We start from the raw sequence: 55655 nt of genomic DNA, 5'->3' as shown, positions 1-55655 counted from the left end.
CGGATCCAGGGGCCCAGACGTGGGTGGTCAACCAGCCACTGATAAAAGCGCGGCGAACTGCGCGCAAAACACGCGGCGGCCAGTAACAGAAAGGGGGTGGTGGGTAAAACAGGAAGGAAGATGCCAATCACCCCCAGCGTTACGCTCAGCCAGCCGATGGCAAACAGAACGTAACGCAGCAACCGTGGACGGTTACTCAGAGAGGGCGGTGCCACAGAATCAGTGGTGACGTGGCTTGAGGATCGCCGGCTTTTCGTCAGGGGCCTGGCACAGCAGGAACAGGGCGGTCAGCGCTTCAGGGATTTGCACGATCATGTCGTCCATCAGGTTGGCGTCCTGAGCGATGTCGGCGAACTCGGGTTGATCGTCGAACAAGCCCGAACCGACCATGATCGGCAGCAGCATTTCGCTGACTTCTTCTTCTGCGGTTTCAAACCAGGCGGCTTCGCGCATGAACACGCCTTCCATGAAACCGATGCACCAGCCGCGCAGGTCAGAGTCATCCGGCTCGTCGCCCAGGTCGAGGTCACACGGCAGCTCGAACTCTTCGTCGGCGGCCAATTGACGGGCAATGTGCGCCTTGAGTTGGATCAGGGTCGCTTCGATCTCTTCGCGCTGGGCGTCGTCTTTGTAGTTTGGAGTTTCGGAGAAGATGGCATCAATCCACTCGCGCTCCGGCACTTCTTCGGAACAGATGGACAAGGCAGTCAGGAAGCCGTGAGTGGCCACGTAGTCCAGCGCCTCGTCATGCAGCTCGTCGGCGTCGAGGAAGGCTTGCAGGCGGGTTAGTTGCTCAGCGAAGGACATTAAAGGACTACCTAGTAAATAAACAATGCCGAATTCTAGGCTTTCTTGAGCGTTCAAGCCAGTCGCAGCGCACATTTGCTGTGACTTCCCGGCGATCGGCAGGGCAATTACAGCGCCCTGCACGCAGGAGCGCTCGGGTATACTGCCGCGTTTTGTGATGCCCTGCGATCAATCCGGCATATTCCGCGTCTCGTGCCCGAGCTTTTAACAGAGCTTGCGGCCGGCCGGGTCGCCTGTTTGCAGGGGTGTTTCGACGATTTCTGGAGTTTTTATGCTCGAACAGGCTCAACGCGTACTCAAAGACATCTTCGGCTACGACAGTTTCCGTGGCCGTCAGGGTGACATCATTGAGCGCGTGGCCAACGGTGGCGACGCCTTGGTGTTAATGCCTACCGGCGGCGGTAAGTCCTTGTGCTTCCAGGTGCCCGCGCTGTTGCGCGATGGCCTGGCCGTCGTCGTTTCGCCGCTGATTGCCTTGATGGACGATCAAGTGGCCACGCTGGAAGAGTTGGGGGTGGCGGCGGCCGCTTTGAATTCCACGCTGAGCGCCGAGCAGCAGCGTGATCTGGCCAACCGCATCAAGCGCGGTGAAGTCAAAATGCTCTACCTGGCACCAGAGCGTCTGGTGCAGCCGCGCATGATGGCGTTTTTGCAGAGCCTGGACATTGCCTTGTTCGCCATCGACGAAGCTCACTGCGTGTCTCAGTGGGGGCATGACTTCCGTCCTGAGTATTTACAACTGGGTCAGTTGGCCGAGGTGTTCCCCACGGTTCCGCGCATCGCTCTGACCGCTACCGCCGACAAGCGCACCCGCGAAGAAATCGTCACCCGGCTGCACTTGCAAAACGCCGAGCGCTTTTTGTCGAGCTTCGACCGCCCCAATATTTTTTACCGCATCGTGCCTAAAGAGCAGCCGCGCAAGCAATTGCTGGCGTTTCTGTCGGAACGGCGCAGCGATGCGGGCATTGTGTACTGCCTGTCGCGTAAAAAAGTTGATGAAGTGGCGCAGTTCCTCTGCGCTCAGGGCTTCCCGGCATTGCCGTACCACGCAGGCCTGCCCAGCGAAACCCGTGCGGCCAACCAGAAGCGCTTCCTCAATGAGGAGGGCCTGATCATGGTCGCCACCATTGCGTTCGGTATGGGCATCGACAAGTCCAACGTACGCTTTGTGGCGCACCTGGATTTGCCAAAATCCCTTGAAGCTTATTACCAGGAAACCGGCCGGGCAGGGCGTGATGGCTTGCCCGCCGATGCGTGGATGGCCTACGGCCTGCAAGACGTGGTGATGCTCAAGCAAATGCTGCAAAACTCCGAAGGCGACGAGCGACACAAGTGGCTGGAGCACCACAAGCTCGACGCCATGCTGGCGTTGTGCGAAGAGACCCGCTGCCGTCGTCAGACCTTGCTCGCCTATTTCGACGAAGAGATGCCGCAACCTTGCGGCCATTGCGACAACTGTGTTGACGGCGTGCAAACCTGGGACGCCACCGAACCAGCGCGTCAGGCCTTGTCTGCGGTCTACCGCACGGGCCAGCGTTATGGCACTGGCCACCTGATCGACGTGTTGTTGGGCCGCGAAAACGAAAAAATCCGCAGCATGGGTCATGAGCGCCTTGCCGTTTTCGGTGTAGGTAAAGCTCGTGCGGAAGGCGAGTGGCGCACCTTATTCCGGCAATTGGTCGCTCGCGGTCTGGCGGACATTGATATAGAAGGCTATGGCGGTTTGCGCCTGAGCGACAGCTGTCGGCCGTTGCTGCGCGGCGAAGTCAGCCTGGAGCTGCGCCGCGAGCTTAAGCCGCAAACATCGGTCAAAAGCACTTCCGCCAGTCCAGCCAGCCAGCTGGTGCGGGGTGAAGAGCGCGAACAATGGGAAGCGCTGCGCGCCTTGCGCCGCAAGCTGGCCGAAGAACACGGCGTGCCGCCTTACGTCATCTTCCCCGACTCGACCTTGCTCGAAATGCTGCGCAGTCAACCTGGCACTCTTTCCGAAATGGCCACCGTCAGCGGCGTGGGCGCACGCAAACTGGAACGTTACGGCGAGGCCTTCCTCGAAGTGCTGGCCGGTCAGGCTGAAACGCCGAAAGTTGTGGCCGATATCCGTCACGAATTGATCAGCCTGGCCCGCGCCGGTATGACCCCTCTACAAATTTCCGGGCAGTTGCAGTGTTCTGAAAAGAACGTTTACACGATGTTGGCTGAAGCCATTGGGCGTCAGGAACTGTCGTTGGAGCAGGCGCTGGATTTGCCGGAAGAGTTGATGGCTGAAGTGCAAGATGCCTTCCTGGACGGTGAAGGCGAATTGCCAAGCGTTGCCAGCATTGCCGAGCAATTCAAGGGACGCGTACCGGAGGGTGTGCTGTATTGCGTGCGTGCGGCACTGCAAGCAGAGTTCGAGATGTAATGTTTTAGTGGTTAGTAACGAATCATTGACTTGAGGGTCTTGCCTATGAACCAACTCCATGCTTAGCTGGCTAATAATTATTTCAATCAATTTTTAGTCTAACCATTGAGTTTTTTATGCCTTTAACCGATCAACACCGCTTTGGCATGCAATTGGCCCAAATGTCCCGCGGCTGGCGTGCCGAACTCGATCGACGTCTAGCCGGTCTGGGTTTATCGCAGGCTCGCTGGTTAGTGCTGTTACACCTTGCGCGATTTGAAGAAGCCCCGACTCAGCGCGAGCTGGCACAAAGTGTCGGGGTGGAAGGTCCGACACTGGCCCGTCTGCTCGACAGCCTTGAGGCTCAAGGTTTGGTTCAGCGGCATGCCGTGGCTGAAGATCGCCGTGCCAAAAAGATTGTTCTCGGTGATTCTGCTCGGCCATTGATCGCGCAGATCGAAGCCATTGCTTCAGCGTTGCGTGAAGAACTGTTTGTGGGCGTTGATGAAGAAGAGCAGCGCATCTGCCAGCGTGTTCACAAACGCATTCTGGAAAACCTCGAGAAGCAGTGATCAGTTGCTGCACCCCAGCGCCGTTCTGTTCAGAGCGGCGCGCATCAGGCCGCTTTAAAACGTCTGGCCCAAATTCAGATACAGCGCTTTTTGATCATCATCGTTAAACCCGTAGCTGAAATTGAGCGGGCCCAGCGGTGTGTCGAAACCGATAAAAATGCTCGCCGCATTGATATAGCCGCTGTCAAAGTCATTGTCGTTGTTCCATGCCCGCCCGCGTTCCAGTGAGGCACCGGCATACAACGGGAAATCAAAGGGCAGGTATGAGCGCGGTGTCAGGCGACGGTAGTACACGGCCCTCATCAGGCTGATGTTTTGCCCGGAGATAGCGTCCTGTCTAAACCCTGACAGCTGCCGTGCGCCACCCAGCAGGAAGCTTGAGGTCACGACCTCGGCCTTGTCCAGCGTGCGGCCGTAGCGTCCGCCCAGAATCCAGGTGTCAGGGCCGTAACTCAAGGCCTTGTCCAGATGAAATTCCCATTGTCGATAACGATCGTCAGAACCCAGCGCCGGATCGAATTGGCGCACACTCAGGCCGATGTCATAGCCCGAGTGCGGGAAATAGACGTTATCCAGCGAATCGAATGAGTATTTGATGTCATAAAACCCCTCATTGAAGCTGGTGCTCGGCAAATCATGATCGCCAATGCGTACGTCAGCTTTGCCCCAGGCCTCGCCAATGCCCAGTCGGATCTCACCGCTGTTGCCGATCTGGCGTCCCAGATTCAACCCGAACCCGTAACGCTCCAGCCGGTATTCAGCGATGGGGTCGTTGTCGAGGATGGATTCCACGTTCTGTGATTGTGCATTGATGTACGGCGCCACAAAGTAGCGCGAGCCAACATCAAGAGGTTGATAGAACTCGCTGTAGAGTTCTTGCTTGTCGCCGATCTGCACCCGCGTCAGCCATTCTGCGCCCAGTCGGTTGATCCCGTTGACCCGGTAACTGGCGCCCAGATTAAACGCACTGTCGCCGCGCATGTCGTCCGACAGGTTGAGCCCCAGGCGCAGGAAGTCGGTGCCGCTGCGTTTGGCCCGGGCGCTGATCACCAGCGTGCGCTCCTTCCCCTTGTGGACGACGCGGTACTGCACCTGATCAAAGTAGTCGAGCCCGTACAGGGTGCCCATATCCCGTTGCAAGCGGGCAAGATCCAGCGGTTCGCCCACGGGTTGGCGAATGTAATAGCGGATCACCGCGTCGTCTATTTTCGAGTCATTCTCAATCTTGACCGCGGTAATCACCGGGGTGCGTTCTTCCGCTGTGCGGGCAATGTCGAGTTGCACGTCAGCCGGGTGGCGCAAATCGGCCAGACGCGGTGCCAGCGCCTGTGTTGCGCGATAGCCGGCGCTGATGATGTCTTGCGAACGGCCAAAATCAGTGGCGCCAATAGCGCTCAGCGCAGGCTGGATCAAAATGTCGTCCGGAGTCAGCGAGGCCAGTTGCACCTCGGAGTTGCTGCGGGTCATCAGCGTGGTGGACTGGTTGAGGATGTCGAATACCGTGGTGAGTTGCTTGCGCGGGCGCAGCGGGGTGCCGATATCGACCACGATCACTCTGTCCACGCCCATTTCGCGGGCCACGTCCACCGGGATGTTGTCGACCATGCCGCCGTCAACCAACAACTGGCCGTTGATTTCCACCGGCGCAAACACGGCCGGAATCGACATGCTGGCCCGTATGACTTGCGGCAAGTGACCTTTGCGAAACACAACTTTGTCGCCGTTGACGATGTCGGTCGCTACGGCGCGAAAAGGGATGGGCAGTTTGTCGAAGTCGCGAATGTCACTGCTGTGGGCCAACAAGCTTTCGAGCAACAGCGACAGGTTTTGCCCTTGAATGACCCCTAGTGGCAAACCGAGGCTGCCATCGTCGCGGAAACTCAGTTTTTGCCTGACCAGAAAGTCGCGGTCATCCTGTTTACGTCGGAAGGGGATGTCTTCGCGGGGCGGATCGTCTGACAGGGCTTCTTGCCAGTCGATATCCAGTGCGAGCTTTTCCAGTTCGTCGATCTTGTAGCCCGAGGCATACAGACCGCCGATCACCGCGCCCATGCTGGTACCTGCGATAGCGTCGACACGGATGCCTTGCTCTTCAAGGGCCTTGAGCACACCTACGTGGGCGAGGCCACGGGCTGCGCCTCCGGAGAGCACCAGGCCGATTTTTGGCTGTGGTTTTTCGACGGCAAACAGTGCCATAGGGCATAAACACAGAAGCAGGCAAATCAGCAGGCGGCGCATCATGAATCTCTGGGCAAGCGACAAAGGCGGCTATTATAGCGGCGCCTTTCTTTCAGGAGCCTGTGAAATGATGCCCGTCAGCAAACCCGAAATCGTGATTACCTACTGCACCCAATGCCAATGGCTGCTGCGTGCAGCCTGGCTGGCGCAGGAACTGCTGAGCACCTTTGCCGAAGACCTGGGCCGGGTCGCGCTGGAACCCGCGACGGGCGGGGCTTTTCGCATTACCTGTGACGGCGTGCAAATCTGGGAGCGCAAGACCGATGGCGGCTTCCCGGAAGCCAAGGTGCTCAAGCAGCGGGTGCGCGACCAGATTGATCCGCAGCGTGATCTTGGGCACAACGACCGGGTTCAGTGAGCGCCAGCGTCCAGTACCGGTTTTGCAGGTACGCCGCTGCCCATGCGGCTCGACACCACAATGGCCGCAATGATCAGCGCGCCGCCCAGTAGCATGCGTGCGGTCGGGGTTTCGTGGAACAACAACCAGGCCAAGGTGATGCCGTACACCGGCTCCATGGCAAACACCACCGCGGCGGTGCGGGCCTTGATCACCGCCAGGCTGGCGACAAACAGGCTATGGGCCACCCCCGTGCAAAAGATGCCGAGCAAGGCGATCCAGACCCAGTCCAGCGGACGCACCTCAGGCAGGCCCGGTGCCGCGAAGGGCAGTAGGCAGAGCGCGACAACGGCGTTTTGCCACAGTGCTGCCTGCACGGCAGGCAAGCGCCCCGAGTGGGCGCGATTGTTCAGCGACAGCAGCGAAAACAATAAGCCTGAAGCCACGGCCCACAACAGACCTTCAGTGGCCTGACTGGCGAGGTCAAAGGTCGGGGTGACGAGAATCAGCCCGGCGCTGACCGCCAGCACCAGCAGAATTTCGTTGGCGCGGATGCGTTCGCGAAAAATCAGCCCTTCGAGGATCACGGTAAACGCTGGAAAGCTGGCAAACCCCAAAGTGGCAATGGCCACCCCGGCCACTTTGACCGATACAAAAAAACTCACCCAGTGCCCGGCCAGCAGCAGTCCGCTGATCAGCAAGCCACGTGCATCGCGCAGTGTGGGCATTTGCCAGCGTGTCTGTTTGGTCAGTGCGCCAAAGCACGCCAGCGCCAGTACCGCGAACCCGGCACGGCCAAACACAATAATCGAGGCTGAGGCGCCAGCCAGTTTGCCGAATACGCCGGTAAGGCCAAACATCAACGCGCCAATATGCAGGGCGCCCAGTGCGGTACGCGGAGTCATTGCAATCCTTAAGTCGACACAGGCAAGGCAGGCAGTCTAAAGCGCGGGGAGGGCGGCTGTCTGTCGCGAGACTGGCGTCAGTTGTCGCCACACTCGCGGCGCAGCGCGGAAGGTGAGGCGCCGAACTCACGCAGCATGGCTGCAGCAAAGGCGCTTTGCGACGCGTATCCGACCCGACTGGCGACTTCACCAATGGGCAGCGTGCTCTGGCGCAGTAGCGTCAAAGCGCTGCGCAGGCGACGCTGACGGAGGTAGTCCATGGGTGTTTGAGCGCATTCACTGATAAAGCGACTGTGTAAGCGGGCGCAGGACAAACCGGCAATTCGGGCCAGATCAGCGACCTGCAAGGGGTAGGCGGCATTTTGTTCGATGTAGGCATCCAGCGCGGCATAGGGCAGGCGTTTCGGTTGGGCCTGCTCGGTGGCAAGGTTGTTGAGGCTGGCCAGCAATAGAATCGCGCCTTGGTGGGCAATCAGCGGATCACTCACCGGGCTGTTGGCGAGCCAGTTGACCAGCGTGTGTTGCCCATGATCGAGGGGCAAGTGGCTGGGGGTATCGAGCAGGCGGCGACTGGCCTGAGCGTGAGCACCCAGTGATTGACCGAGCCAGTTCTCGCCTGGCACATCGAGCACCAGGCAACGGCTGCCTTGCGGGCTGCCGCAGGTATGGTGAGCACCAGCGGGGATGACCATCAGGTGTTGCTGTTGCAACACGCTGGCGCGACCCTCAACCTCGAAATCCAGCTTGCCGGACAGACTGATCACCACCTGCGCATGCTCATGGCTGTGGGTTAAAACGTCATGACGGTAAGTGCGCAGTGACAGGATTGAGCCCATGATGATCTCGCCGCTATTAATTTAGTGCCGCCAAAAAGCCGGGATACACAACACGAATACGGTAATGATCTCCAGACGTCCGAGCAGCATGCCCAGTGACAGAATCCATTTGGCCGCATCGGGCAGGGTGGCGAAGTTGCCGGACGGCCCGATGGTTTCGCCCAGTCCCGGCCCCACACCCGATACGGTACTGGCCGCGCCGGTCAAGGCGGTCATCCAGTCCAGTCCGAGCAAGGACAGCGCCAGGGCAATCACGCAGATGGTGATGGCGAAGAAGAACGAGAACGTCAGAATCGAGCGCACGATTTCTTCATCGAGACGGTGTCCGTTGTACTTCTGTTTGATCACCGCACGGGGGTGGATCAGTTGGTTAAGGTTAGCCTTGAGCAGGATGTAAGCGACTTGAAAGCGGAAAATCTTGATCCCGCCTGCCGTGGAACCCGAACACCCGCCGATAAACCCCAGATAGAAGAACAGCATTAGCGAGAAATTGCCCCACAGGCTGTAGTCGCCCAGCGCAAAGCCGGTGGTGGTCACAACCGAGGTGACGTTCAGCGCCACATGCCGAAAGGCATCCCAGTAAGGCATGTTGGTGGTCCACCACAGCCAAGTGCCGAGCACAAACCAGGTCACCACCAGTAGGCCAAGCAGCCCTTGTACCTGTTGGTCCTTGATCAATGCCCGGCGATGGCCGCGCAGGGTGGCGACATAGAGGGTGAAGGGCAGGCTGCCCGATATCATCACCACGATGGCGACCCAGTGCACGGCAGGTTGCGACCATTTTGCCAGCGACAGGTCCGAGGTTGAAAAGCCCCCGGTGGAAATGGCGGACATGGCGTGGTTGATCGCGTCGAACACGCTCATGCCGGCCCACCAGAATGCCAGACTGCCCAGAATGGTGATGCCGACATACGTGGCCACAATCAGGCGAGCCACCATGTGCGAGCGGGGCATGACTTTTTCGGAGCGGTCAGACGATTCGGTCTGGAACAGGCGCATGCCGCCGATTCGCAGCAGCGGCAAAATGGCTACTGCCATGCCGATAAAGCCGATGCCGCCCAGCCAGTGCAGCATTGAGCGCCACATCAAAATGCCGGGGGACATGGTGTCCAGCCCGCTGAGCACGGTGGAACCGGTGGCGGTAATGCCGGACATGCTTTCGAAGAATGAGTCGGTATAGCTGATGTGCTGAGTCAGCAAAAACGGCAGCGCGGCAAAGATGCCCACCACCACCCAGCTGGTCACCGTCAACAGGTACATGTCCCGAGGACGCAGGTGGACCTGCTCGGGGCGACCGGGCAGTACCAGCGCCAAACCGGCGAGAAAAGTAATCAGGCTGGCCCACAAAAAGGAAGGCAGATCGCCCATGCGGTCGAAAATGACCAGCGTGAGCATGGGTACTGACATGCTGACGGCGAGCGTAATCAGGAAGATGCCGATGATAAAACCGATGATGCGTAAGGTCGGCAACGCCATGAATTCAGCTCGGGATTGAAGTGGGGCGCCATTCTACCTGTGGGGAGGGCTATGTAAACCGCCTGCCTGCCAGGAGTTACCGTTAGAATAGCTGCACATTTTATTCAGGAGGTAGCCCATGCAGGCTCTCGACGCTTTGCTCAACCGTGTTTCTGTCCCGCGCCTGCTTGACCCAGCGCCCACCGCTGAGCAACGTGAAGTGCTGTTTGCGGCTGCCTTGCGTGCTCCGGACCATGGTCAGTTGCGGCCTTACCGGTTTTTGACGATAGAAGGTGATGCGCGCAATCAGTTGGGTGAAATCCTTGCGCAAGCGGTACAGGCGCAACCGGGAGAGGTGACTCAAGCCGCGCTGGACAAGGCCCGCGCCATGCCATTGCGTGCGCCGTTGGTGGTGGTCGTAATCGCACGCTTGCAGGACCACTTCAAGGTGCCAAAGTCGGAGCAATTGATTACGGCGGGCTGTGCCGCCCATGCCATTGAATTGGCTGCTTATGCGCAGGGCATTGGTGCGGTATGGCGTACGGGCGAGTTGTCGTATGCGCCGCGGGTGGCTGAAGGGCTGGGCTTGGTCGAAGGTGAGGAAGTGGTCGCGTTCTTGTACCTGGGCACGCCGCAGAATGAACTGCGCACGGCGCCGAAAGTTGATAGTGCTGAGTTTGTGCAGGTGTGGTCGGTGTAAGAGGCGTTACCCTCTCCCAGAGGGAGAAGGGGACTGATCGCGCGGGGCTTCAAGAACGCCATGAGCAGGCGCCACCCTCACCCTAACCCTCTCCCAGAGGGAGAGGGGACTGACCGCGCGGGGCTTCAAGAACACCATGAGCAGGCGCCACCCTCACCCTAGCCCTCTCCCAGAGGGAGAGGAGACTGACCGCACGCGGCTTCAAGAACACCTCAAATCAGCTCCCTCTCCCTCTGGGAGAGGGTTGGGGTGAGGGTTTTGACCTCAAACGCTCCCGTTAGGCTCCAACGGCAGTTCAAGCGTTGCCACAAATCCGCCCTGCGGATGATTGCCCAGCACCAGTCGCCCGCCATGACGTTCTGCAGCACGCCGCGCAATCGCCAGCCCCAGGCCATGCCCCGCAGCCGTCTGGCCGGGTGCACGGAAGAACGGTTCACCCAGTTGCGTCAGGTGCTCTTGCGCCACCCCCGGCCCGTGATCACGCACATTGATCACGATGTGGTCGCCTTCACGCAACGCAGTCAGCTCAATCGGCTCTCCCGCCGGGTTGAAGCGTTGTGCGTTGCGCAGCAGGTTATCGACAGCGCGTTCAATCATCGTCGGCCACCCTGTGAGATGTAATCCGGCTTCGGCGTTGAGTTCAACGACTTGCCCAGGCGCAGCCAGCGAGGCGTCTTTTTGCACCGTATGGAGCAGCCCATTGAGGTCAACAGGTTCAGCGCTCGCTTGATCCGCATCGACCCGCGCCAGCGTCAAAATTTCACTGATCAATGACTCCAGTCGGTCGCACTCGCGGGTCAATCGCGGCCACAGTTTTTCACGCTCCTCAGGGCTGGCGCGCTCGGCCAGTGCCAACGCAATGCGTAAACGGGCCAAAGGCGAGCGCAATTCATGAGACACGTCACGCAATAGCTGCCGCTGGCTGCCTATCAGGCTTTGCAGGCGTGCACCCATGCGGTTGAAGTCGGTGGCCAGTACCCCGAACTCGTCACGGCGCGATGCCAATTGCGCCAGGCTGTTTTGTTGGTAGGTGGTTTGCCCCAGATCATGCACGGCGACACGCAGACGGCTCAGCGGACGGGTGATCGACAGCGTGACGAGCAAACTGAACAGCGTCAGCACCACCAGCGCAATGCCCAGCGCACTCAATGGCCAGATCAGGCTTTGCCGGTGCCAGGCTTCCAGCTCGGGATTGGGGATACGGTAAATCAGCAAGTAGGTTTCTGACGTTTTCGGGCTGGTGTATTCAACGGTCAGGCGGCGCCAGGGCAATTGCTGCTCGCCCGGTTGCTGGCGGGCTTCCCACACGGCGGCCCGGCGCGGAAAGGTGCCACGCACCAGCGGATCGCCACTTTCGTTCAGTACTTGTACGTCAATGTGGTAACGACGCTTGCGCCGTTCAAGAAATTCTTGCGCCGCATCGGCGCCTTGGGTTTCGTAGCGCTCAGTCCATTGTTGCGCCAGATTGGCGATGCCGGGGTGGCGGCTGAGAATCCAGGTGTCCTGATTCAACATGTGCCCCAACAGGATCGAAAGCCCTGCGACCAAGGCTATTGCCAGCCAAAAGCTGGCCAGAATGCGCCAGAACAGTGATCGCACGGTAATTCCTCTCAGGTCATGGACGTAAACGAGTAAAGCCCAACGACCGGAGGCCGTTGGGCTTTGTCAGCGCAGCGATTATTGCGCTTTTGGTGCTTTTGATGCTTTCCAGTCTTTGAACTCTTTCCACTCGGCTTGACGCTCAGCGCGTTGCTTTTGCATCTCGTCGAAGCGTTTTTGCTGTTCAGGTTTCAGCAATGCACGGATCTCGCTTTGAGTCTTGTCGTGCTTGGCTTTCATTTCGTCTTTCAGCGCTTTCTGGTCTGCCGCTGGCAGTTTTTCCAGGTACTTCTCGACCAGTTGTTTACGGTCGTGCATTTGCTCGCCCATCAGCTTGCGAATTTCCTGACGCTGTTCGCGGGTCAGGTCAAGCTGGCTATAAGGCGCGTCGCCGCGACCGTGGTGGTCACCGCCGTGACGTGGACCCATTGGGCCATCGCCACCTGGCGCGGCCATTGCGACGGTTGGCAGTGCTGCAGCAAACATCAGAGCAATTAGAGTCTTACGCATGGTGTGTCTCCTTTCGTACGGTTCCGGTGAATCCGGATGTGCTCAGTGTAGAGCGCGCAAGGTCAACCGCTGTCAGTCATGCGTAAAGGTTATGTAAAGAGGTTTTTTTCTGTATTTACAATGCGTTGCGCAATGACTGCTTCAGACTGTTCAAGCGCTGTAGAAATAGCCGCGACCACGCAACGCAACAATGCGCGGGCTACCGTCCGGATGAGGACCTATCTTTTTGCGCAGGTTGCTGACATGCATGTCCAGACTGCGGTCATACAGGGTCAGTTTGCGGCCCAGGGCTATTTGCGCCAGTTCCTGTTTGTCCAGCGGTTCGCCGGGCTGGCGCAGCAACGCTTCAAGCAAGCGGCTTTCAGACACTGTGAGGGTAATATCGCGACCGTCTATCGTAGCCACGCCACGCATCGGGCTGAAACACAGGTCGCCCAGCTCCAGCTGGCTGGAGACGGCAGTCGGGTGGCTGCGGCGCAGTACGGCGCGCAGGCGGGCGGTCAACTCGCGGGGATCACAGGGCTTGGCCAGATAATCATCGGCGCCCAGTTCCAGCCCCAGAATGCGGTCCAGCGGTTCGCCACGGGCTGACAACATCAGCACGGGTAAGTCAGGGTGATCGCTGCGCAGTTGTTTGAGCAGCTCAAGACCGCTGCCATCGGGCAGCATCACATCCAGTACCACGGCGTCAGGGCTGGTTTCGGCTAATGCCTTGCGTGCGCTCAGACCATCGTGACAAGCACGGACCTGAAAGCCTTCCTGGCTCAACCAGCTGCTCAGAAGCTCACACAGCTCCTGGTCATCATCTATCAGTAACAGGTCGCTCATGGCGTACTCAGTTCAGCCGGCGCCGCGTTGCTCACGCGGACGCCGTCAGGGAGGCCGCGAACTACGGCAGGACTTGCTTGAAAGGCTTGACGCTGACAGAGGCGTAAACGCCAGCGGCGACGTAAGGGTCAGCCTCTGCCCACGCGTTGGCGGCGCTCAGGGACTCGAATTCGGCCACAATCAGGCTGCCGCTGAAACCGGCTGCACCGGGATCATTGCTGTCGATGGCCGGATTGGGGCCCGCCAGCACGATGCGGCCTTCTGCTTTAAGCTGTTGCAAACGCTCAAGGTGAGCAGGGCGTGCAGCCATGCGGGCTTCGAGCGAATTGGCGACGTCAGTGGCAACGATTGCGTAGAGCATGTCAGTCCTCGGATTTTGTGTTGGTCGGTGCTGAATCGGCGTCATGCAGATGGCGCGACAGGTAGATACCCTGAGCGACCAGGAACAGCAGGGTCATGCCCAGGCTGCCGAATACCTTGAAGTCGACCCAGATGCTCTGGTAAGTGAAGGCCACAAACAAGTTGGCCGCGCCACAAAACAGGAAAAACCCGATCCAGGCGAGGTTCAAGCGAGTCCAGATGGCATCGGGCAGGGTCAATGCGTGACCCATGATGCGTTTGATCAGCAGTTTGTCGCCGATAAAATGGCTACCGGCAAACGCCAGTGCAAACAGCCAGTTCACCACCGGGGCTTTCCATTTAAGGAAAGTTTCGCTGTGAAAGGCCAGCGTCAGGCTGCCGAACACAAGGCAGGCGATCAGCGTCAGCCATTGGCTCTTTTCCAGCTTGCGCTGTTTGAAAAACAAAAAGCCGTAGACCACCACAGAGCTGATGATCAGCATGGCCGTGGCGCTGTAAATGCCGCCGATTGACAGGTCGTGACCTGCAATATCGACGATGCGTGGTTCGATTTTGTAAACGATGAAAAACAGTAGCAGCGGGATGAAGTCGATGAATTGTTTCACAGTGGCAGCCAGAAGCAGGATGTGGCGGCATAATAACAAACATCAATGACAGCGAAAGTGTCAGCTAGAGGTTATTAAATTCCCGTGGAAATTGACTTGCATTGCCATAGCACGGCGTCTGATGGCGCGTTGGCGCCTGCGGTACTGGTTGCGCGTGCGTTCGAGAAAGGTGTGCGAGTGCTGGCCCTGACCGACCACGACACCCTTGAAGGTCTGGACGAGGCCCGTGAAGCCGCGATGGCGTTGAACATGACGTTGGTCAATGGCGTTGAATTGTCCTGTACCTGGGGCGGTGCGACGATTCATGTGCTCGGTTATGGCTTTGACGTGAATGCGCCGGCGCTGGTCGAGGCGATTGCCAAGCTTCATGACGGCCGTTGGCTGCGGGCTGAAGAAATCAGCCGCAAGCTGGCGCTCAAAGGCATGCCCGGCGCACTTGAAGGCGCGCGGGCCATCCAGCAAACCTTGGGCGACAGCGGCAATGCGCCGGCCCGCCCGCACTTTGCCGACTTTCTGGTCGAGGCCGGGTACGTCAAGGACCGCGCCGAAGCGTTTCGCAAGTGGCTGGGCGCGGGCAAGTTGGGCGACGTCAAGTTGCACTGGCCGACCCTTGAAGACACCGTCGCCACCCTGCGTGCAGCGGGCGCCTGGATCAGCCTGGCGCACCCGTCGCACTACGATTTCACCCGCAGCAAGCGTCGTCGGCTGATTGGCGACTATATTCAAGCTGGGGGTCACGCGATAGAAGTGGTCAACGGGCATCAGCCGGCTGAACAAGTCGGTGGTCTGGCGATTCTGGCGCGTGAGTTCGGTCTGCTGGTCAGTGCCGGCAGTGACTTTCATGGCCCGGGAGGATGGTCCGAGATCGGCGAGTACCGCCCCATTCCGGACGATTTGCCGCCGTTGTGGCGTCGATTCAAATTAGAACCGCCCGTGGCCAACGTCTGAACAGGGAAACACTGTGAGCCAATTTTTCCAGATTCATCCGGAAAATCCGCAACCGCGGTTGATCAAACAAGCCGTAGAAATTATCAAAAAGGGTGGGGTGGTGGTGTATCCCACCGATTCGTCCTATGCCGTGGGCTGTCAGATTGGTGACAAACACGCCATCGACCGCATCAAACGCCTGCGTAATCTGGACGACAAACACAACTTCACCCTGATGTGCTGCGACCTGTCGCAACTGGGGTTGTTCGCCAAGGTCGAAACCGGCGTGTTCCGCTTGCTCAAAGCCCATACGCCAGGGCCTTACACCTTCATTCTCAATGCGACCCGCGAAGTGCCACGCTTGCTGCTACATCCCAAGCGCCGCACCATCGGTATGCGCGTGCCGCATCACCCGATTGCCTTGGCGTTGCTGGAGGAACTGGGTGAGCCGCTGATGAGCGTCACCTTGATCCTGCCGGGCGAAACAGAGCCACTGGAAGACCCGGATCTGATCCGTGAAAAGCTGGATAAGCATGTCGACCTGATCATTGATGGCGGCTTTGGGGGGCATAAAGCCTCCACGGTCATCAATCTGGTCGATGCGGATGACCCCTATGTGGTGCGGGTCGGATGCGGTGATCCAACGCCGTTTATGGTTGAGGCCTGATGTCTGACGTAGAAACCGTTGAGCAAGATCAAGCGGGCGCCCAGCAAGAACTGCCGTTTGCGATGGTGTATGGCCAGGCCGTTATCGAAATGCCGCTGGACCTGTACATCCCGCCGGATGCGCTGGAAGTGTTTCTCGATGCGTTCGAAGGCCCGCTTGACCTGCTGCTGTACCTGATTCGCAAGCAGAACATCAACATCCTCGATATTCCGGTGGCGGAAATTACCCGTCAGTACATGGGTTATGTCGAGCTGATGAAAACCGTGCGTCTGGAGCTGGCGGCCGAGTATCTGGTGATGGCCGCCATGCTGGCGGAGATCAAGTCGCGCATGCTGTTGCCGCGTTCAGCCGAAGTCGAGGAAGACGAAGGCGACCCGCGGGCCGAATTGATCCGGCGGTTGCAGCAATACGAGCGATTCAAGGCCGCGGCAGAAGGTTTGGACGGGTTAAGCCGGGTAGGGCGCGATGTGATCGTGCCCAAGCTGGATGCACCCGAGGCGCGTGCGCGCAAGCTGGTACCCGATGTGGCGCTCGAAGAGTTGCTGATGTCGATGGCTGACGTGTTGCGCCGCAGTGACATGTTCGAGAGCCACCAGGTCAGCCGCGAAGCGTTGTCCACCCGTGAACGGATGAGTGATGTACTGGAGCGCCTCAAAGGCGGCGGTTTTGTGCCGTTTGTTGAGCTGTACACGGTCGAGGAAGGAAGGCTGGGCGTCGTTGTGACCTTTATGGCCATTCTGGAGTTGGTCAAAGAGCAACTGATTGAACTGGTGCAGAACGAGCCGTATGCGGCGATCCATGTGCGGGCGAAAGCCGAATAAAGAGCTGAAACCATGAATTTGACTGAACCCCGCGAGCTGGCCCCCTTGCTTGAGGCCTTTTTATTGGCTTCGGGAAAGCCGCAAAGCCTTGAACGTTTGTTCGAGCTGTTTGAAGAGGGCGAGCGCCCCGAGCCGCCCGTGTTCAAAAAAGCCCTTGAATTACTGCGTAAATCCTGTGATGGGCGGGCGTTTGAGCTTAAAGAAGTTGCCTCGGGCTATCGCCTGCAAATCCGCGAAAAGTATTCGCCGTGGGTGGGTCGTCTGTGGGAAGAGCGCCCGCAGCGCTACTCGCGCGCGATGCTCGAAACCATGGCGCTGATTGCTTACCGTCAGCCCATCACCCGCGGCGAGATTGAGGACGTGCGTGGCGTGGCGGTTAACAGTCACATCGTCAAAACCCTGCTGGAGCGTGAATGGATTCGTGTGGTGGGTTACCGCGAAGTACCGGGGCGACCGGCGATGTTTGCCACCACTAAAGGTTTTCTTGACCACTTCAACCTGAAAAACCTCGACGACTTGCCGCCTCTGGCAGAGCTGCGCGAATTGGAGCCGGACCCCATCCTCGACTTCGACGATGCCCCGGTACCCGCGCATTTGCAGGCGTTGGCCGACGAAAGTGCGGAGCCGGAAGAACCGAAGGACGAGACCAGCTTCCGTACGTTGCTGACGGAACTGGACTCCATGGAAGAAGGTCTTAAAACCGACTTTGATGACTTGTTGCGTGATGCGGTTGCCAGTGATGAGCCGCAAGCAGCCAGTGAAGAGCCAACGCCTGTGCCAGAGGCGCAACCTGAACCCGAGGCGCCGCCACTCGTGCAGCAACCGTCTGCGGCGGAGCTGGCCCGCGAGCGATTGCGCGCGGCAGTGGCTGCACTTGAGCAGCGCTCTGCCTTGAGCGACGAAGAGCTTGAGGCGCAAGCATTGGCCGACGCCATCGAGCAGGAGCGCCGCGAGTTGGAAGATTGACCGACGTTTACGTTCTTGGCTGCTGGGAGGTTAACCATGAGTTCAATCAAGGATCCCTGTATCGGCGTTTGCAAATTTGCTGACGATGTATGCCTTGGGTGCGGGCGCACCAAGCGTGAAGTCAAAGCCTGGAAGTCACTCGACAAGGATGAGAAGCGAGCCGTCGTCGCAGAATCAGCCTTGCGCTTGCTGGCGCTGCAAGCCACCGGTCGGCGGAAAAAGAAGTAAGCGTTGATGCGTAAAGCGCTGCATCAGCGTATGATTCGCGACCCTTCGGCGCTCGTTCGAGCGCCAGGACCCTTTTTAAGACCTCAGGCTGATGCCTGAATCGACACACCGGGAGGTGCCCAGATGAAAGATCTAGACCCTAAAGACAGCCAGGAAATTGGCCCAGCAGGCGAAAAACTGCAAAAAGTTCTCGCCCGTATTGGCGTGGGTTCGCGTCGCGACGTTGAGAGTTGGATCAGCCAGGGCCGCATCAAGGTCAATGGCAAGGATGCAACCCTGGGTCTGCGTGTTGACCTGCATGACGCCATTTCCATCGATGGCAAAGTGATCAAGCGTGAAGAAGCCGCCGAGTCGGTTCGCCGCGTGATCATGTACAACAAGCCAGACGGCGAAATCTGCACCCGTGACGACCCTGAAGGCCGTCCGACCGTATTTGACAAGCTGCCGCGTCCAAAAGAAGGTCGCTGGATCAACATCGGTCGTCTGGACATCAACACCACTGGTTTGCTGATGTTCACCACTGACGGTGAGCTGGCTAACCGCCTGATGCACCCTTCCTACGAAATGGACCGCGAATACGCGGTGCGTGTGCGTGGCGAAGTGGATGACGAGATGATCGAGCGCCTCAAGGCGGGCGTAGTGCTGGAAGACGGCCCTGCGCGTTTCACCGACATCAAGCAAGCACCGGGCGGCGAAGGTTTCAACCATTGGTACCACTGCGTGGTGATGGAAGGCCGTAACCGTGAAGTGCGTCGTTTGTGGGAATCCCAAGGGCTGGTAGTTAGCCGTCTGAAACGCGTACGTTTCGGCCCGGTGTTCCTCAACTCTGACCTGCCGATGGGTCGCTGGCGCGAAATGAGCCAGTACGAAGTTGACATTCTGAGTGCTGAAGTGGGCTTGACGCCGGTTGCCATGCCCGAGATGAATGCCAAGAGCAAAGACAAGCTTGAGCGTATGCAGCGTAAGTCGTCGCGTCCGGTGGCTCGCGTTGACCGCGTTGCACGCACCCTGCGCCCTGCTGAAGGTGCTCCGTTGGCGCCGCGTCCTGCGCGTCAGCCACACATCGAAGGCGAGCGTCCAGGCCGTCCGGCCCGTGACGAAGCTGCACGTCCTGCGCGCAAGCCGTCGGGTCGTACTGACCGTGTGCCTGCGGGTCGCGGTGCGCCTGTGGCCGAGCGTCCGAGCGAAATCAACAAGCGTCCTACCAAGCCGAGCCGTTCGGGCCCTAAATTGGTTGATGATGCACCGTCGGGCAAGCGTCGTGGCGCTCCGGCCGGTTCCGGCCAGCGTCCGGGCTTCGGTCGTCGCAAGCCGTAACAGGCTTTAAGCGGTACTAAAAACGCCAACCCCCTAAGGGGTTGGCGTTTTTTTATGCCTGCTGTGTAGCCGCTGCCGAAGGCTGCGTTCGGTTGCAAAGCAATCGTGAAATCATTTATCGCGGTGAATCAGAAAGACCTCGCGCTCAGGGTTTGCGCTTGCTTCGCAACCGGACGCAGCCTTCGGCAGCTGCTACGAGATTTAGCTTTTAAATATATGGAAAGTTTTCTTTACGCGTCGTCAATAAATCTATACAAATTCAGGCACTTATCGGCCAATTATGGCCTGTGCAGTCCCTCTGTAATGAAATGCTTCCGCTTATTTGGTTTGTGGGACAGTTCCTACATATTTTTTGGCTTGTTTCGTCTTGCCAGCAGCGGTGTGATGAGACCTTGCTTGCGTGCGGGTGTACAATGCGCCGCGTTTTAACTGTGACTCATTGGCGTACCCGCGCCTTTTGCGCCGCTCATGCTGCGCTGAACGGCCAGAACCCGAAGGCCTATCCGGCCTTGCCAATTCCGTGATGCCACAAGCATTGCGGGTTCGATTCCGTCACAGATAAAAACAAACAGGTGACGCATGACTCGTGAAACAACCTTGGATTCCTGGCGTCTGCGCTGGGGTTTGATTTGTGTTGTAGACCCTTCGATCACTGCCTCTGGTGCTCAAGCTACATCGCACTGAACGCCATCAAACCTTGTGTGGGACCTTTTTCAATGAGTGCAAATTCCTCGCATTCGGGCGAGCTTAAACGCGGCCTGAAAAATCGTCATATTCAACTGATCGCCCTGGGTGGCGCGATTGGTACTGGCTTGTTCCTCGGCTCGGCCGGGGTGCTTAAGTCCGCTGGCCCGTCGATGATTCTGGGCTATGCCATTTGCGGCTTTATCGCGTTCATGATCATGCGCCAGCTCGGCGAAATGATCGTCGAAGAGCCTGTGGCCGGCTCTTTCAGCCATTTCGCGCACAAATACTGGGGCGGTTTTGCCGGTTTCATGTCGGGCTGGAACTGCTGGGTGCTGTACATTCTGGTCGGCATGTCAGAGCTGACAGCCGTCGGTAAATACGTGCACTACTGGTGGCCCGAGATCCCGACCTGGGCCTCGGCCGCCGCCTTTTTCGTATTGATCAACGTGATCAACCTGACCAACGTCAAAGTGTTCGGCGAGGCCGAATTCTGGTTTGCAATCATCAAGGTCGTTGCCATTGTCGGCATGATCGCTCTGGGCAGCTACTTACTGGTCAGCGGCAGCGGCGGGCCTCAGGCTTCGGTCAGTAACCTGTGGGAACACGGCGGGTTCTTCCCGCACGGTATCACCGGGCTGGTGATGGCGATGGCCTTCATCATGTTCTCCTTTGGCGGTCTGGAAATGCTTGGCTTCACCGCCGCCGAGGCGGACCAGCCGCGCACTGTGATCCCCAAGGCGATCAATCAGGTGATCTACCGGATTCTGATTTTCTACATCGGCGCACTGGTGGTGCTGCTGTCTCTGACCCCGTGGGATTCACTGCTTGAAACCCTGAATGCCGGTGGCGACAGTTACAGCAGCAGCCCATTTGTTCAGGTGTTCTCGATGCTGGGCAGCAATACCGCGGCACACATCCTCAACTTTGTGGTGTTGACCGCAGCGTTGTCGGTGTACAACAGCGGCACTTACTGCAACAGCCGCATGCTGTTGGGCATGGCGCAACAGGGCGATGCACCGAAAGTGCTGGCCAAAATCGACAAGCGTGGCGTGCCCGTCAACTCGATTCTGGCGTCAGCTGCGGTGACGGTGATTGCCGTGTTGCTCAACTACCTGATGCCCCACGATGCGCTGGAGCTGCTGATGTCGCTGGTTGTGGCGACGTTGGTCATCAATTGGGCGATGATCAGCTTTTCGCACTTCAAGTTTCGCCAGCACATGGATAAAACCGGGCAAACCTCGCTGTTCAAGGCGCTGTGGTACCCGTACGGCAATTACATTTGCCTGGCATTCGTGGCGTTTATCCTGATTATCATGCTGATGATTCCGGGTATTCGCGTGTCGGTGTACGCGATTCCGGTGTGGGTGGTGTTTATGTGGGTGTGTTACCTGATCAAGAACAAGCGCGCCGGGCAGGCTTCGGCGGCGGGCTATAGTTCAGCGACCAAGTAAGCGCTGCGAAATATCCGACAAGCCCGGCCATTGCGCCGGGTTTGTTGTTTGTGGGGTATCCTGCCCGCCTTGAAGAGGACTGATTTTCAATGCTGGTGATTTCCAACAACGTGCACATTCCCGATGCCGAGATTGAGCTGACAGCGATTCGGGCACAAGGCGCGGGTGGGCAGAACGTCAACAAGGTGTCGAGCGCCATGCACTTGCGCTTTGATATTCCTAACTCGTCGTTGCCGCCGTTTTACAAGGAACGCTTGCTGGCGCTGCGTGACAGTCGCATCACCAGTGAGGGTGTGCTGATCATCAAAGCCCAGCAGTACCGTACTCAGGAACAGAATCGGGCGGATGCGCTGGAGCGGCTGACCGAGTTGATTGTCAGCGCTACCAAGGTCGAAAAGAAGCGCCGTCCGACCAAGCCGACACTGGGCTCGAAAAAGCGCCGACTTGAATCCAAGACCAAGCGTGGGAGTATCAAGGCCGGGCGAGGGAGGGTGGATTTTTAATCGTCAAAGTCCCCTTTCCCAGAGGGGGAGGGGACGGCCGTACACTATTCAGCTCCCTCTCCCTCCGGGAGAGGGTTGGGGTGAGGGCTGAGCCTTGCGCGGTTGGCCTGTCGATACAGGTACACGCTCAACAGCAGCCCGCTAAACGCCGCCAATGCAGCGAACAGGAAGATCGATGCAAAGCCAAAGCCCGCGGCCACCGCGCCGACCAAAGGCCCGGTAATCCCCAGTGACAGGTCGATAAACAGCGAGTAGGCGCCAACGGCCGCCCCCCTGCTCGACGCGGGCACCAGATTGACGGCTTCCACGCCCAGTGCCGGAAAGACCAGAGAAAAGCCAAAACCGCTTAGCGCCGCACCGGCCAGTGCCAGTTGCGGATTGGGTGCCAGCCATAGCAGCAGCAGGCCGAGGGTTTCGACACTCAAGCACACAATGGCGACCCGAAAACCGCCGATCCGATTGATCAAGTTGCCAAACAGCAAGCGCGCGCTGATAAAGCTGGCGCCAAACACACTCAGGCACAGTGCAGCGTTTTCCCAATGGTTGGTCGCGTAGTAAAGCGTGATAAAGGTTGCAATGGTGCCAAAGCCGATCGAACCCAGCGCCAACCCTGTGCCGTGAGGCAATACCCGGCCCAGCACATGCAGAAACGGCAAGCGCACACCGCTGACGATGGGTGCCGCCAGCTTGGGCCATGCCAGCAACAAGCCCAGTGTGGCAAGGGCGATGATGCTGACGCCCAAGCTCCACATGCCCAGATGGTTGACCATCACTACGCCCAGTGGCGCGCCAACGGCAATCGCCCCGTAACTGGCAATGCCATTCCAGGAAATGACCTTGGCGGTGTTGGCGGCGCCCACGCGGCCAATGCCCCAGCCGATGGAACCTGAGCCCACCAGACTTTCCGCACTGCCCAATACCAGGCGTCCGATCAACAGGCTGGCAAGGCTCAGTGCCGGCATGGCGGTCAGCCAGCTGGAAGCGAGCATGAACACGCCGCTCAAGCCGCAGCCGGCCAAGCCAATCATCACGGCGCGCTTGCTGCCTTGGGTGTCAATGATGCGACTGGCGTAAGGGCGGCTGAGCAATGTCGCCAGGTACTGGACGCTGATCACCAGACCGGCGATGACCGTGCCGTAACCCAGATGGTTGTGCACATAGCCGGGCAGCACGGCCAGGGGGATGCCGATATTCAGATAGCCAATAAAGGTAAACAGAACGATGGACACCACTTGCAGTGTGACCGCCAGTGGACGTTGTGTTTCGGACATGGGGTGAAGGTCCTGCGGGTGCGAGGTTAAAGCGGGGCAACCAGACGGGTTGCGATCAAGGCCGCCAGAGCGTTCTCTTGGGTGCCAAAACGTTTTAGCAGAGTAGCCTGTTTTTCGGGGGTTAGACGCTCCCAGAGCTCGATCATTTGCTCGGCTGTACCGATCAGAACGCTGGCCTGGGTGTCACTGAAAGTATCGGTCACGCTTGAATCCTGGAGGGAAGGGGGCAGCAATTGTGTCAGACGGTGTGAAAAACCGGTGGCTTTTCGCACCGCCTGATAGGCAAGCGTTCAGTCTTCGCTGTCGGCTGTGAGGCTGTCTTGAGCCTCATCCAGTGCGGGGTTTTCGCCACTGGTGTGTTGCGGGATTGGCTGCTCGGGTTCGTGCAGGCTTGGGAAGGGGAGGTTTGGGATTTCGTGCATCGTCGCGCTCCTCGCAGGTTTGCATTAAGTAGCTGGCTAAGGATACAGGACAGAGTGTGACAATTTGTCTTTTTATTACGTGTGGCAGGATTTATGTCGAACTTTTCATTTTTATGTTGTCCCCGGAATGTCATCGCTGTGGCGGGCAGCGATGACGGGGTATGCCTTTAACGAGTGCACACCTGCGCAATCGCCTTTGCGAGCTGGTTCAAGCGCGTGCCGTCCACGCCGGCAATATTGGCCCGGCCCGAACCCACCATGTACACGCTGTGTTTCTCACGCAGTGATTTGACTTGCTCGGCGGTGAGACCGGTGTAAGAAAACATGCCGCGCTGCTCATTGATATGGGCAAAGTGCTCGGCCAGCCCGAACGATGCGAGGGCTTCGACCAGACCGCTGCGCAGTTGCGCAATACGGGTGCGCATGGCTTCGACTTCCTGGGCCCACTGATATTTCAATTCGGCATCGCCCAGGATGGTGGCGACAACAGCGGCGCCGTGGTCGGGCGGGTTGGACCACAGATTGCGGGCCAGAAAGGCCAATTGGCTGCGCACGTCCGCCAGTTTCTCGGCGTCGCCCGCACACACAATCAAAGCCCCCACACGTTCGCGGTACAGACCAAAGTTTTTCGAGCAGGAACTGGTGATCAACACTTCCGGCAGTTCACGTACGAACAGGCGTGTGGACCAGGCGTCCTCTTGCAGGCCGTCACCAAAGCCCTGGTAGGCAAAGTCGATCAGAGGCAGCAACTGGCGCCGACGTACCACGTCCAGCACCTGTAGCCAGTCAGCCTGAGCCAGGTCAAAGCCGGTCGGGTTGTGGCAGCAGGCATGCAGGAGCACCACGTCGCCTTCGGGGGCCGCTTCCAGTGCTTGCAACATGCCCGCGACATTGAGCTTGTTATCGCTGCCCACGTACGGGTAGTGACTGACCTTAAGGCCCGCCTCGGCAAAAATGGTTTCATGAATCGGCCAGGTTGGATCGCTCAACCAGATGCCGCGCCCCGGCAAGCAATGGCCAATAAAGTCAGCGGCCAGTCGCAGGGCTCCGGTGCCGCCGGGTGTTTGGGTCGCGCCTGCACGTTTGCTGGCCAGCAGCGGCGAGTCGCTGCCCAATACCAGCTCACTGATCAGTTGACCGAAACGGCTGTCGCCATGGCCGCCGATGTAGGTTTTGGTTTGTTGGTGATCAACCAGGCGTTGTTCGGCCCGTTTGACCGACGGCAGAATCGGCGTCAGCCCCTTGGCGTCTTTATAGACGCCCACACCCAGATCGAACTTGTGCGGATTCGGGTCCAGATTGTAAGCATCGATCAACCCCAGGATCGGATCGCCCGGCACCCGGCCGATGGTTGCAAAGTGCATTACTTGCGGCCCTCGGCAGTTTTGGCGACTTCATCGGTGCGTGCGGCCATGATGAAGTCATTGCGGTGCAGGCCTTTGATCGAGTGGCTCCACCAGGTCACGGTGACTTTGCCCCACTCGGTCAACAGGCCCGGGTGATGGCCTTCGGCTTCGGCGATCTCTCCCACCGCATTGGTAAAGGCCAGTGCGAACTTGAAGTTTTTGAAGGCAAAGACTTTTTCCAGTTGCATGACGCCATCGCGAACTTCGATGTTCCAGTCCGGGATTTGCTTGAGCAGCACGGGCAGCTCTTCATCGCTGACTTGGGGAGCATCGGCGCGGCAGGCTTCGCAGTGGGCTTGGTTCAGTGCGTTCATGATGGATTCCTGAAATCGTTTTTTATTGATGAGTTGAAAACGTCTTACGCGGCTTTGGGTTTAGGGGGGAACTTGGGCGCATGCAGCCCCAGGGCCATCCCTTGTTCAACCATGCCCATGATGTCTTCGTGAGCCAGATCAAACAGCCGCTTCAAGTCCGGGAGGACAAAATACAGGGGTTGCAAAATATCAATGCGATAAGGCGTGCGCATCGCTTCGAGCGGGTCGAAGGCATGATGTTCGGGTGCTTCGGACAAGCTGTAAATAGTTTCTTTGGGTGAAGAAAGAATCCCGCCACCGTAGATGCGTTTGCCTTCGGCTGTGTCGACCAGGCCAAACTCAATGGTCATCCAGTACAGGCGGGCGAGGTACACACGTTGTTCCTTGCTCGCTTGCAGGCCCAGCTTGCCGTAGGTGTGGGTGAATTCGGCAAACCACGGATTGGTCAGCAGTGGGCAGTGGCCGAAAATCTCGTGGAAAATATCGGGCTCTTGCAGGTAATCCAGTTCTTCAGGTGTGCGAATAAAGGTTGCCACCGGAAATTGCTTGTTGGCCAGTAATTCAAAGAATGTCTGGAAAGGGATCAGTGCGGGCACGCGGGCCACTTGCCAGCCCGTGGTGGCGGCCAGTACTTCGTTGATTTCACTGAGCTGCGGGATTCGATCATGGGGCAGGCCGAGTTTTTCGATGCCTTGCAGGTATTCCGGGCAGGCGCGACCGTTCAGCAGTTTCAACTGGCGAGTGATCAACGTATTCCACACCCCGTGTTCCTCGGATGTGTAATCGATATAGCCATTGGCGTCCGGCTCACGGGCGACGTATTTCGTTTGCTTCATGGGGCTCTCCGCACGGCAATCGTTTTTATAATTCGGTGAGATGCGATGCCATATTGATACCTCAGCTGCGAATGCCTGGCTGCTGGCCTAATGCCCGTAATGCTGGGATGATGCGGTCATTGCGTAAATGTTTCGTTACGAATGCGCGATTATGTTGGTGTGATTGCTATTTAGCGCACATCCACTGTCACAATTTCGTGCCACTTAAACTCACTTTGCAACAAATTCCATCTGTAATAACGGCCTGATCCTTTATTTATTCACCCGAGCCATGCCCCATGCGTATCAAAGTCCACTGCCAAAACCGGATTGGCATCCTTCGCGACATTCTTAACTTGCTGGTTGCCTATGGCATCAACGTCAAGCGCGGGGAGGTGGGTGGCGATCAGGGCAATTCGATTTACCTGTTCTGCCCTAACTTGATCAATCTGCAATTTCAGGCATTGCGTCCCAAGTTTGAAACCATTGCCGGTGTGTTCGGGGTCAAGCGGGTTGGCTTGATGCCCAGTGAACGTCGGCATATGGAGCTTAATGCGCTGCTCGGGGCGTTGGAGTTTCCGGTGTTGTCCATCGACATGGGCGGCTCCATCGTCGCGGCTAACCGGGCGGCTGCGCAGTTGCTCGGAGTACGCGTGGATGAAGTGCCGGGCATTGCCTTGTCGCGCTATGCCGAAGACTTTGATTTGCCCGAGCTGGTGCGCGCCAATAAATCGCGGATTAATGGCTTGCGCGTCAAAATCAAGGGGCAGGTTTTCTTGGCCGATATTGCTCCCTTGCAGTTGGAACATGACGAAAGCGAGGCGATGGCGGGTGCCGTGTTGACGTTGCACCGCGCCGATCGTGTCGGTGAGCAGATCTATAACGTGCGCAAGCAGGAATTGCGCGGGTTCGACAGTATTTTCCAAAGCTCCAAAGTCATGGCCGCGGTGGTGCGCGAAGCCCGGCGCATGGCGCCGCTGGATGCGCCGCTGTTGATTGAAGGTGAAACCGGCACCGGCAAAGAGCTGTTGGCGCGGGCCTGCCATTTGGCCAGCCCGCGTGGGCAATCGCCGCTGATGGCGCTCAATTGCGCAGGGTTGCCGGAGTCGATGGCTGAAACCGAGCTGTTCGGCTACGGGCCGGGGGCCTTTGAAGGTGCGCGGGCCGAAGGCAAGTTGGGGCTGCTGGAACTGACGGCGGGCGGTACGTTGTTTCTGGACGGTGTGGGCGAAATGAGCCCGCGGTTGCAGGTCAAACTGTTGCGGTTCTTGCAGGATGGTTGTTTTCGTCGGGTCGGCAGCGACGAGGAGGTGTACCTCGACGTGCGGGTGATGTGCGCCACTCAGGTTGATTTGTCGGAGCTGTGCGCGCGTGGTGAGTTTCGTCAGGACCTTTACCATCGGCTTAATGTGTTGTCGCTGCACATTCCACCGTTGCGAGATTGTCTGGACGGGCTGGAACCTTTGGTTGAGCACTTTCTGGACCAGGCCAGTCGCCAGATTGGCTGCCCGCTGCCGTGTTTGGCGCCTGCCGCGATGGAGCGCTTGAGTCATTACCATTGGCCGGGCAATGTCCGGCAGTTGGAAAATGTGCTGTTTCAGGCGGTGTCATTGTGCGATGGCGGGGTGGTCAAGGCTGAGCATATCCGCCTGCCGGATTACGGCGTGCAGCAACCATTGGGTGAGTTTTCGCTGCACGGCGGGCTGGATCAGATTGTCGGGCGTTTTGAAAAGGCGGTGCTGGAACAGTTGTACCTTGAACACCCGAGCAGTCGCCTGTTGGGCAAGCGGTTGGGGGTGTCGCATACCACCATCGCCAATAAATTGCGCGAGTACGAGATTATCAAGCCGGGTAGGGAGTGATGGCTTGAAACCCTCACCCTAACCCAGAGGGAGAGGGGACTGATTTAGGGTGTGGTCACGATTATCGATTCGCCTCGAACAAGCCCCCTCTCCCTCTGGGAGAGGGCTGGGGTGAGGGTTTAGCAGTCTCCCCCAGGACATCCCTTGCCGCAACCGGCATAACCCCGCCGTTTTTCTGTCTTTGTTCTGCCTCCTGCGCCTCGCGCAATCGCGCCATACCCCCGCAACACAAGCCTTTCCCACCGTCAAAAAAAAGTTGGTGCGCAAATTGCTAGACGCTCTGTAGTACAGCGGTGGGCGGCAAGCGTCCGTCAGACAGAGGAAAGACTGTGGACAAGTACCTTTATGTGGCAATGACCGGCGCCAGTCAGAACGCACTGGCGCAAAAGGCGCATGCCAACAATCTGGCGAACATCTCGACCAACGGTTTTCAGCGCGATCTGGAGCAAGCGCGCTCCATGCCGGTGTTTGGCGACAGCTTCCCGGCACGTGCCTTCGCCTTGAGCGAACGCCCGGCCACCGATTTCAGCCCCGGTGCCATGGTCGAAACCGGTCGTGATCTGGATGTCGCGGTGTCTGGCGACGGTTGGCTGGCGGTGCAGGCGCCTGATGGCAGTGAAGCCTATGTGCGCACGGCCAGCATGAATGTCGATGCAATGGGCATTCTGCGTGCGGGCAACGGCATGCCGGTCATGGGCAATGGCGGGCCTATTGCTGTGCCGCCCCAGCAGCAAATCGAAGTCGGCGAAGACGGCACCATTTCGATCCGTGCCCAGGGCGAAGGCCCGCAGGTCATGGCTCAGGTAGACCGGATCAAGCTGGTTCAGCCCGACCTCAAGACCATGAGCAAAGGCCTCGACGGGCTGATCCACACCAACAACGGTCAACCCGCTGTGGCTGATGCCAATGTGAAGGTGGTGTCCGGCTTTCTGGAGGCCAGCAACGTCAATGCCGTGGATGAGATGACCTCGGTGCTGGCCTTGTCCAAGCAGTTTGAATTGCACATCAAAATGATGAACACCGCCAAAGAAGACGATCAAGCCATGACCCGCGTCCTGGCAATGAGCTAATTACTTAAACGCGGCGCCGATAAACTGGCGCGCGAGGAGAGCACGATGCTTCCAGCACTGTGGGTTGCAAAAACCGGTTTGGCTGCACAAGACACCAACCTGACGACCATATCCAACAACCTGGCCAACGTTTCGACCACGGGTTTCAAACGTGATCGCGCCGAGTTTCAGGACTTGCTGTACCAGATCAAGCGCCAGCCGGGTGCTCAGTCGACCCAGGACAGCGAACTGCCATCGGGCCTGCAAGTGGGCACCGGTGTGCGCATTGTTGGCACTCAGAAGAACTTCTCGACCGGCAGCCTGCAAACCACCGACCAGCCGCTGGACATGGCGATCAATGGGCGGGGCTTTTTCCAGATCATGCAGCCTGACGGTACAACGTCTTACACCCGTGACGGCACCTTCCATCTGGACTCAAACGGCCAGATCGTGACGGCCAACGGTTTCGCCCTTGAACCGGCGATTGTGGTGCCCGCCGATGCGCAGACGTTCACGGTCGGTCAGGACGGCACGGTTTCCGTCACCATCGCCGGCAACCCGGCGGCACAGGTGATCGGCAACTTGCAGACCGCCGACTTTATCAACCCGGCCGGTTTGCAGGCCCAGGGCGGCAACCTGTTCCTTGAAACCGCGTCCAGCGGCGCGCCGCAAATCGGTACGCCGGGCCTCAACGGGTTTGGTCTGACCATGCAAAGCACCCTTGAGACGTCGAACGTCAGCACCGTGGAAGAGATGGTCAACATGATCACCACCCAGCGTGCTTACGAGATGAACTCCAAAGTGATTTCCACCGCCGATCAAATGTTGTCGTTTGTTACGCAAAATCTGTAATTACGTAAAAGCGGGAGAGGTCATGAAGCGCTTGTATTCTGTTCTGGCATTGGGTGCGGTCACGTTTCTGGCAGGTTGTGTCAGCCCGCCGCCACGTCCCAACGATCCGTACTACGCCCCTGTACTGCCGCGCACGCCGCTGCCGGCAGCGGCCAACAACGGCTCGATTTACCAGGCAGGCTTTGAACAGAACCTGTACAGCGACCGCAAGGCGTTTCGCATCGGTGACATCATCACCATTACCCTGAACGAGAAGACTCAGGCGAGCAAAAACGCCAACTCGGCCATTGGTAAAAACAGCAACACCAGCATCGGCCTGACGTCTTTGTTTGGCGGTGGGTTGACCACCAACAACCCGCTGGGCAGTGGCGACTTAAGCCTGGATGCCGGTTACAGCGGCAGCCGCGCCACCAAGGGCGACAGCAAGGCCGGGCAGGGCAACAGCCTCACCGGTTCGATCACCGTGACCGTGGCCGATGTGTTGCCTAACGGCATCATTGCCGTACGGGGCGAGAAGTGGATGACCCTCAACACCGGCGACGAGCTGGTGCGCATTGCCGGGCTGGTACGTGCCGATGACATCGCCACCGACAACACGGTGTCTTCGACCCGGGTGGCCGATGCACGCATCACCTATTCGGGCACCGGCTCGTTTGCCGATGCGAGCCAGCCGGGCTGGTTCGACCGTTTCTTCCTTAGCCCACTGTTCCCGTTCTAGGTGATGGCCTCCATGTCCAACCTCAAGCATGTGCTGGCAGCGCTATTGCTGTTATCGACCTCACTGGGCGTTCACGCCGAGCGGTTGAAAGACATTGCCAGTATTTCCGGCGTACGTTCCAACCAATTGATTGGGTATGGCCTGGTGGTCGGACTTAACGGTACGGGCGACCAGACTACGCAAACCCCGTTCACCTTGCAGACGTTCAACAACATGCTGTCGCAGTTCGGCATCAAGGTGCCCGCGGGCACCGGCACGGTGCAGTTGAAAAACGTTGCAGCGGTGTCCATCAGCGCGGACTTGCCCGCGTTCGCCAAACCGGGGCAGGTGATCGACATCACCGTGTCCTCCATCGGTAACTCCAAAAGCCTGCGCGGTGGCACGCTGCTGCTGACGCCGCTCAAGGGTATCGACGGCAATGTCTACGCCGTGGCGCAAGGCAATCTGGTGGTGGGCGGGTTTGATGCTGAAGGCCGCGACGGTTCGAAAATCACCGTTAACGTGCCCTCAGCCGGGCGTATTCCGGGAGGCGCATCGGTTGAGCGGGCCGTGCCCAGTGGTTTCAATCAGGGCAATAGCCTGACGTTGAACCTTAACCGCTCCGACTTCACCACGGCCAAGCGCGTGGTCGACAAGATCAACGACTTGCTCGGCCCCGGTGTGGCGCAGGCGATTGATGGCGGCTCGGTGCGTGTGACTGCACCGCTGGACCCAAGCCAGCGGGTCGATTACCTGTCGATTCTGGAAAACCTTGAAGTCGATCCGGGGCAGGCGGTGGCCAAGGTCATCATCAACTCGCGCACCGGCACCATCGTGATTGGCCAGAACGTCAAAGTCTCGCCCGCCGCCGTGACCCACGGCAGCCTGACCGTGACCATTACCGAAGACCCGATTGTCAGCCAGCCCGGCCCGTTCTCCAACGGCGAGACGGCGGTGGTGCCGCGTTCGCGCGTCAATGCTCAGCAGGAAGCCAAGCCGATGTTCAAATTCGGTCCGGGCACGACCCTGGACGAAATTGTCCGGGCGGTGAATCAGGTGGGGGCGGCGCCAGGGGATTTGATGGCGATTCTCGAAGCGCTTAAACAGGCCGGTGCCTTGCAAGCCGACCTGATCGTGATTTGAGGCTGACGTTATGGACTTGAGCAAGCGCGGCGTCAGTAGCAGCGATTCGGGGGCGTTTACCGACCTGAACCGGCTCAACAACCTGAAAGTGGGTGATCGCGAAAGCGACAGCAATATGCGCAAGGTGGCGCAGGAGTTCGAGTCGCTGTTCCTCAATGAAATGCTCAAGTCCATGCGCTCGGCCAACGAAGTGCTGGGCAAGGACAACCCGCTTAATACCCCGGCCGCCAAACAGTATCAGGAGATGTACGACCAGCAGCTGTCGGTGACATTGTCCCGGCAGGGCGGCGGCATTGGTCTGGCTGATGTGTTGATGCGCCAGATGTCGAAGAACAAACCCACGGCGCCGCAAGACGTTTCAGTGACTACAGCGCTGACGAGCGACGCCAAAACGCCTGCGGCCACGACAGTGGCAGCGACCACCAACAGCCCGTTTGTGCGCACCTCGGGGCAGCGTGCCTTGTGGAGTGCGCGGGTAGCCGCGCCCGCGGCGGCTGAAGGCGGTCACCAAAATGACATGGCCAAGATCAATCAGCGCCGCTTGGCCTTGCCGAGCAAGCTGACGGATCGTCTGTTGGCGGGCATCGTGCCCTCTGCTGACCCGACGCGCTCGACCCTCAACGCCGGCACTGTGCCGGGGCGCACCTCGCCGGGTCTGGACGCCGTGCTCAAAGGCAGCCGCCAGCCCATGCTGAGTGCCAGTGGTGTGCAAGGGCGTATGCAGATTTACGGGCGTGCCGTGGCGCAGCCGCCGCTGGCACCCGCCAAGCAAGCGTTCGAGTCGCCGGATGCCTTTGTCGCCACCATGTTGCCGATGGCCCAGCAAGCGGCCGACCGTATCGGCGTCGATCCGCTGTATCTGGTGGCCCAGGCGGCGCTCGAAACCGGCTGGGGCAAGTCAGTGATGCGCCAGCAAAATGGCAGCAGCAGCCACAACCTGTTCGGCATCAAAGCCACGGGTAACTGGCAAGGCGCGCAAGCACGCGCCATCACCAGCGAATTCAAGGGCGGGCAGATGGTCAAGGAAACGGCGGACTTCCGTTCCTACGACTCCTATCAAGACAGCTTCCACGATCTGGTCACCCTGTTACAAAGCAACAATCGTTATAAAGAAGTGCTGAATGCGGCCGATAAACCAGAGCAGTTTGTTCGAGAGTTGCAAAAGGCCGGTTACGCGACCGACCCCGAGTATGCGAGCAAGATTTCGCAGATAGCCAAGCAAATGAAGACCTACCAGAGCTACGTCTCGACGGGTTCTTTAACGAATTTATAAGGTTTGAACCATGGCGAGTTTGATCAACATCGGGATGTCGGGGCTTAACGCCAGCCAAGGGGCTTTGGCGACGGTCGGCAATAACATTGCCAACGCGAACACCTCGGGCTACTCGCGTCAGCAAATCGTGCAGGGCACGGCGGCGTCGCAGCAGGTGGGCGGGGTGTTTATCGGCACCGGCACCACCCTGGCCGATGTGCGCCGTGTGTACAACGCCTACCTCGACGCCCAGTTGCAAACCACCACCTCGCTCAATGGCGACGCACAGGCTTATCTCGATCAGATCGGCTCGGTTGACAAGCTGCTGTCTGACTCCAGCACCGGCGTATCGGCCGCGTTGAGCAGTTTTTTCACTGCCCTGCAAACCTCGGCCGCGGCGCCCGGCAACACCTCGTCCCGCCAGTTGCTGCTGACCAGTGCGCAAACGTTGAGCAATCGTTTCAACTCGATTTCGTCCCAGCTCAACCAGCAGAACGAAGGCATCAACAGCCAGCTTGATACGCTGACCTCGCTGGTCAACCAGCACACGTCGACCCTTGCCTCATTGAACAAGCAGATTGCTCAGGCGACCACCGCCGGCAATACCCCGAACGACCTGCTGGATGCGCGCAACGAAACCGTTCGCAGCCTCAACGAGCTGGTCGGGGTGACGGTTCAGGAGCACGACAACGTTTATGACGTGACGCTGGGCACCGGTCAGTCGCTGGTGCAGGGCAGCACCTCCAACACCATTTCGGCAGTACCGGGCAAAGTCGACAAAAGCCAGTTCACTATTCAGATCAACTACCCGCAGTCCACCTCGGACGTGACCTCGGTCATCAGTGGCGGCAAGATTGGCGGCCTGTTGCGCTATCGCGAAGACGTGCTGGCGCCGGCCATGAATGATCTGGGGCGCACCGCGTTGGTGGTGGCTGACGCGATCAACTCGCAGTTGGGGCAGGGGCTGGATGCCAACGGCGAGTTTGGTTCGTCGCTGTTCAACAGTATCAACAGCGCGCAGGCCATCAGCCAGCGCAGCTTGGCGTCGTCCGGCAACAACGTGAACTCGGGCAACCTGGACGTGAGCATTCCCGACAGCGGTGCGCTGACGACTTACGATTATCAAGTGACGTTCAGCAGCGACAACGACTACACGGTCAAGCGCTCGGACGGCACCAACATGGGCGCGTTCAAGCTGGATCAAAAACCGGCTGCCGTGATCGATGGTTTCACCATGAGCCTGAACGGCGGGGATTTGAGCAAGGGCGACACGTTTAAAGTCAGCCCCACCCGCAATGGCGCCAGCGCCATCGGTGTGCAAATGACCGATTCCAGCCAGTTGGCCTTCGCTGCGCCATTGGTGGCCAGTGTGGGCAGCTCGAACACCGGCACCGGTGCGGTGAGCACGCCGAGCCTGTCTGCGGCGCTGGACATCTACGGCGGCGCAGCCTTGGGGCTGACGCAGTCGCAGATTGAGAGCGCGATGCCAGTTCGCATCGCCTTTGACGAAGCGGCCAATGGCGCGCAGGGCTACCGCGTGCTGAATGAAAAAGGCGATGAAATCGGCACGGGCACCATCGTGCCGGGCCAAGGCAACAAGGTCACGATCAATGTGCCCGTCACCAACGCTGACGGCACCACCACCCAAATTGCGTTTGACACCACCATCAGCGGTTCGCCGGGCAAGGGCGACAGCTTTGACATCAAGTTCAACAAGGACGCCAAGGCCGACAACACCAACGCCAACTTGCTGCTGGACTTGCAAACCAAAGCCACCGTGGGGACGAACGCCGGTGGCGGCGGGGTGAGCATGACAGGTGCTTACACCCAACTGGTCTCCTCGGTGGGTGGCAAAGCCAGCCAGGCGAAAGTGGATGCCACGGCCAACACCGCGGCGTTGTCCTATGCCAAGGAAGTGCGCAACTCGGTGTCTCAGGTCAACCTGGATGAAGAAGCGTCCAATCTGGTCAAGTTTCAGCAGTACTACACCGCCTCGTCGCAGATCATCAAGGCGGCGCAAGAAACCTTCACCACGCTGATCAACAGCCTTTAAGGGAGCCTTCGACGATGCGCATTTCCACATCCCAGTTTTATGAGTCGACCAGCGCGACCTATCAGAACAACTTTTCGTCGGTGGTGAAAACCCAAACCCAGATTGACTCGGGTGTGCGCATCCAGTCCGCAGGGGATGACCCGGCCGGTGCGGCGCAGTTGTTATTGTTGCAGCAGCAAAAAGACATGCTGGGGCAGTACAGCACCAACATGAACACCATCAAAGCTTCCCTGAATAATCAGGAAAGCATTCTGGACAGCATCAATACGGCGCTGCAAACGGCTAAAAACCTGACCATTCAGGCGGGTGGCATCATCAGTGATGCCGACCGTGCTTCTATTGCCAATGAAATCGGTGGCATTGAGGAGCAAGTGTTCAGCTTGCTCAACAGCAAGGATGCCGACGGCAATTACATGTTCTCGGGTTCCAAAACCTCAACGCCGCCGTATGCGCGCAACAATGACGGCACCTACACCTATCAGGGCGATGACATTCAGCTGAACCTGAAAGTCTCGGACACCATCACGATGGCTGGCAGCGACACCGCCCGCAGCTTTCTGGAAAGCTCCCCGAATACCGGGCGCACTCAAGCCACGCTGCTGCCCCCGGCTGTCAATGATGGCAAGGTGTCTATTACGGCGGGGACGGTGACGTCAACGGCGGTCTACGACCAGGGATTTACCGCAGGCCAGCCTTATACCTTGACGTTCACCAGTAGCACTCAGTTCACCTTGACTGACGGCACGGGAAAGGACATTACCTCTGAAATAGCCGGTAACGGGACGTTCGATTCAACCAAGGAAGGCGCTCACAGTGTCAACCTGCGCGGCGTTCAGTTTGATATCGGTATGGATTTCAGCGGCGCAGAGGACACCGTGGCTCAGGATGCACTGGCCAAGGACAAGGTCTTTACGCTGGAAGCCAAGCCTGACAGCTTCAATGTCTCACGCACCCCGAGCAATGCCTCTACGGCTCAATTGACCAGTGCGAGCATCGCCGACGCGAAAAAATACAGCGACAGCTTCCCTGGCAGCGGGGCGGTGATCAAATTCACCAGCGACACTGAGTATCAAGTGTTTGCCCAGCCAGTGAGCGCCAACAGCAAGCCGCTGGCTGAAGGCACCATGACCGGCACCTCGGTGACGGCGGCCGGGGTTAAATTTGATTTCTCAGAGGCACCCAAAGCGGGCGACCAATTTGTGGTGAATGCGGACAACCACAAAAACCAGAGTGCGCTGGATACCCTCAGCGAGATTCGCAAAGCGTTATTGGTGCCTACTGATAATGACCCGGTGGCCAAACTCAAGCAGCGCGACGCGATCAGCGCCACCATCGGTAATCTGAGCAATGCCAGCGAGCACGTTGATAAAGCGCGCGGCTCCATTGGTTCGCGCCTCAATGCCGTAGATATTCAGGCGGACGCCAACACCAGCATGGGCCTGGCCAACGACACCACCATGTCGGCCATTGGCAATACCGATATGGCCAGTGCGTCGGTTGACCTGGCGTTCCAGAAAGCCATGCTGGAAGCCTCGCAACTGGCCTTCGTCAAAATCGCCCAGTTGAGCTTGTTTAACCAGCTTTAAACGGTAGACACCCCTCATGTAGTCGCTGACGTGGCACGAAGGCTGCGATGGGCTGCGAAGCGGACCCTGCGGTGTTTCTTCAACACAGCTCGCAGCCTTCGTGCCTCGTCAGCGACTACGAATCGCCAGGTATCGGGCGAAATGTTTTGAAAAACCACACAAAATAGCGTGACCTGTGAGTCACAACGCGCATCTCACTGTATCGTGTGCAGCATACGGGCGGGTGCCGAGCCATTTACGGGCTATTTTTTTGTGTTTTCAGGCACCCATTCACGCCCTTTTATTGTTAACGCCCCTCGATTGTTCGAGCGGTGATCTCCAGCTATTCAGTATTGGGAAGCCACAATGATTGGCATTAAAAGCATCGCCAGTTACGTGCCTGCGGACGGCGTAGACAACTACGCCCAAGGCGCGAAATTCTCCAAGGACGAAGAATTCATTCTGGGCAAGATTGGCTCGGCCTTCCTGCCGCGCAAAGGTGCTGACCAGGAAACCTCGGATCTGTGTGTCGAAGCTGTCAATGCGCTGTTCGCCAACAATCCGCAGCTCAAGCGCGAATCCATCGACGCGCTGATCGTCGTCACCCAAAACGGTGATGCAGAAGGCTTGCCGCATACCGCTGCCATCGTTCAAGACAAGCTCGGCCTGCCGACCCACGTCGCCGCCTTTGATATTTCCCTGGGGTGCTCGGGGTATGTCTATGGCATTTACGCGATGAAAGGCTTTATGGAAGCCACGGGCCTGAAAAACGGCCTGCTGATCACTGCCGACCCGTATTCGAAAATCGTTGACCCTGAAGACCGAAACACCACCATGTTGTTTGGCGATGCCGCCACGGCCACGTGGATGGGCGAAGAAGCTGCCTGGCAGTTGGGCAAGGCCAAATTCGGCACCGACGGTTCCGGGGCGCCGCACCTGAAGGTCAGCGATGGCGTGTTCTTCATGAACGGTCGTCAGGTGTTCAACTTCGCGCTGCTTAAAGTGCCGGCGCACTTGCATGAGCTGATGGAAGAGTCGGACTTGACCTCCCAGGACATCGACGCATTCTGCATCCATCAGGGCAGTGCGGCGATTGTTGATGCGGTGGCGCGTCGCTTTGAGGGTGAGCCCGAGAAGTTCATCAAGGACATGGTCGAGACCGGCAATACCGTGTCTTCGAGCATTCCGTTGCTGCTGGAAAAACACGTGATGGACGCCACCTGGAAGCGCGTTGCGCTAAGCGGCTTCGGCGTGGGCTTGTCGTGGGGCTCGGCGATTATCTATCGGCCGTAGAGAACACGCTTCAACTGCAAGATAAAAAACGCCCATGGCTCAATAGCGATGGGCGTTTTGCGTTGGGGTCAGCGGCTGTACAGCCGTAAAATTACCCACTGCGTAAAGCCTGTGTGAGGCCAGCGTGGTTTAAGGGGGCCCGTAGATCAAAAACCAGATCAAGATCAACAGAGCGCGCAAGACCCGTAGCAGTTGACGAGCTCCGCGAGGCTACGTCCGACTGCAGAGCAGTCGCTAATCCTGCCTGCCGGATCTATCTGGCAAACACAAAAGATCGCAGCTCCCACCTGATTAACGTTGTGTAGATGCCTTGAATCACTCGGTGAGCGAGAACTCGGTCAGGCAGAAGGTGGGCACGCCCATCGCCTGCAAGCGCTGGGAGCCGCCCAGTTCCGGCAAGTCGATAATGGCGGCGGCTTCAAACACCTGCGCACCCATGCGTCGTACCAGGTTGGCAGCGGCGATCAGCGTGCCGCCCGTAGCGATCAGGTCATCGACGATCAGCAGTGAGTCGCCTTCGCACAAGCTGTCGGCGTGCACTTCAAGAAAGGCTTCGCCATATTCTGTCTGATAGCCTTCGGCCAACACGTCGGCGGGTAACTTCCCTTGCTTGCGGAATAGAACCAACGGCTTGTTGAGCTGATGCGCAAGCACCGAACCAATCAAAAAGCCGCGCGCGTCCATTGCGCCGATATGGCTGAAATCAGCCTCGACGTAACGGTGAATAAAGGTATCGGCGATGACACGCATGGCGCGTGGTGATTGGTACAGTGGCGTGATGTCGCGGAAAATGACGCCTTTTTTAGGGAAGTCAACTACAGGGCGAATCAAGGGTTTGAGGCAAAAATCGTCGGCGACCATGGTCGGGCTATCCTGGTGTGCGTAAAGCGCGTCAGTATAGCCCGGTCCGTGATGAATTCAGACCTCCAGTGAACCACCGGCCAAGGCGCATAGCTTGATCGGGTCAAGGATATGCACTTCTTTGCCTTCTGCCTGGATCAACTCGTTTTCTTGCAGACGGGTAAACACGCGGGAAACGGTTTCCACGGCCAGGCCCAGGTAGTTACCGATTTCGTTGCGCGACATGCTCAGGCGGAACTGGTTGGCAGAGAAGCCGCGAGCACGGAAACGCGCTGAGAGGTTCACCAAAAATGTGGCAATCCGCTCATCGGCGGTCTTTTTCGAAAGCAGCAGCATCATTTGCTGATCGTCGCGAATTTCGCGGCTCATGATGCGCATCAGCTGACGACGCAGCTGCGGCAGTTGTACCGACAGCTCGTCCAGACGCTCAAAGGGTATTTCGCAGACCGGCGTGGTTTCCAGCGCCTGTGCGGAGACCGGGTACGTTTCGGTGCCCATGCCGGATAAACCCACCAGCTCACTGGGCAGATGAAAGCCAGTGATTTGTTCTTCACCCGAATCGCTCAGGCTGAAGGTTTTCAATGCCCCGGAGCGAACCGCGTAGACCGAGCCAAAGGGGTCGCCCTGGCGAAACAGAAACTCGCCTTTTTTCAAGGGGCGACCGCGCTTGACGATTTCCTCTAACGCATCCATGTCTTCCAGATTCAACGAAAGTGGCAAACAAAGAGGGGCCAGACTGCAATCCTTGCAGTTGGCCTGACTATGAGCGCGCAGTTTTACTGGCTCGGACATTTCTTCAATCCTTGTGGGAAAACACACATAAGATGCAAGGGTAACTCAGCGAAGAGGTCGAGGCCAGCGCACCATGGCGGTGCCGCGACCTAAGTCTCATTGCGGCATCAGGCAGGGTAGAGGCGTTGAGCAGAAGTAAAAACAATTAGATCACTCGCGAAAATCGTTCTCGATTGGCCTTTTCCAAATACGCATCGAAGGCCATGCACACCGAACGCACCAGTAACCTGCCTGCGGGCAGTACGGTCAATTGTTCCGCGTCCAGGGCGATCAGGCCATCGGCCGCCATTCTCTGCAAGGCGGGCCACTGCGGGGCAAAGTAACCCCGAAAGTCGACGTTGAAGGCGTGTTCTATAGAGGCGAAAGGCAGGTGCAGGTTGCAGATGATCTGTTGAATGACCTCGCGGCGAATTCGATCGTCCTGATTGCACAACAGCCCACGGCTGGTGGCGAGCTGGCCGCTGCCCAGGGCGTGCTGGTACTGCGTCAGGTCGCTGTTGTTCTGGCAGTACAGGTCGCCGATCTGGCTAATGGCCGAAACGCCCAGCCCGATCAGGTCGCAATGGCCGTGGGTGGTGTAGCCCTGAAAATTGCGCTGCAGGGTTGATTCTTCCTGAGCGATGGCCAGTTCGTCGTCCGGCAGGGCGAAATGATCCATGCCGATATAGCGGTATCCGGCGTTGGTCAACTGCTCAATGGTGTGCTCCAGCATGCGCAACTTGTCAGCAGGCGAGGGCAGCTCCAGTGGGTTGATCCGGCGCTGTGGCATAAAGCGCTCGGGCAAGTGCGCGTAATTGAACACGGACAAGCGATCCGGTTGCAGGTTGATCACTTCTTCGATGGTCTGCGCGAATGCTTGCGGGGTTTGTTTGGGCAGGCCATAGATCAGGTCAATATTGATCGAACGAAACTGTAAGGTGCGAGCAGCATCAATCACCGCACGGGTTTCTTCCAGGCTTTGCAGGCGATTGACGGCGCGCTGTACCTGCGGATCGAGGTCTTGCAGGCCAATGCTGACGCGGTTGAATCCCAGTTCGCGCAACAGGCCCATGGTTGACCAGTCGGCTTCTCGCGGATCGATTTCGATACCGTAATCACCCGAGTCGTCATCCAGCAAGTTGAAGTGTTTGCGCAATGTCAGCATCAGCTGGCGCAATTCATCGTGGCTGAGAAATGTCGGTGTGCCCCCGCCGAAGTGCAGCTGTTCGACTTTTTGTCTGGGGTCGAGGTGGCAGGCAATTTTCTGGATTTCCTGTTCCAGTCTTTGCAGGTAAGGCTGCGCCCGACCACGGTCTTTGGTGATGACCTTGTTACAGGCGCAGTAGTAGCAAATATTGGCGCAAAACGGCACGTGCACGTACAGAGACAAGGGCCGGAGTGCCTTGCGGCTTTCGCGCAGGGCGTGCAACAGGTCGAAGGGGCTGACCTGATTATTGAACTGCACCGCCGTCGGGTATGAGGTGTAGCGGGGGCCGGCAATATCGTAGCGGCGAATTAAAGTTGAGTCCCAACGAATGGCGTCGAGCATGCGGGCATTCCCCTGGGATGGCTGACAATGCTCTGGATTCTAGGGGCAGGAAATGGGTCAAGCCTTGATATGCATCAACGGCGGCTGTGTATCAGTGCCCCATCAACCAATGCTGATGCGGGCCGGGCAGGGTCCAGATACCGAATAGCATCACCAGCACGCCCCCGGCCATGCGAATGCTGCGCTTGCGCAAAAGAGCCGTGACCCGTTCGGCGGCCAGCCCGGTGGCGAGCAACACTGGCCAGGTTCCCAGGCCGAACGCGAGCATCAGCAAGGCGCTGTTGATCGCGCTGCCCTGGCTGGCTGACCAGATCAACGTGCTGTACACCAATCCGCACGGCAGCCAGCCCCACAGGGCGCCCAGCAATAAGGCGCGGGGCAGGCTCGACACTGGCAGCAGTCGGTTGGCCACGGGTTGAATATGTCGCCACAGACCGCGGCCCAAACTTTCGATGCGGGTCAGTCCACTCCACCACCCCGCCAGATACAGGCCCATGCAGATCAGCAGCAGCCCGGCCAGCACGCGCATAAACATCGCTGCGGGGCTATTGGCCACAGCCCAACCGGCCAGCCCCAGCAGCAAACCTGCGCACCCATAGCTGAGAATTCGGCCCAGGTTGTAGGCCAGTAACAGCCTGAAGCGGCGGCTGCGTTGTTCTTTGGGGATGGCCATGGTCAGAGCGCCCATTAGCCCACCGCACATGCCCAGGCAATGACCGCCGCCCAGCAAGCCGAGAATCACCGCCGATACCAGCACGGGCGCCAGCTCAAGCATGGGGTGGCGTCCGGGTGTCGTTGTCGGGGCCGGGCGCAGGGTGTTGGCGCTTGGCTTCTTCGATGGCTGCGGTGTGCTGCGGGTCCTGATCATCGAACAGAATGCTGTGCGCCGGACTGTCGAGGTCGTCGTACTGGCCGCTGTCCACCGCCCAGAAGAAGATGTAGATCGCGATAGCGACGATCAACAGGGCCGCAGGAATCATGATGTAAAGCGCTGGCATACAGGCTCCATGCTACGGGTTCAGGCCGCTGTCGGGCGGGCATCTGCGGTGGGTCGGGCGGGCGCCTGATTCGGCAGGCGGGTCAGGCGCAGGGCATTGAGCACAACCGTCAACGAGCTGACCGACATGCCGATGGCGGCCCAGACCGGCGTGATCCAGCCGAGCGCCGCAAAGGGCAGCATAAAGCCATTGTAGAGTGTGGCCCACAGCAGGTTTTCGATGATCACCCGGCGCGTGCGTCGCGCTAGACTGAATGCTTGCACCAAGGCCTCCAAACGATTGGACAGCAATACCGCATCGGCGCTGGTTTTGGCCAGGTCAGTGGCTGAACCCATTGCCACGCTGATGTCGGCAGCGGCCAGCACGGGCACATCGTTCACGCCGTCGCCCAGCATCAGCACCTTGCGGCCCTGAGCGTGTAACTGTTGCAGTACCTGCAATTTATCGTCCGGGCGCAAGCCGCCCTGTGCGTCATCAATGCCCAGCTCGGCGGCCACGTGGGCGACCATTGGCGAGCTGTCTCCCGAGAGCAGCAGCGTGTGCCAGCCGCGGGCCTTGCACGCCGCCACCAATGCCGGTGCGTCAGCCCGCAGACGGTCGTCGAGTACCAGCCAGGCCAAGGCCCCTTGAGTGTCGCCCAGTAGCAGCCATTGACCGGGTTCATCCGGCATGACCGGGACGGCGCAGTGGCTCAGTTCACAGACGAACGCTGGTTGGCCGATACGCACGCGCTGTCCACCGACCCGGCCTTCAAGGCCGAGGCCGGGCGTGCTGTGTACGTCTTCGGCGGCTTGCGGGGCGCGGCCGAAAGCGCGGGCGATGGGGTGTTCGGAGCGGTTTTCGAGGGCAGCGGCGAGGCTCAGGCACTGATCGCTGTCCACTTCGCGTAACGGGTGGATGGCCTTTAAGGTCAGGCGCCCTTCGGTGAGGGTGCCGGTCTTGTCGAAAATGACCGTATCAATCTGGTTCAACCCTTCGAGCACATGCCCACGGGTCAGCAGCAAACCCAATTTGTGCAGGGTGCCGGTGGCGGCGGTGAGGGCGGTCGGAGTTGCCAGCGACAAGGCGCACGGGCAGGTGGCAACCAGCATGGCCAGTACAATCCAGAAGGCTCGCTCGGGGTCGAGTTGCCACCACAGCACGCCAATTACCACCGCCGCAATCAACGAAAACAGCAGGAACCATTGCGCTGCTTTGTCGGCTATTTCGGCGAGGCGTGGTTTTTCGGTCTGGGCGCGATCCAGCAGGCGCACAATGGCTGACAGACGAGTGTCTTGGCCCAGTGCCAGTACTTCAACGGTCAGCGCCCCTTCGACATTCAAGGTGCCTGCGGTCACGGCATCGCCCACGCCACGAGGTTGCGGCAGGTATTCGCCCGTGAGCACGGACTCGTCAATGCAGGTCTGGCCTTGAAGAATTTTGCCGTCGGCGGGCAGCGTCGCTCCGGGGTGGACCAATACGCTGTCGCCGACGTTCAGTTCGCTCAGCAGGATGCGTTCGCTCTGGCCGTCTTCGCTCAAGCGCAAGCAGGACGCGGGCAGCAAATTGACCAGCTGCGCGGTGGCGGCGGCGGTGCGTTCGCGGGCGCGGCGTTCCAGATAGCGCCCGGCCAGCAACAACAGGGCGAACATGCCGACGGCATCGAAATACAGTTCGCCGACTCCGGTGATTGCGGTCCAGATACCGGCGATATAGGCGCTGCCAATGGCCAGTGAAACCGAGACGTCCATGGTCAGGTGGCGGGTGCGCAAGTCGCGCATCGCGCCTTTGAAAAAGGGCGCGCAGCTGTAAAACACGATGGGAGTGGTGAGAAACAGCGCCACCCAGCGCAGGATGGTGTGCATCTCGGGGCTGAGGTCAGTGTTGAATTCCGGCCAGGTGGCCATGGTCGCCATCATTGCCTGAAACCACAGTAATCCGGCTACCCCCAGTTGGCGCAAGGCCAGCCGGTTTTCGCTGGCCAGTTGTTCGGTGGCCCGATCCGCCTGATAGGGGTGCGCGACATATCCGATATGGCGCAGTTCCCTGAGTATTTCGCTGAGTGGTAACTGGCGATCATCCCAGCGCACATGTAGGCGGTGATTGGACAGGTTGAGTCGCGCCTCGCTGACAGCGGGTAAGTGCATCAGGTGTTTTTCGATGAGCCAGCCGCAGGCGGCACAACTGATTCCCTCAATCAACAGCGTGGTTTCGGCCTGTTCGTCGGTGTGCCGCACAAAGGGTTTTTGTACGTCGGGGCGGTCGTACAGCGCCAGTTCTTCGCTCAGTTGTGCGGGCAGCGCTTCAGGGTTGGCCGACGCTTCACTGCGGTGTTGATAATAGCTTTCGAGGCCGCCCGCCACGATGGCTTCGGCGACGGCTTGGCAACCCGGGCAGCAGAATTCGCGAGATTGACCCAGCACGACAGCCGTAAACCGGCTGCCGGGCGGAACGGGCAGGGCGCAGTGGTAGCAGGGTAAGGGTGAGGTCATGGGGTTTGCTGGTGTTCGGCGCCTTGAATCGGCTCATCCCCCAGCATCAAGTCTTTATCGTGGTCGACCTGTTCTTCTTCGAACAGACGCCATGTCTGGCCGTTTTCGACTCCCAGCAATTCAACGAAGCGGCGTCCTTCAACCTTGTCATCCAGTTGCCCGGTATAGCGGCCCGGCTCGGACGTGCTTTGTTTGAGGTTGATGCGACGGTCTTTTTCCGGTTGTGTCGGTGAAATCAGGTTCAGTTCCAGTGCGTCAGGTTGGCTGTTGCCTTCCAACAGCAACACCACTTCGCCGGTCATTTCGTCCAGACGCAGTTTGGCTTTGAGTTGCAGGGTCTGGCCGAGCAGTTCGCGGTCCAGAGAGCGGTTGATGCCTTTACCGGCTTCGTAGTAGTTGTCGTTGACCAAGTGATCCGGATTGTTGACGGCAATCGTCACCATCGACAGGGTCAACGTCACCGAGCAGGCAAGAATGGCAATGATGATCCACGGCCAAATGTGCTTGTACCAAGGGCTGGAGCCGTTTGCTGCGGGCATGGCAGTGTCTCTTATCTGATGAGTGGGCCGATGAAGCGGCTCTTGGCTTTGACATTGATGTCGGGGTTGTCGGCATCCTTGAGGATGAAAAACACCTCGTTGGTGCTGGACGGCAGCTGCTCGGGTGCCACCGACAACTCGACCGGCAGGCTGACAATATCGCCTGCGGCGACCCGGATTTCGCGTTTGCCTTGCAGTTTCAGATCAGGCAGGCCTGTGGCCTCCAGCACATAGGTGTGGTCGTGCTGGTCTTTGTTCATGATTTTCAGGCTGTAGACGTTTTCGACCCGACCTTGTGCGTTTTCGCGGTAAAGCACACGGTCTTTGCTGACATCAAACCCGACCAGCGAACGGGTGAAGAAAGCCGCGGCCAGCAGGGCCATCATGGCTAGCAAGACCACGGCATAGCCGATCAGGCGCGGGCGCAGGGTGTGGGTTTTCTGCCCCGAAAGGTTGTGCTCGGTGGTGTAGCTGATGAGACCGCGAGGGTAGTGCATTTTGTCCATGATGCTGTCGCAGGCGTCGATGCAGGCCGCGCAGCCGATGCATTCAATTTGCAGGCCGTCGCGAATGTCGATGCCGGTCGGGCACACCTGTACGCACAAGGTGCAATCGACGCAGTCGCCCAAGCCTTCGGCCTTGTAGTCGCTGTCTTTTTTGCGCGGGCCGCGCTGCTCGCCACGCCGTGGGTCGTACGAAACGATCAGTGTGTCCTTGTCGAACATGACGCTCTGGAAACGCGCATACGGGCACATGTAAATGCACACTTGTTCGCGCAGCCATCCGGCGTTGCCGTAAGTGGCCAACGTGAAAAAACCGACCCAGAAATACGCCCAGCCATCGGCTTGCCCCGTGAAGAAGTCGATGACCAGCTCGCGGATAGGCGAGAAGTAACCGACAAAGGTCATGCCGGTGACAAAGCCGATTATCAGCCACAGGCTGTGTTTGCCGAGTTTGCGCAGGAATTTGTTGGCGCTCATGGGAGCTTTGTCGAGCTTGATGCGCTGGTTACGGTCGCCTTCCGTGACCTTTTCACACCACATGAACAGCCATGTCCAAACGCTTTGCGGACAGGTGTAACCGCACCACACGCGACCGGCGTACACCGTAATAAAAAACAGGCCAAAGGCGGCGACGATCAGCAGCCCGGATAGCAGGATAAAATCCTGTGGCCAGAACGTGGCGCCAAAAATAAAAAATTTGCGCTCGGGAAGGTTCCACCACACCGCCTGATGACCGCCCCAGTTCAGCCAGACGGTGCCGAAATACAGCAGGAACAGAAAAGCGCCGCCGACCATTCGCAGGTTGCGGAAAAAACCGGTGAAGGCGCGGGTGTAAATCTTTTCTCGTGGGGCATATAAGTCGACGGTCTGCGGTGGTTTCTTGGCAGGTGCAGTCACGTCATTGACAGGAATCTGATTGCTCATTTGGTCGTCCCACGGCAGTGGAAAATGCCTCGGTCAGTACGTGCCGACCGCGGTCAGAAGGTGGTGCAGTGGCGTAATGATACCTGCGTGACACGGGTGCAGGGGTGCGACCTTTGGTCGCGTTCACAGGGGTGTGACTTTGGTATAGCAATTGCTGCAAGTAATGATGTGGGTCAATTGACTTCGGGTTGGCACTGAGGGTCGAAAGGCCAGAAATCAGCACTCCCAGGGGTTGATGACGGCAATGCCGTCAAAGGTGAAATCCTTGGCGTTGCGGGTGACGATGGTCATGTCATGTACCAAGGCAGTGGCGGCGATCAAAGCGTCGCACTCGTTGCTGCGATCCGGTACGTGGAGGCGGGCGCAGCGTCTGGCAACCTGACTGTCAATTGACAGCACGCGCCCGGCAAAGGCGGGAATCACATGGCCTTCAAGCCAGGTACGCAAGATGGCCGCCTGTGAGCTGTCGCGCCGTTCCAGACGCAATATGCCGGTTTCGATTTCGAGCAAGGTGATGGCGGATATATACAGTTTGTACGCCGCCATCCCTCTGGCCCAGGCCACCACCGCGGGGTCAGCCTGAGGTTTGCGCAGCTCTGAAATCACGTTGGTGTCGAGTAAGAACATTAAAAACCCAGTGGGCGCGGCGTGATAGCTGCGCGTTCGGGTTCAAAGTCAACCGACGCCGAATCAGGCATGACGAGCAGGTCGACGATGCTGGCGTCCAGGCCGGTCAGTCGTTGGTACTCCTCCATGCATAGCAGTACATGCGCAGGGCGGCCACGATCGGTGATGTAAACAGGCCCATCCTGGGCGGCTTTTTTGGCACCGCTTGTGTCTTGATTGAATTCGCGACTTGAAATAGTGGTGATGGACATGAGGAAGACCTCCGTGGCAAAGCAATGTAGAAACGTTACTACTTAGGGCAATTGTTTGGCAACTGAAAAAGTTGTTCGTCACACAACGGCTCCTTAGACGGGGAGCCGTTTTCACCGCGATAACGGACTCTCTATTCCTCGGCCTTGGCGTTTTCGCCATGAGACAAGCTGTAGACATAGGCGGCTAGCAGGTGAACCCTGTCATTGCCTTGCAACTCGGCCTGCGCCGGCATCTGGCCCTGGCGGCCATAACGAATGGTCTGTTGCAATTGAGCGAAGCTTGAACCGTAGATGAAGGCGCCCGGATGTGTCAGGTCAGGCGCGCCCATCAGCGGATTGCCTTTGCCTTCGGGGCCATGGCAAACCGCACAGTTGGTGGCATAGAGTGCCTGGCCCTTGGCCGGGTCAGCTTTCGCGCCTTCAGGCAATTTGCGGCCATCCAGTTGGGTCAGTACATACGCAGCCACGTCGCTCACACCTTGTTCGCCAATGACCTGTGCCCAGCCGGGCATCACCGCGTGACGTCCTGCCATGATGCTGGTCTTGATCTCGGCCGGTGTACCGCCCCAGCGCCAGTGGGCATCGGTCAGGTTCGGGAAGCCATAAGCGCCTTTGGCATCGGAGCCGTGGCACACCGAGCAGTTGGAGGCAAACAGACGACCGCCCATTTTCAGGGCTTGAGGGTCTTTGGCGACTTCCTCTATGGGCATGGCGGCGAATTTGGCGAAGATCGGGCCGTATTTGGCGTCCGATTTGGCCATTTCCTTTTCCCACTCGTGCACGCCGGTCCAGCCGGTCTGACCATTGGCAAACGGCGTGCCTGTTTTAGTGTCCAGCGCCTCGTAGCCGGGCAAAATGCCTTTCCAGTTGCCCAGGCCCGGATAGAGCACCAGATACCCCAAGGCGAACACGATGGTGCCTACAAAAAGCCAGAACCACCAATTGGGCAGGGGGTTGTCGAACTCTTCAATACCGTCATAGGCGTGCCCGACTTTCTCGTCTGTCTGGTCGCTGCGTTGCCCCTTGCGGGTGTCCAGCAACAACCAGGTCAAGGCGAAAATGGTGCCCAGCGTGAGGACGGTGACGTACCAGCTCCAAAAGCTAGTCATTCTTTGTTACTCCTGGACGCTTGTTCTTGTTCGATGTGCTTGATGGCTTCAGGGTCGTCCTTGAACGGCAACAGGGTTGCGTCATCGAATTCCGATTTGCGCTTGGGGCTGAATACCCACAAGGCCAAACCGATAAAAGCCACCATCACGACGACAGTGCCCAGGCCACGAATCATCCCGATATCCATTCAGATCACCGTTTGCTTTTGATCAGAGTGCCCAGGCCCTGAAGGTAGGCCACCAGCGCGTCCATTTCGGTTTTCCCTTTGACGGCATCCTTGGCTCCGGCGATGTCTTCGTCGGTATAAGGCACGCCCAGGGTGCGCAACACTTCCATTTTTTTGGCGGTGTCTTTGCCGTCCAGGGTGCGCTCTACCAGAAAAGGGTAAGCCGGCATGATCGACTCGGGCACCACGTTGCGCGGGTTGTACAAGTGGGCACGCTGCCAGTCATCGGAGTAACGTCCGCCGACACGGGCCAGGTCTGGCCCGGTACGTTTGGAACCCCACAGGAAGGGGTGATCCCAGACGCTTTCACCGGCAACCGAATAGTGGCCGTAGCGTTCGGTTTCGGCACGGAACGGCCGGATCATTTGCGAGTGACAGCCCACACAGCCGTTGGCGATGTAGATGTCGCGGCCTTCCAGTTGCAGCGCGGTAATCGGCTTCATGCCTTCGACCGGGTTATTGGTGACGTCCTGGAAAAACAGCGGAACGATTTGGGTCAGGCCACCGATGCTGACGGCAATGACCATCAGGAAGGCCATGAGGCCGATATTTTTCTCGACTGCTTCGTGCTTCATCAGTGCGCTCCCACGACAGCGATCTGGCTCGCCGCTTCAGCTTCTACCGGGTTAGATGCACGAACAGTGCGCCATACGTTGTAAGCCATAAACAGCATGCCGCTGGCAAAAATAGCCCCGCCCAGTGCGCGCACGATGAAGCCCGGATGGCTGGCTTGCAGGGCTTCGACGAACGAATAGGTCAAGGTGCCGTCTTCGTTGATCGCACGCCACATCAGCCCCTGAGTAATGCCGTTGACCCACATCGAGGCGATATACAGCACGGTGCCAATGGTTGCGAGCCAGAAGTGCACGTTGATCAGGCTGACGCTGTACATCTGCTTTTGACCGTAGATTTTAGGGATCATGTGGTACATGGAGCCGATCGTAATCATGGCGACCCAGCCCAAAGCGCCCGCGTGTACGTGGCCAATGGTCCAGTCGGTGTAGTGGGAGAGGGCGTTGACGGTCTTGATGGCCATCATCGGACCTTCGAAGGTGGACATGCCGTAGAACGCCAATGACACCACCAGAAAGCGCAGGATCGGGTCGGTGCGTAACTTATGCCAGGCTCCAGACAGGGTCATCATGCCGTTGATCATGCCGCCCCAGCTGGGTGCCAGCAGGATGATCGACATGGCCATGCCCAGCGACTGGGCCCAGTCCGGCAGCGCGGTGTAGTGCAAATGGTGCGGGCCGGCCCAGATGTACAGGGTGATCAATGCCCAGAAGTGCACGATGGACAGCCGATACGAATAGATCGGGCGCTCCGCTTGCTTGGGCACGAAGTAGTACATCATGCCCAGAAAGCCTGTAGTCAGGAAAAACCCTACCGCGTTGTGGCCATACCACCACTGAATCATGGCGTCGGTCGCACCGGCGTAGGCAGAGTAGGACTTGAAAAAACTGACCGGCAACGACGCATGGTTAACGATGTGCAGCATCGCCGTGACCACAATAAAGGCCCCGTAGAACCAGTTGCCGACGTAGATATGTTTGGTTTTGCGCTTGGTGATGGTGCCAAAGAACACCATGCCGTAAGCCACCCACACGATGGCCAGCAAAATCGCCAACGGCCATTCCAGCTCTGCGTATTCTTTGGTGGTGGTGTAACCCAAGGGCAGGGTGATGATGGCGCCGACAATGACCGCCTGCCACCCCCAAAAGGTGAACGCGGCCAGCGAGTCAGAAATCAGGCGTGTCTGGCAGGTGCGCTGTACGACGTAATACGAAGTGCCAAACAGCGCACAGCCACCAAAGGCAAAGATCACAAGGTTGGTGTGCAGCGGGCGTAGACGGCCGAAAGTCGTCCATTCCAGGCCAAAGTTCAGTTCAGGCCACACGAGCTGTGACGCGATAAAGACCCCGAGCCCCATGCCTAGGATTCCCCAGACCACCGTCATGATGGCGAACTGGCGGACGACCTTATAGTTATAAGCAGTCGGACTGATTGCTGTGCTCATTCTAGGGTTCCACGGTTTTATATTTTTTAGGGGTAAAAAAGCGGCGCAAGTATGGGTAAAGCATTGGGGTATTGCAACGAAGCGTAGCATCGTTCATTGAGCGCCAACGCTTGTCCTGCGGCCTTTCCATGTGTTGAGTAAGGTCAAAACGACCTCTAAGTCTCATCACATTCGGGGCAATGGCGAAGGCGATTGGCGGGGCGATACTGGGGAGGAAAGTAAAAGAGGCGGGGACAAATGTCCAGAAATTGTTCACAAAGTTGTATACAACTCTACAGAAGCACCCTGTCGGTGCTCCTGTAGCGAGAGAGGCATTATTCGGCGTTTTTTTCCTCTTTATTAGCCTGCGACAAGCTGAACACGTACGCGGCCAGTAACTGCACCTTGTCATTGCCCAGCAGTTCGTTTTGCGCTGGCATATGGCCTTGACGGCCGTGGCGGATGGTCTGCTGCAGTTGCCCCAGGCTGGTGCCGTAGATATAGGCCTCGGGCACCGTCAAATCCGGCGCCCCCATTGCTTGCATGCCTTTGCCGTTGGCGCCGTGACACGCCACGCAGGTGGTCTCGAAGGCGTGCTTGCCTGCGTTCAGATCAACCGTGGTGCCTTGGGGCAATGGCAAACCGGCCAGGTCGTGACGCACGTACGCGGCGACGTTTTTGACCCCGTCTTCACCCAGAACCGGCCCCCAGGCAGGCATCACAGCAATGCGTCCGCCCATAATGGAAGCCTTGATGGTGTTGGCATCGCCGCCCCAGCGCCAGGTGCTGTCGGTCAGGTTAGGGAAGCCGTAAGCTCCCTTGGCATCCGAGCCGTGGCACACCGAGCAATTGGAGGCAAACAGGCGACTGCCCATTTTCAACGCTTGGGGGTCTTGCGCCACCTCTTCCACGGGCATGGCTGCGTACTTGGCGAAAATCGGGCCGAAGCGGGCGTCCGCCTTGTCCATTTCCTTTTGCCACTCGTTAACGCCCGTCCAGCCATTCTCATAACCGGGCAGCAGGCCTTTCCAGTTGCCAAGGCCGGGATAGAGGATCAAATAACCGACGCCGAAGACCAGGGTGGCGACAAACAACATAAACCACCATTGCGGCAGCGGATTGTCGTATTCCTCAATGCCATCAAAGCTGTGGCCCATCGTCTCGACGTTTTCGCCTTTGTTCTCGCCTTTGCGGGTCCCCACCAGCAGCCACGTCAGGCCTATCAGCGTGCCGATGGTCAGCACGCAGATATAGATGCTCCAGAAGGTCGTCATGCTTTGTCACTCCTCGACGCTTGCGCTTGCTCGACGTGTTTGAGGGCCTGCGGGTCGTCCTTGAAAGGCAGTAACGTGGCGTCTTCAAACTCGGATTTGCGGCGCGGGCTGAACACCCACAGCGCCAGGCCGATAAACGCCACGGCCACCAACAGCGTGCCCAGGCCGCGGATCATTCCACTACTCATCTCCAGAACCATGTTTCACCTCTTGCTCTTGATGGCAGTGCCGAGCACTTGCAGGTAAGCCACGAGCGCGTCCATCTCGGTCTTGCCCTGTACGGACTGTTTGGCATTGGCGATCTCTTCATCGCTGTACGGCACGCCGAGGGTGCGCATCACCTTGAGCTTGGTTTGGGTGTGGGAACTGTCGACCGGGGATTCGACCAGCCACGGGTAGGCCGGCATTTTTGATTCCGGCACCACGTTGCGCGGGTTGTACAAATGCGCGCGGTGCCAGTCATCCGAGTAGCGCGCGCCCACCCGGGCCAAGTCCGGCCCGGTGCGTTTCGAGCCCCACAGGAAGGGGTGATCCCACACGCTTTCACCGGCCACCGAGTAATGGCCATAGCGCTCGGTTTCAGCGCGGAACGGGCGAATCATCTGTGAGTGACACTGCACGCAACCTTCACGGATATAAATGTCGCGACCTTCCAGTTGCAACGCGGTGTAGGGCTTCATGCCTTCCACCGGGGTATTGGTCACATCTTCGAAGAACAGCGGAACGATCTGTGTCAGGCCGCCGATGCTCACGCACAGAATCATCAGCAACAGCATCAGGCCGATGTTTTTCTCAATCACTTCGTGTTTCATGGCGAACTCCTCAGGCCATCTGCGCGGCGGCTACGACTTCAGCGGGCTCGGCGTTACGCACGGTGCGCCAAGTGTTGTAAGCCATCAGCAGCATGCCGCTGAAGAAGATCGCGCCCCCGATCAGGCGCACGACATAGCCCGGATGGCTGGCCACCAGGGTTTCGACGAAGGAGTAGGTCAGCGTGCCGTCCGCGTTCACGGCGCGCCACATCAGGCCTTGAGCGATGCCGTTGACCCACATCGAGGCGATGTAAAGCACGGTGCCGATGGTGGCAACCCAGAAGTGAGCGTTGATCAGGCCAATGCTGTACATCTGCGGGCGGCCGAAGATTTTTGGAATCATGTGATACAGCGCGCCAATCGAAATCATCGCCACCCACCCCAGCGCACCGGCGTGAACGTGGCCGATGGTCCAGTCGGTGTAGTGGGAGAGGGCGTTGACGGTCTTGATGGCCATCATCGGGCCCTCGAAGGTCGACATGCCGTAAAAGGCCAGCGACACCACCAGAAAGCGCAGGATCGGATCGCTGCGCAACTTATGCCAGGCGCCCGAGAGCGTCATCATGCCGTTGATCATGCCGCCCCAGCTGGGCGCCAGCAGAATGAGTGACATCACCATGCCCAATGACTGCGCCCAGTCCGGTAGCGCGGTGTAGTGCAAGTGGTGCGGGCCCGCCCAGATATACAGGGTGATCAGCGCCCAAAAGTGCACGATGGACAGGCGATACGAGTAGATCGGACGCTCGGCCTGTTTCGGTACGAAGTAATACATCATCCCCAAAAAGCCCGCCGTCAGGAAAAACCCCACAGCGTTATGGCCGTACCACCACTGCACCATCGCGTCCGTTGCACCACCGTAGAGCGAGTAGGACTTGGTGAGGCTGACCGGGATTTCAAGGTTATTGACGATGTGCAAAATCGCCACCGTCACGATAAACGCGCCGAAGAACCAATTGCCGACGTAGATATGCTTGGTCTTGCGCTTCATGATCGTGCCGAAAAACACGATGGCGTAAGCGACCCAGACGATGGTGATCAAGATGTCGATCGGCCATTCCAGCTCGGCGTATTCCTTGGAGCTGGTGAAGCCCAAAGGCAGGCTGATGGCAGCCAGCACGATGACCAGCTGCCAGCCCCAAAAGGTAAATGCTGCAATTTTGGGTGCAAACAACGTGGCCTGACAGGTGCGTTGCACCGTGTAGAAGGAGGACGCGAACAGTGCGCAACCGCCAAAGGCGAAAATCACCGCGTTGGTGTGCAGCGGGCGAAGACGGCCGAAGCTGGTCCAGGGCAAATTGAAATTGAGTTCGGGCCAGACCAACTGCGCGGCGATAAAAACCCCGAGCCCCATACCGACGATGCCCCAAACCACCGTCATAATGGAAAATTGGCGGACCACCTTATAGTTGTAGGCGGTACTGATTGAAGTGTTCATGGTTCCCCATCCACGGTTCAGGCGAGTACATGTGCACGCCTGGAGTTATTGGCAGACTAAAAGCGAGGCAAGCATGGGCGTAGCAGGGCAGCTCGGTATTGACGGGGATCAATGGGCGCAGTGCGTGCAGGATCGGGGCTGGTTATGGAATGCAGCGGCTGGTGCGGTAAAAACAGCTGAACCGGCCACGCTGATACTGGCCCACGGCGCGGGTGCGCCAATGGACAGCGACTGGATGACCGGCATGGCTGAACGCCTTGCCGCACGCGGGCTCAACGTGCTGCGCTTCGAGTTTCCTTACATGGCGCAACGCCGACTCGACGGTGGCAAAAGGCCGCCTAACCAACAGGCCAAATTGCTCGACTGCTGGCGCGAGGTCTACGCCGAGGTGCGACGGCATGTCGCTGGGCGCTTGGCCATTGGCGGTAAATCCATGGGCGGGCGCATGGCCAGTCTGGTGGCGGACGAGCTCGGCGTGGATGCGCTGGTGTGTTTGGGCTATCCGTTTTACGCATCGGGCAAACCGGAAAAACCCCGTGTGGCGCATTTGGCCGAGCTGCACACGCCGACCCTGATTATTCAGGGCGAGCGTGATGCGTTGGGCAATCGCGAGGCGGTAGAAGCCTACACGCTGGCGCCGAGCATAGAAGTCCTGTGGCTTGCGGCGGCAGATCATGATTTGAAGCCGCTGAAAGCTTCGGGCTTTACCCATGTGCAGCATCTGGATGCGGCCGCCGATAACATAGTGCGGTTTGTGTAGCTTGGCGCTTTCGCAGTATCGGCGGCGATAGCAATCATGTAGCCGCTGCCGAAGCCTGCGTGCGGCGGCGCAGCCGTCGTAAACCCGTTCAGGCCGGACGTTCCTCGTGTGGTCTACAACAGCGATCGCACACGGCTGCTTTTGTCAGATACGAGTTTCAACAAAACAGCATGCTTCTGTCGTCTCAGGCGGAACAGTCCGACATACAAGAGTTTTTTATTCTCATCTAATCCTTCCCTGTCAGCCATGACGGGGGAGTCGAGCAGCGCGTTCCCTCACCGCCACAACATTGAGGGAAACGGATGCCCATTTTCTGCCTGCTTTTTCGCCGTCGTTCATCACTCGATACGTGCCCCATCGAAGCTGCATGCGGGGATCCCTCATGACGCCCGCAGGTGTCTGGATGGTCGCGGCCAGCCTGTTGCTGCAAGGCTGTGTCGAGTCGCGACCGACGATGTTGGGGGCGCCCATTTCAGGGATTAATCACACTTCGGCGGCCATCAACCAATTCAGCGTTAACGGCGGCGGTGGCCCGAACCTCGGCCCCTACGGCGGCGGCCCAGGTAGCCAGATGTGCTGTGCGATGTTGCCAGTGCAATGGCGCGAAGGGCTGACCGTGGTGGTGGAGTGGGAGAAAGATCCTTCGCCTCATGATTATGCGAATTGGTCAGAGCCTATGTTCACCGATGCTTGGCGTAATCGAGTCAAAGCCCATCGAGCTAAATACACCCGTCACCGCGCTGTCGTTGAAGTTGCGTCCTACGAAAAGCTGGGCGTGGTTGATGTGCATTTTCTGCCCTGTGACCAAGTGGTGGTGTCGGCGGTAGCGCATCTGCCCGGCATGCCCGGTTATCC

At 58.6% G+C, this 55655-nt stretch carries 58 protein-coding genes (1 of these 58 running past the window's edge); 23 read left to right on the top strand and 35 right to left on the bottom strand.

Translation table 11 applies throughout. The annotated features are described in order from the left end of the window. Positions 1-215, bottom strand: partial view of a YbaN family protein gene (locus GHN86_RS14665; RefSeq protein ID WP_323369520.1) — the 5' portion only. It extends 184 nt beyond the left edge of the window; the window shows 215 of its 399 coding nt (coding positions 1-215); it begins with the start codon at positions 213-215; its stop codon lies off the left edge, out of view. Between the two features lie 4 nt (positions 216-219). Then, positions 220-807, bottom strand: coding sequence for a YecA family protein (locus GHN86_RS14660; RefSeq protein ID WP_153382041.1), 588 nt, complete (start codon positions 805-807; stop codon positions 220-222). A gap of 271 nt (positions 808-1078) precedes the next feature. Between GHN86_RS14660 and recQ the strand changes: the two genes are divergently transcribed. Then, positions 1079-3208, top strand: coding sequence for a DNA helicase RecQ (recQ, locus tag GHN86_RS14655; protein ID WP_153386799.1), 2130 nt, complete (start codon positions 1079-1081; stop codon positions 3206-3208). Positions 3209-3324: 116 nt separating this feature from the next. Next, entirely contained in the window at positions 3325-3759 is a 435-nt protein-coding gene (locus GHN86_RS14650) for a MarR family transcriptional regulator (RefSeq protein ID WP_153382045.1), read from the top strand. Between the two features lie 54 nt (positions 3760-3813). On the opposite strand, the gene GHN86_RS14645 is transcribed toward GHN86_RS14650, so the two are convergent. Beyond that, positions 3814-5997 (bottom strand): patatin-like phospholipase family protein, encoded by a 2184-nt coding sequence (locus GHN86_RS14645; protein ID WP_153382047.1) that lies wholly within the window; start codon positions 5995-5997, stop codon positions 3814-3816. A 70-nt stretch (positions 5998-6067) separates the two neighbouring features. On the opposite strand from GHN86_RS14645, the gene GHN86_RS14640 reads away from it, so the two are divergent. Further along, positions 6068-6355: a SelT/SelW/SelH family protein gene (locus GHN86_RS14640; protein ID WP_122783896.1), complete on the top strand. Its 288-nt coding sequence runs from the start codon at positions 6068-6070 to the stop codon at positions 6353-6355. Here the strand turns inward: GHN86_RS14640 and GHN86_RS14635 are convergent. The 3 genes from GHN86_RS14635 to GHN86_RS14625 all read right to left on the bottom strand — a co-directional run bounded on the left by GHN86_RS14635 (position 6349) and on the right by GHN86_RS14625 (position 9551). After that, on the bottom strand, positions 6349-7239 hold the full coding sequence (locus GHN86_RS14635; RefSeq protein ID WP_153382049.1) for a DMT family transporter: 891 nt from the start codon (positions 7237-7239) through the stop codon (positions 6349-6351). The genes GHN86_RS14640 and GHN86_RS14635 overlap by 7 nt on opposite strands. Before the next feature lie 77 nt (positions 7240-7316). Continuing rightward, positions 7317-8075 carry an AraC family transcriptional regulator gene (locus GHN86_RS14630; protein ID WP_153382052.1) on the bottom strand — a complete coding sequence of 253 codons (759 nt, stop codon included), beginning with the start codon at positions 8073-8075 and terminating at the stop codon, positions 7317-7319. A 21-nt stretch (positions 8076-8096) separates the two neighbouring features. Continuing rightward, on the bottom strand, positions 8097-9551 hold the full coding sequence (locus GHN86_RS14625; protein ID WP_153382054.1) for a TrkH family potassium uptake protein: 1455 nt from the start codon (positions 9549-9551) through the stop codon (positions 8097-8099). A gap of 118 nt (positions 9552-9669) precedes the next feature. Here GHN86_RS14625 and GHN86_RS14620 point away from each other — a divergent pair, with 118 nt between their 5' ends. Next, positions 9670-10230 (top strand): NAD(P)H nitroreductase, encoded by a 561-nt coding sequence (locus GHN86_RS14620; RefSeq protein WP_153386797.1) that lies wholly within the window; start codon positions 9670-9672, stop codon positions 10228-10230. Between the two features lie 264 nt (positions 10231-10494). On the opposite strand, the gene GHN86_RS14615 is transcribed toward GHN86_RS14620, so the two are convergent. From GHN86_RS14615 to GHN86_RS14595, 5 genes are all read right to left on the bottom strand, one after another. Further along, positions 10495-11829 carry a HAMP domain-containing sensor histidine kinase gene (locus GHN86_RS14615; RefSeq protein WP_323369522.1) on the bottom strand — a complete coding sequence of 445 codons (1335 nt, stop codon included), beginning with the start codon at positions 11827-11829 and terminating at the stop codon, positions 10495-10497. A 78-nt stretch (positions 11830-11907) separates the two neighbouring features. Next, the gene (locus GHN86_RS14610) at positions 11908-12339 is read right to left on the bottom strand and encodes a Spy/CpxP family protein refolding chaperone (RefSeq protein ID WP_153382060.1); all 432 of its coding nucleotides are present in this window, start codon (positions 12337-12339) and stop codon (positions 11908-11910) included. Positions 12340-12489: 150 nt separating this feature from the next. Then, entirely contained in the window at positions 12490-13167 is a 678-nt protein-coding gene (locus tag GHN86_RS14605) for a response regulator transcription factor (RefSeq protein ID WP_153382062.1), read from the bottom strand. A gap of 61 nt (positions 13168-13228) precedes the next feature. Beyond that, complete coding sequence (locus GHN86_RS14600; RefSeq protein WP_153382064.1) at positions 13229-13528, bottom strand: YciI family protein; 300 nt, start codon at positions 13526-13528, stop codon at positions 13229-13231. Between the two features lies 1 nt (position 13529). Continuing rightward, positions 13530-14132, bottom strand: a complete 603-nt coding sequence (locus GHN86_RS14595; RefSeq protein WP_323369523.1) for a septation protein A — start codon at positions 14130-14132, stop codon at positions 13530-13532. 84 nt (positions 14133-14216) lie between these two features. On the opposite strand from GHN86_RS14595, the gene GHN86_RS14590 reads away from it, so the two are divergent. The 8 genes from GHN86_RS14590 to arfB all read left to right on the top strand — a co-directional run bounded on the left by GHN86_RS14590 (position 14217) and on the right by arfB (position 21699). Further along, on the top strand, positions 14217-15080 hold the full coding sequence (locus GHN86_RS14590; RefSeq protein WP_323369524.1) for a PHP domain-containing protein: 864 nt from the start codon (positions 14217-14219) through the stop codon (positions 15078-15080). Positions 15081-15093: 13 nt separating this feature from the next. Then, entirely contained in the window at positions 15094-15726 is a 633-nt protein-coding gene (locus GHN86_RS14585) for an L-threonylcarbamoyladenylate synthase (RefSeq protein WP_314489739.1), read from the top strand. A gap of 122 nt (positions 15727-15848) precedes the next feature. Further along, positions 15849-16547, top strand: a complete 699-nt coding sequence (locus GHN86_RS14580; protein WP_194286279.1) for a segregation and condensation protein A — start codon at positions 15849-15851, stop codon at positions 16545-16547. Between the two features lie 12 nt (positions 16548-16559). After that, positions 16560-17513: an SMC-Scp complex subunit ScpB gene (scpB, locus tag GHN86_RS14575; protein WP_153382071.1), complete on the top strand. Its 954-nt coding sequence runs from the start codon at positions 16560-16562 to the stop codon at positions 17511-17513. A 36-nt stretch (positions 17514-17549) separates the two neighbouring features. Then, the gene (locus GHN86_RS14570; protein ID WP_153382073.1) at positions 17550-17741 is read left to right on the top strand and encodes a DUF1289 domain-containing protein; all 192 of its coding nucleotides are present in this window, start codon (positions 17550-17552) and stop codon (positions 17739-17741) included. A gap of 123 nt (positions 17742-17864) precedes the next feature. Next, positions 17865-19058 (top strand): 23S rRNA pseudouridine(2605) synthase RluB, encoded by a 1194-nt coding sequence (rluB, locus tag GHN86_RS14565; protein ID WP_153386795.1) that lies wholly within the window; start codon positions 17865-17867, stop codon positions 19056-19058. Between the two features lie 716 nt (positions 19059-19774). Beyond that, positions 19775-21196: an amino acid permease gene (locus GHN86_RS14560; protein ID WP_153382905.1), complete on the top strand. Its 1422-nt coding sequence runs from the start codon at positions 19775-19777 to the stop codon at positions 21194-21196. An 89-nt stretch (positions 21197-21285) separates the two neighbouring features. Further along, complete coding sequence (arfB, locus tag GHN86_RS14555; RefSeq protein ID WP_153382903.1) at positions 21286-21699, top strand: alternative ribosome rescue aminoacyl-tRNA hydrolase ArfB; 414 nt, start codon at positions 21286-21288, stop codon at positions 21697-21699. Between the two features lie 44 nt (positions 21700-21743). On the opposite strand, the gene GHN86_RS14550 is transcribed toward arfB, so the two are convergent. The 6 genes from GHN86_RS14550 to phhA form a co-directional block, all read right to left on the bottom strand. Further along, positions 21744-22970: an MFS transporter gene (locus GHN86_RS14550; RefSeq protein WP_153382901.1), complete on the bottom strand. Its 1227-nt coding sequence runs from the start codon at positions 22968-22970 to the stop codon at positions 21744-21746. 26 nt (positions 22971-22996) lie between these two features. Next, a complete protein-coding gene (locus tag GHN86_RS14545; RefSeq protein ID WP_153382899.1) occupies positions 22997-23173 on the bottom strand; it encodes a hypothetical protein in 177 nt (58 codons plus the stop codon). Between the two features lie 87 nt (positions 23174-23260). Continuing rightward, on the bottom strand, positions 23261-23392 hold the full coding sequence (locus GHN86_RS23890) for a hypothetical protein (RefSeq protein ID WP_267129122.1): 132 nt from the start codon (positions 23390-23392) through the stop codon (positions 23261-23263). Between the two features lie 167 nt (positions 23393-23559). Then, positions 23560-24756 carry an amino acid aminotransferase gene (locus tag GHN86_RS14540; protein WP_153382897.1) on the bottom strand — a complete coding sequence of 399 codons (1197 nt, stop codon included), beginning with the start codon at positions 24754-24756 and terminating at the stop codon, positions 23560-23562. Beyond that, positions 24756-25112, bottom strand: coding sequence for a 4a-hydroxytetrahydrobiopterin dehydratase (locus GHN86_RS14535; RefSeq protein ID WP_122783831.1), 357 nt, complete (start codon positions 25110-25112; stop codon positions 24756-24758). The genes GHN86_RS14540 and GHN86_RS14535 overlap by 1 nt, the downstream gene beginning before the upstream one ends. A gap of 44 nt (positions 25113-25156) precedes the next feature. Then, entirely contained in the window at positions 25157-25948 is a 792-nt protein-coding gene (gene phhA / locus GHN86_RS14530; RefSeq protein WP_153382895.1) for a phenylalanine 4-monooxygenase, read from the bottom strand. A 278-nt stretch (positions 25949-26226) separates the two neighbouring features. Between phhA and GHN86_RS14525 the strand changes: the two genes are divergently transcribed. The 9 genes from GHN86_RS14525 to GHN86_RS14485 all read left to right on the top strand — a co-directional run bounded on the left by GHN86_RS14525 (position 26227) and on the right by GHN86_RS14485 (position 37693). Next, positions 26227-27789 carry a sigma-54-dependent transcriptional regulator gene (locus tag GHN86_RS14525; protein WP_153382893.1) on the top strand — a complete coding sequence of 521 codons (1563 nt, stop codon included), beginning with the start codon at positions 26227-26229 and terminating at the stop codon, positions 27787-27789. 329 nt (positions 27790-28118) lie between these two features. Next, a complete protein-coding gene (locus tag GHN86_RS14520; RefSeq protein WP_314488803.1) occupies positions 28119-28859 on the top strand; it encodes a flagellar basal body rod protein FlgF in 741 nt (246 codons plus the stop codon). Positions 28860-28904: 45 nt separating this feature from the next. Continuing rightward, complete coding sequence (gene flgG / locus GHN86_RS14515) at positions 28905-29690, top strand: flagellar basal-body rod protein FlgG (protein ID WP_122782160.1); 786 nt, start codon at positions 28905-28907, stop codon at positions 29688-29690. A gap of 22 nt (positions 29691-29712) precedes the next feature. Next, positions 29713-30408: a flagellar basal body L-ring protein FlgH gene (gene flgH, locus GHN86_RS14510; RefSeq protein ID WP_153382891.1), complete on the top strand. Its 696-nt coding sequence runs from the start codon at positions 29713-29715 to the stop codon at positions 30406-30408. 12 nt (positions 30409-30420) lie between these two features. Beyond that, positions 30421-31530: a flagellar basal body P-ring protein FlgI gene (locus GHN86_RS14505; RefSeq protein ID WP_153382889.1), complete on the top strand. Its 1110-nt coding sequence runs from the start codon at positions 30421-30423 to the stop codon at positions 31528-31530. Between the two features lie 10 nt (positions 31531-31540). After that, positions 31541-32803, top strand: coding sequence for a flagellar assembly peptidoglycan hydrolase FlgJ (flgJ, locus tag GHN86_RS14500; protein WP_153386793.1), 1263 nt, complete (start codon positions 31541-31543; stop codon positions 32801-32803). Positions 32804-32813: 10 nt separating this feature from the next. Continuing rightward, on the top strand, positions 32814-34835 hold the full coding sequence (gene flgK, locus GHN86_RS14495) for a flagellar hook-associated protein FlgK (protein ID WP_153386791.1): 2022 nt from the start codon (positions 32814-32816) through the stop codon (positions 34833-34835). A gap of 14 nt (positions 34836-34849) precedes the next feature. After that, positions 34850-36421 carry a flagellar hook-associated protein 3 gene (locus GHN86_RS14490; protein ID WP_153382532.1) on the top strand — a complete coding sequence of 524 codons (1572 nt, stop codon included), beginning with the start codon at positions 34850-34852 and terminating at the stop codon, positions 36419-36421. 345 nt (positions 36422-36766) lie between these two features. Beyond that, positions 36767-37693 (top strand): ketoacyl-ACP synthase III, encoded by a 927-nt coding sequence (locus GHN86_RS14485; RefSeq protein WP_153382534.1) that lies wholly within the window; start codon positions 36767-36769, stop codon positions 37691-37693. 315 nt (positions 37694-38008) lie between these two features. On the opposite strand, the gene GHN86_RS14480 is transcribed toward GHN86_RS14485, so the two are convergent. The 18 genes from GHN86_RS14480 to ccoN (GHN86_RS14395) form a co-directional block, all read right to left on the bottom strand. Further along, on the bottom strand, positions 38009-38554 hold the full coding sequence (locus tag GHN86_RS14480; protein WP_153382536.1) for an adenine phosphoribosyltransferase: 546 nt from the start codon (positions 38552-38554) through the stop codon (positions 38009-38011). A 57-nt stretch (positions 38555-38611) separates the two neighbouring features. After that, positions 38612-39346: a fumarate/nitrate reduction transcriptional regulator Fnr gene (gene fnr / locus GHN86_RS14475; RefSeq protein WP_153382538.1), complete on the bottom strand. Its 735-nt coding sequence runs from the start codon at positions 39344-39346 to the stop codon at positions 38612-38614. Positions 39347-39491: 145 nt separating this feature from the next. Then, complete coding sequence (gene hemN / locus GHN86_RS14470; RefSeq protein WP_153382540.1) at positions 39492-40874, bottom strand: oxygen-independent coproporphyrinogen III oxidase; 1383 nt, start codon at positions 40872-40874, stop codon at positions 39492-39494. Positions 40875-40965: 91 nt separating this feature from the next. Then, positions 40966-41649, bottom strand: a complete 684-nt coding sequence (locus GHN86_RS14465; RefSeq protein WP_153382542.1) for a sulfite exporter TauE/SafE family protein — start codon at positions 41647-41649, stop codon at positions 40966-40968. After that, on the bottom strand, positions 41642-41872 hold the full coding sequence (gene ccoS, locus GHN86_RS14460) for a cbb3-type cytochrome oxidase assembly protein CcoS (RefSeq protein WP_153382544.1): 231 nt from the start codon (positions 41870-41872) through the stop codon (positions 41642-41644). Before ccoS ends, GHN86_RS14465 begins: the two co-directional genes overlap by 8 nt. Positions 41873-41892: 20 nt before the next feature. After that, entirely contained in the window at positions 41893-44343 is a 2451-nt protein-coding gene (locus tag GHN86_RS14455; protein WP_153382546.1) for a heavy metal translocating P-type ATPase, read from the bottom strand. Beyond that, a complete protein-coding gene (locus tag GHN86_RS14450; protein ID WP_153382548.1) occupies positions 44340-44882 on the bottom strand; it encodes a FixH family protein in 543 nt (180 codons plus the stop codon). The genes GHN86_RS14455 and GHN86_RS14450 overlap by 4 nt, the downstream gene beginning before the upstream one ends. A gap of 11 nt (positions 44883-44893) precedes the next feature. Then, on the bottom strand, positions 44894-46309 hold the full coding sequence (gene ccoG, locus GHN86_RS14445; protein ID WP_153382550.1) for a cytochrome c oxidase accessory protein CcoG: 1416 nt from the start codon (positions 46307-46309) through the stop codon (positions 44894-44896). Between the two features lie 216 nt (positions 46310-46525). Next, positions 46526-46936, bottom strand: coding sequence for a type II toxin-antitoxin system VapC family toxin (locus tag GHN86_RS14440; RefSeq protein ID WP_153382551.1), 411 nt, complete (start codon positions 46934-46936; stop codon positions 46526-46528). Next, a complete protein-coding gene (locus GHN86_RS14435) occupies positions 46936-47187 on the bottom strand; it encodes a type II toxin-antitoxin system Phd/YefM family antitoxin (RefSeq protein WP_153382553.1) in 252 nt (83 codons plus the stop codon). The genes GHN86_RS14440 and GHN86_RS14435 overlap by 1 nt, the downstream gene beginning before the upstream one ends. Before the next feature lie 131 nt (positions 47188-47318). Beyond that, positions 47319-48296 (bottom strand): cytochrome-c oxidase, cbb3-type subunit III, encoded by a 978-nt coding sequence (gene ccoP, locus GHN86_RS14430; RefSeq protein ID WP_153382555.1) that lies wholly within the window; start codon positions 48294-48296, stop codon positions 47319-47321. Next, positions 48293-48484, bottom strand: a complete 192-nt coding sequence (locus GHN86_RS14425; protein ID WP_122782178.1) for a cbb3-type cytochrome oxidase subunit 3 — start codon at positions 48482-48484, stop codon at positions 48293-48295. The genes ccoP (GHN86_RS14430) and GHN86_RS14425 overlap by 4 nt, the downstream gene beginning before the upstream one ends. A 5-nt stretch (positions 48485-48489) precedes the next feature. After that, positions 48490-49098 carry a cytochrome-c oxidase, cbb3-type subunit II gene (ccoO, locus tag GHN86_RS14420; RefSeq protein WP_153382557.1) on the bottom strand — a complete coding sequence of 203 codons (609 nt, stop codon included), beginning with the start codon at positions 49096-49098 and terminating at the stop codon, positions 48490-48492. Further along, complete coding sequence (ccoN, locus tag GHN86_RS14415; protein ID WP_153382559.1) at positions 49098-50540, bottom strand: cytochrome-c oxidase, cbb3-type subunit I; 1443 nt, start codon at positions 50538-50540, stop codon at positions 49098-49100. Before ccoN (GHN86_RS14415) ends, ccoO (GHN86_RS14420) begins: the two co-directional genes overlap by 1 nt. Positions 50541-50854: 314 nt before the next feature. Next, on the bottom strand, positions 50855-51793 hold the full coding sequence (gene ccoP / locus GHN86_RS14410; protein WP_153382561.1) for a cytochrome-c oxidase, cbb3-type subunit III: 939 nt from the start codon (positions 51791-51793) through the stop codon (positions 50855-50857). Beyond that, positions 51790-51981: a cbb3-type cytochrome oxidase subunit 3 gene (locus GHN86_RS14405; RefSeq protein WP_153382571.1), complete on the bottom strand. Its 192-nt coding sequence runs from the start codon at positions 51979-51981 to the stop codon at positions 51790-51792. Before GHN86_RS14405 ends, ccoP (GHN86_RS14410) begins: the two co-directional genes overlap by 4 nt. A 15-nt stretch (positions 51982-51996) precedes the next feature. After that, complete coding sequence (ccoO, locus tag GHN86_RS14400; protein ID WP_153382563.1) at positions 51997-52605, bottom strand: cytochrome-c oxidase, cbb3-type subunit II; 609 nt, start codon at positions 52603-52605, stop codon at positions 51997-51999. Positions 52606-52615: 10 nt separating this feature from the next. Further along, positions 52616-54040 (bottom strand): cytochrome-c oxidase, cbb3-type subunit I, encoded by a 1425-nt coding sequence (ccoN, locus tag GHN86_RS14395; RefSeq protein ID WP_153382565.1) that lies wholly within the window; start codon positions 54038-54040, stop codon positions 52616-52618. 73 nt (positions 54041-54113) lie between these two features. Here ccoN (GHN86_RS14395) and GHN86_RS14390 point away from each other — a divergent pair, with 73 nt between their 5' ends. Then, positions 54114-54800 (top strand): alpha/beta family hydrolase, encoded by a 687-nt coding sequence (locus tag GHN86_RS14390; RefSeq protein WP_153382567.1) that lies wholly within the window; start codon positions 54114-54116, stop codon positions 54798-54800. A gap of 382 nt (positions 54801-55182) precedes the next feature. Beyond that, on the top strand, positions 55183-55655 hold a 473-nt coding region (locus GHN86_RS14385), incomplete at its 3' end, for a DUF3304 domain-containing protein (protein WP_153382569.1).

The sequence above is a fragment of the Pseudomonas helleri genome, from assembly GCF_009600315.1.
GTDB classification, from domain to species: domain Bacteria; phylum Pseudomonadota; class Gammaproteobacteria; order Pseudomonadales; family Pseudomonadaceae; genus Aquipseudomonas; species Aquipseudomonas helleri_A.
The sequence above is the reverse complement of the archived record's forward strand: the minus strand, read 5'-3'. Positions and strand labels throughout refer to the sequence as shown.

What these genes read in the sequence shown, in the direction of transcription:
- GHN86_RS14660 (WP_153382041.1), bottom strand. Translation starts at nt 807, where the DNA reads ATGTCCTTCGCTGAGCAACTAACCCGCCTGCAAGCCTTCCTCGACGCC.
- recQ (WP_153386799.1), top strand. Translation starts at nt 1,079, where the DNA reads ATGCTCGAACAGGCTCAACGCGTACTCAAAGACATCTTCGGCTACGAC.
- GHN86_RS14650 (WP_153382045.1), top strand. Translation starts at nt 3,325, where the DNA reads ATGCCTTTAACCGATCAACACCGCTTTGGCATGCAATTGGCCCAAATG.
- GHN86_RS14645 (WP_153382047.1), bottom strand. Translation starts at nt 5,997, where the DNA reads ATGCGCCGCCTGCTGATTTGCCTGCTTCTGTGTTTATGCCCTATGGCA.
- GHN86_RS14640 (WP_122783896.1), top strand. Translation starts at nt 6,068, where the DNA reads ATGCCCGTCAGCAAACCCGAAATCGTGATTACCTACTGCACCCAATGC.
- GHN86_RS14635 (WP_153382049.1), bottom strand. Translation starts at nt 7,239, where the DNA reads ATGACTCCGCGTACCGCACTGGGCGCCCTGCATATTGGCGCGTTGATG.
- GHN86_RS14630 (WP_153382052.1), bottom strand. Translation starts at nt 8,075, where the DNA reads ATGGGCTCAATCCTGTCACTGCGCACTTACCGTCATGACGTTTTAACC.
- GHN86_RS14625 (WP_153382054.1), bottom strand. Translation starts at nt 9,551, where the DNA reads ATGGCGTTGCCGACCTTACGCATCATCGGTTTTATCATCGGCATCTTC.
- GHN86_RS14620 (WP_153386797.1), top strand. Translation starts at nt 9,670, where the DNA reads ATGCAGGCTCTCGACGCTTTGCTCAACCGTGTTTCTGTCCCGCGCCTG.
- GHN86_RS14610 (WP_153382060.1), bottom strand. Translation starts at nt 12,339, where the DNA reads ATGCGTAAGACTCTAATTGCTCTGATGTTTGCTGCAGCACTGCCAACC.
- GHN86_RS14605 (WP_153382062.1), bottom strand. Translation starts at nt 13,167, where the DNA reads ATGAGCGACCTGTTACTGATAGATGATGACCAGGAGCTGTGTGAGCTT.
- GHN86_RS14600 (WP_153382064.1), bottom strand. Translation starts at nt 13,528, where the DNA reads ATGCTCTACGCAATCGTTGCCACTGACGTCGCCAATTCGCTCGAAGCC.
- scpB (WP_153382071.1), top strand. Translation starts at nt 16,560, where the DNA reads ATGAATTTGACTGAACCCCGCGAGCTGGCCCCCTTGCTTGAGGCCTTT.
- GHN86_RS14570 (WP_153382073.1), top strand. Translation starts at nt 17,550, where the DNA reads ATGAGTTCAATCAAGGATCCCTGTATCGGCGTTTGCAAATTTGCTGAC.
- rluB (WP_153386795.1), top strand. Translation starts at nt 17,865, where the DNA reads ATGAAAGATCTAGACCCTAAAGACAGCCAGGAAATTGGCCCAGCAGGC.
- GHN86_RS14560 (WP_153382905.1), top strand. Translation starts at nt 19,775, where the DNA reads ATGAGTGCAAATTCCTCGCATTCGGGCGAGCTTAAACGCGGCCTGAAA.
- arfB (WP_153382903.1), top strand. Translation starts at nt 21,286, where the DNA reads ATGCTGGTGATTTCCAACAACGTGCACATTCCCGATGCCGAGATTGAG.
- GHN86_RS14550 (WP_153382901.1), bottom strand. Translation starts at nt 22,970, where the DNA reads ATGTCCGAAACACAACGTCCACTGGCGGTCACACTGCAAGTGGTGTCC.
- GHN86_RS23890 (WP_267129122.1), bottom strand. Translation starts at nt 23,392, where the DNA reads ATGCACGAAATCCCAAACCTCCCCTTCCCAAGCCTGCACGAACCCGAG.
- GHN86_RS14540 (WP_153382897.1), bottom strand. Translation starts at nt 24,756, where the DNA reads ATGCACTTTGCAACCATCGGCCGGGTGCCGGGCGATCCGATCCTGGGG.
- GHN86_RS14535 (WP_122783831.1), bottom strand. Translation starts at nt 25,112, where the DNA reads ATGAACGCACTGAACCAAGCCCACTGCGAAGCCTGCCGCGCCGATGCT.
- phhA (WP_153382895.1), bottom strand. Translation starts at nt 25,948, where the DNA reads ATGAAGCAAACGAAATACGTCGCCCGTGAGCCGGACGCCAATGGCTAT.
- GHN86_RS14525 (WP_153382893.1), top strand. Translation starts at nt 26,227, where the DNA reads ATGCGTATCAAAGTCCACTGCCAAAACCGGATTGGCATCCTTCGCGAC.
- flgG (WP_122782160.1), top strand. Translation starts at nt 28,905, where the DNA reads ATGCTTCCAGCACTGTGGGTTGCAAAAACCGGTTTGGCTGCACAAGAC.
- flgH (WP_153382891.1), top strand. Translation starts at nt 29,713, where the DNA reads ATGAAGCGCTTGTATTCTGTTCTGGCATTGGGTGCGGTCACGTTTCTG.
- GHN86_RS14505 (WP_153382889.1), top strand. Translation starts at nt 30,421, where the DNA reads ATGTCCAACCTCAAGCATGTGCTGGCAGCGCTATTGCTGTTATCGACC.
- flgJ (WP_153386793.1), top strand. Translation starts at nt 31,541, where the DNA reads ATGGACTTGAGCAAGCGCGGCGTCAGTAGCAGCGATTCGGGGGCGTTT.
- flgK (WP_153386791.1), top strand. Translation starts at nt 32,814, where the DNA reads ATGGCGAGTTTGATCAACATCGGGATGTCGGGGCTTAACGCCAGCCAA.
- GHN86_RS14490 (WP_153382532.1), top strand. Translation starts at nt 34,850, where the DNA reads ATGCGCATTTCCACATCCCAGTTTTATGAGTCGACCAGCGCGACCTAT.
- GHN86_RS14485 (WP_153382534.1), top strand. Translation starts at nt 36,767, where the DNA reads ATGATTGGCATTAAAAGCATCGCCAGTTACGTGCCTGCGGACGGCGTA.
- GHN86_RS14480 (WP_153382536.1), bottom strand. Translation starts at nt 38,554, where the DNA reads ATGGTCGCCGACGATTTTTGCCTCAAACCCTTGATTCGCCCTGTAGTT.
- fnr (WP_153382538.1), bottom strand. Translation starts at nt 39,346, where the DNA reads ATGTCCGAGCCAGTAAAACTGCGCGCTCATAGTCAGGCCAACTGCAAG.
- hemN (WP_153382540.1), bottom strand. Translation starts at nt 40,874, where the DNA reads ATGCTCGACGCCATTCGTTGGGACTCAACTTTAATTCGCCGCTACGAT.
- GHN86_RS14465 (WP_153382542.1), bottom strand. Translation starts at nt 41,649, where the DNA reads ATGCTTGAGCTGGCGCCCGTGCTGGTATCGGCGGTGATTCTCGGCTTG.
- ccoS (WP_153382544.1), bottom strand. Translation starts at nt 41,872, where the DNA reads ATGCCAGCGCTTTACATCATGATTCCTGCGGCCCTGTTGATCGTCGCT.
- GHN86_RS14455 (WP_153382546.1), bottom strand. Translation starts at nt 44,343, where the DNA reads ATGACCTCACCCTTACCCTGCTACCACTGCGCCCTGCCCGTTCCGCCC.
- GHN86_RS14450 (WP_153382548.1), bottom strand. Translation starts at nt 44,882, where the DNA reads ATGCCCGCAGCAAACGGCTCCAGCCCTTGGTACAAGCACATTTGGCCG.
- ccoG (WP_153382550.1), bottom strand. Translation starts at nt 46,309, where the DNA reads ATGAGCAATCAGATTCCTGTCAATGACGTGACTGCACCTGCCAAGAAA.
- GHN86_RS14440 (WP_153382551.1), bottom strand. Translation starts at nt 46,936, where the DNA reads ATGTTCTTACTCGACACCAACGTGATTTCAGAGCTGCGCAAACCTCAG.
- GHN86_RS14435 (WP_153382553.1), bottom strand. Translation starts at nt 47,187, where the DNA reads ATGTCCATCACCACTATTTCAAGTCGCGAATTCAATCAAGACACAAGC.
- ccoP (WP_153382555.1), bottom strand. Translation starts at nt 48,296, where the DNA reads ATGACTAGCTTTTGGAGCTGGTACGTCACCGTCCTCACGCTGGGCACC.
- GHN86_RS14425 (WP_122782178.1), bottom strand. Translation starts at nt 48,484, where the DNA reads ATGGATATCGGGATGATTCGTGGCCTGGGCACTGTCGTCGTGATGGTG.
- ccoO (WP_153382557.1), bottom strand. Translation starts at nt 49,098, where the DNA reads ATGAAGCACGAAGCAGTCGAGAAAAATATCGGCCTCATGGCCTTCCTG.
- ccoN (WP_153382559.1), bottom strand. Translation starts at nt 50,540, where the DNA reads ATGAGCACAGCAATCAGTCCGACTGCTTATAACTATAAGGTCGTCCGC.
- ccoP (WP_153382561.1), bottom strand. Translation starts at nt 51,793, where the DNA reads ATGACGACCTTCTGGAGCATCTATATCTGCGTGCTGACCATCGGCACG.
- GHN86_RS14405 (WP_153382571.1), bottom strand. Translation starts at nt 51,981, where the DNA reads ATGAGTAGTGGAATGATCCGCGGCCTGGGCACGCTGTTGGTGGCCGTG.
- ccoO (WP_153382563.1), bottom strand. Translation starts at nt 52,605, where the DNA reads ATGAAACACGAAGTGATTGAGAAAAACATCGGCCTGATGCTGTTGCTG.
- ccoN (WP_153382565.1), bottom strand. Translation starts at nt 54,040, where the DNA reads ATGAACACTTCAATCAGTACCGCCTACAACTATAAGGTGGTCCGCCAA.
- GHN86_RS14390 (WP_153382567.1), top strand. Translation starts at nt 54,114, where the DNA reads ATGGGCGTAGCAGGGCAGCTCGGTATTGACGGGGATCAATGGGCGCAG.